This window comes from Pseudoalteromonas sp. CO109Y, assembly GCF_004208935.1.
Taxonomy (GTDB): Bacteria; Pseudomonadota; Gammaproteobacteria; order Enterobacterales; family Alteromonadaceae; genus Pseudoalteromonas; species Pseudoalteromonas shioyasakiensis.
The window spans coordinates 403,701-461,371 of sequence record NZ_SGPD01000042.1; the positions used below are offsets into that span (position 1 = coordinate 403,701).

Sequence of the window (57,671 nt, forward strand, 5' to 3'; positions counted from 1 at the left end):
TCTAATTGTTCATCTTTAGATTTTATTGATTCCTCAAGGCTTTGCTTCTCCAGCTTCACCTTTTCAAGCACGCGTTGCTCTGCTTTAATTTTTTCAGATTCAATCTTTGTTTTAAGTACCTCTTGGCTTTGCTTGCTGTCTTCTAGCTGTTCATTTAATTGAGCTAGTTGCTGCTGAAATACTTTTGACGCTGATTTTTCTGCATCTTTTGTGGCTTGGGCTTTAATAGCCATTAATTGCTGGTTTAGTAGTTCCTTATACTCACTTTCGTGCTGCTCAATTAAATGCTTTGCTATCGCATCTTTTACATGAAAATCAGTATCACAATGAGGACAGGTTATTGAATCGTTTGCATTAAGGATAATTTTGGAAGTCATGGCTGAGCCTTATAATAGTTAAACACAAATAAACTATTACAAGCTTAGTGCCAATGTATAACACACTGTTTTGCATATAATTTAAACTTACAACCAAATTTAACATGGGAATAATATTACTTTTATGTAAATAAAATCACTATCAAATAAGACCTTAACTTAAACTGCTCAAATCTATTCTATTTTCACATTCAGCTTTTATATCAAAAGGAACAACCCAGAGCTTTAATGTACCACCTTCATAGTTAAAGCTATGTGGGAGTGTTGTACTAAACGCATCTGTTTTTGGGTAAATAAGGACTAAGCGCCCTTTACCATTTAAGTAGGTATGACCATAGCCAAGCATCTGATAAAAGTCAGCCTGAGAAAGCCCAAACTTGTCTTTTCGTTTAGAATTTTTCTCGTTTATTAATTTCCATTTTGTATCAAGCACAATGTCATTACTTTTATCAATATTACTTTTGCGTGAGATATATAAATCCGGTTTTAATAAAAAATATGGTGTATTACCATAATCAACTAAAGACTTTGTGCTAACCTGGGCAGATATCTCACCCAAACCTGTAATATGCTTTTTTATATACTGAGCAACAAAGCTCTCAAACACCGCTTCCATAGGAAACAACAACGAAAATGCATTGCGCTTGCCTTGCAAAGTTAACGGAGAAAACCCATCAATAATTAGCCTTGCCCACGCCAGTGAGGCTTCGTAATATTTCATTCCTCTATCTAACTTAACGCTGGCAAAGTCATTTTTAACATTATTACTTAGTGGTATATCTGCAAAAGCAAATAACAACTCTTGCAGTAGCTTTTGGTTATTAGCACTTCGGCTATAGCCTTTCACCTTGACAAGTGCAGTGTGTATTAGTCGATTAACCGGCCTATTTTGTAAGTAATCTTCGTACTCAACATAAAACTTATGTTTATTAATAAAGTTATGCTTAACTTGCTTTCCTACCAGAAGCTTTCCTTTTAAAAAGGCAACGTTATCTTCTTTTAGTAGATAGTCACTTTTAAGCCCGCGCTTTATTAAGGTATTTACAGAGGCTAAAAACTGGCTAATAAAAACCTCTAGTAAAGGTATTTTATTTTCAGCTAAATTAGCATTACTAGTTTGTAAGTGCCTAAACTGCTTAAGTGATTTAAGCATCATTAGTAATGAAGCGCGCGAGGCGCTATCATCACTATTTTTAGCTACTTTAGGCAATACCTCTATTTGGGTTCCATCGGGTGTAAAAATCACACCAGCATAGTTTTTAACTTGTAATACTTCACAGTGATCAACTTGCTTTAAGCGCATAAATCGGCTTTCTGAGTCATCACATAAACATAATTTTTTTAAATAGTTATATGCATCTCCAGAAATAGGCTCTATCTGGGGCGATGCTTGTACTTTGTCACTTTCATCATCACCATTACCCAAATACCCAAACTCAAAAACAGTAGTTTGCTTTTTAACTTCCAACATTAGTGAGTACTCGAAGATGTAACTTCACCCGCATCATCACTAGTGTTCGCTGGGCTTTTAAACACTGTATTGTCATAAATAGCTTGATAAGCTATTGGGTTATTCCATACTGAATCATGATCGTTAAATTCAGCTAAAGTGAAAGTTGTTTTCGTGTCTTCATAGGTTTCTAAACCATGATTATCACCAAAAATTTCATTATATTTTTCGTTTTTCGACTTTACAAAAATATATTGTTCTAATTCACTTTTTTCTTTTCGGTTGTCACCTAAAACTAAGCGAATTTTATTCCAGTCTTCAAAAAAGTACTCTTCAAGTAGCGGGATTATTTTATTTTTAAAGGTATTTTTAAGTTCACTAAAGGCTTTTTCTTCAGCATCATCGTCACTATTTAAAGCGTCTAAAACAGGAATTAAAAAAGCATGCCCTAATGCATGTTCTCGGTCATATAACACTTCAATGCGCTTATTCATTGTTTCAAGTAGTTGTTCTAAATTTATCCCCTTAACTACTTTGTCTTTAAACAACTCAGGTTGTGGCATCATTTCTATAATGTCAAAACGACGTCGCAATGCAGTATCCATCATTGCCAACGATCTATCAGCTGTATTCATAGTGCCAATAATGTAAAGGTTATCAGGGACTGAAAACACGTCACCTGAGTATGGCAAAACAGTATCTAACTTTTCGTCATTACCAAGTCTTTTTGAAGGCTCAATAAGTGTAATGAGCTCACCAAATATTTTTGAAATGTTGCCTCGATTTATTTCATCGATAATTAAAACAAAGTTTTTGCGTTCAATATTGTTTGACTCAGTGGGTGAAACTAAACCCTTTAAGTACGAAACTAAAGGCCGATAATAAACACCTAGCCCAGATTTGTACTCTCGCTCACCATTAAAAATAGCTCTTAAAGTATTTATACTCAGTGTGTGATCTTTACTACCCCCCTGTTTTTCGAAGAATATTCGCTTGTCATTAAAATCGATTACTTTGAATGACACTTTCGACATAGGAACTTCAACAAACTCACTTTCAGCTAATTCGGCGCAAAATGCGTCCCAGCAACTATCAAAGCTATGCTGTACAGTTGATTCTTGAAAGGTACGATATTTAGTTGCTTCAATTACAATTTGTTTAAATACGCCATCTTCAACTTCATAGGAGATACTGCCGTTATCGCTAGATGCTTTAAGTCCTTCAACAAACTCTTCATATCCAAAGCTCTGATGGAATGTTAAAAATCTAATTTGACCATATTGCTTAAGCTCTTCGTAATATTCTTTATAAGTTGCTCTTAAATCTTGGTCATTTTCTACTTTTTGAGCAAAATAAGGATCTACAGCATCAACTGCTAACTTAACGGTATTAAATGTTTTCCCTGTCCCTGGTGGGCCATATAAAATGGAGTTTAGAGGGGGTAACTCAATTGACTTATTCATAGATGGAGCTTCTAAATCACTATTTGTAATTGCTTTACTAGGCAGAAATAGGTCAAAGTCTTGCTTAACATTGTTAAAAGCAAAGTCAATTAAAGCTGTTTTTTCTGGATTATCTGCTGTTACTTTCCAAATGCGAGGCCTGTATGTATAAAAATACCATGTCTTTTTATGAAAATCAGGATACCATTTTACCTTTAAATTAATACCATCATTTAAATTTTCAGTTACTTCACCAATAGCTTTAATGTCCATTACTGAAGCCATTTTACCGTCATTATCGAAAGGTAAATTATAGGTTTGTGTATAAACTGACTTTATAGCAATTTTATCGCCTGCTTTAATTTTTTTTACATTGTCATGGTATTTATTATCATCACCATTTTGCCAAATACCTTCTTTTGTAAAGCGCTCGGTTTGATCATCAATTGCGCCGTACGATGCATCTAAAAACCAATAAATGCTTTTTCCGTTTGACATGAAACATCCTTATCTTTTTTTAATTTAGGTTTAGCTCTATAAAACTTCTAAATTCGTAATTAGGCTAAATTCTAAAATTTAACTGACTATCAAGTTCACATAAATACTCAACAAAACACTCTTCTATTTTTATTAACTTTGCTATATCAAATTCTTTAGTATTGCCAGTGCCGTATAAAGCGTCGTCTTCTTCGTCAGGTTCTATTCCATGCACTATCTCACTGTGTAATTGGGCAAGGATATCTCTATCAATGTAGGGAGCTTCACTACAAAATTCTCCAACGGTATCAATTAAATTTGCATGAAACTCGTCAAACTTATCACGTTCTAAATTCTCTGGAAATTCAACTAAAGAGTCATAATAATCTTCTAATTCACAGGCTAACCGGTCTAACTCATTTGCATCCAAAATAAAATCTTTAGATCCATTATCATAAGCAATATGTAACTCGTTATGAGCTTCTAGCTCAGCTAACAAACTCTGCAAACATGAAACCATTACAGCTTGATCGACTAATGCTTGTGAATAATCAATTCCTATCTTTTCATAATCTGCTTTTATTTCTTGCTCAATTTCTTTTTTATTTATATTTAATTCATTTTCAATGGACGACATATTTAGTACCTATAAAACTTTAATTTTATAAAAAATAATCTACTAAAAAGCTAACTAGTAACTTGTGCTAGTTAGCCGAGGTACTGACCGGCGCATACTCTAAGTTTTTCTTCATATTTCCAATTAATATCGCTTGGTTAATTTCAGAATCAAAAAGTTGTTTTAACAAGTCTTTCTGATTGTTTATTAACTGGGCATGCTGAGGAGTTTGACCGCTAATGACTTCACGCGCTTTTGCATTACACCAAGTCTTATAATTAGATAAAATTAGGTTGTAATTTTTTGATGAAGTCTCAAGTATATGATCAGCCATTTTATATTTACCGAAGCGTTCATAAAGTTGGCTTTCTAAGCAAATAGTCTTCGGAAGCAAGTCCATCATCATATTTACAAAATCAAACATCAACTTTGCATGTTGTGCACTTGCAGAGTCTACATATCCAACTAAGTTATCAATAAGCGATAAAAGTTCATTTCTTTTAACTGCAAGTTGAGCCATGTATTGCACTGCAATCTCATGTGACTCCTCTACAAGTGCCTTGTCTAATAACAGCACTCTTGCCGACTCAATTAATCCAAAGTATTCTGATAGTTGACTCATAAAATATATAACATTTTGTGAGTGTACATCTTGCGAAACCAAATCAATCTGATCTTGCAACTTATCAATTTTATTAGCTAAATATTTTGTTTGTGCAACAATAGCACCCAATAAAAGCCCAGTAGATAAACCCGTAGCAGCAAGTTGAATTGTTTGAGCAGCTTGCATTTGCTTTAAAATAGAACCAAGCCCTTCAGAAGAATCTATCGTTTTTTCTACTAAAGGAAGCCACTGCTCTACTCCTTTATTGCTCACAGCAACACCATCTCTTAGGCGAATAGTCCCTCTCTGTAAACCCTCAATTACTTCAGGCTTTACTTTAGACCAATCGATGATTAAAACTTTTTCATACATTTAAAAAATATCCTTATTTTCTAATTGTTGGCGCATAGCAGCTACTTGAATAACAGCAGGAAGAGTAACTCTAAATGCAGGACCTGTAATCGCAGGAACAGTTATTAAACCATTAATTGCCCAACCGACTGGACCTGCAAAAATACTCAGTGTTCGAACAATTGTTGCATTAGCTGCTAACTGTAAACCTTTACCCATAATCATTCTAGCAATAGAGTTAGCAACAATTAACGCAACCTGATAACTAGCAAAGCCACCAAGCTTTATTGCCGAAATTATTGCCGTCATTGCGGCAGGGCCAGCTAACTTAGGGTCAACTTTTAGTGCTTTTGTTAACTCACTTTTTTGCTCATCGGTCATATCGTCCCATGAAGTCTCTATTAATTTGGCAAACATTGCTTTTTCTATATCAATAGTCTCTGCATCAAAATTGGTTTTTACTTTAATACGCTTACATACATCCACTAAAATTTCACGATACGTAACACCTGTTCGACGAACAAGGTTAACCAAAGTATCACCACCATAATGCTGGAGCTCTGCAGCTACACTTTGCCACGCTTTTCGATAGTCACCTTTTGCATCTATAAATGCTTTATTTCCAGATAATGACTCTGTATTTCGTTTTTTCCCATCTTTATCAAACATCAAATGCTTAACGAGTACTTCTAGCATTTCTGCATCTGCATACTGTAAAAATGCTAAATCTTTATCTTCTCTATATTTATTTGACATCTGTATTCCCTATTTTAATTTACGATTAATTATATTGATTTATTATAAATAGCTACTTTTGGTACTTATAGATCGATTTTTTTTTCGATCAAGGGTTGTTTATTTCAAACCTTGTCATGAAACCTTCAAACACTTTATCGGCTCTATTCTCTGATAAAATACTTTTTAATGTTTCAATAGCTTTTAATTTTGAATGTTTATTTTTTATCATATAGGCATATACCAGCATTGCATGTCTGATATGCGTAATAGGTATGTCTACAGCTGAAAGTACGTCCAGAACAGTTGTAACAGCATTTGAATAACTAAAATCAGCTTCTTGTAGCAGTGTTGTAACAGCTAAGTTTTTTACCTTTTCTTCCTGAGTATCAAAGTTAGTAGCACTCTTAGACGTATTATCATTTAAATAGTCATAATGTGATGACTCTGAGTAGCGACCATCAGGTGAGTAACTTCCATTATTTATGTGTCTGCGTTCAATCTCAGCTTGATGTGATAGCTTTCTCGACATGTGCTTCCTCTAATTGTTTCAAATTTTTATTAAAATACTTAACCACCTCGGCAACAATGCCGACCAGCAAATAGCGTGTTATTTTTTACTGGCTTTTGCTAATATCGATTGCGTTAGATTATCCACCCGCTGTTTAGAGTTAGCGAGGTTCTTTTCTAAAGTGCCGGCTAAGGCGAAGTATTGTTCGAAGAGACGAACAGTTCGGTTTGTAAAAAATTCAAAGTTTGATTTTTTCACTGGCTACTTCTCCTTTTACTCAATAGGTATTGGCAACTTTAATACCAACACTATTGTCCTTTTTATTTTTCGTGTTTGATGTTTAGATTCTTCATCCAATTGCTAAGCGTTTGGTGATCTTTTATGCCAAGCATTTGAGCAGCATGTTTTTTAACATTACCACTTGCTTTTAAAGCAGCTAAAACATAAGCTTTTTTATATTTATCAACTAATTGTGTTATATCTATTTTATCATCGTATGACAGTATAACATCTGTAAAGCTTTCATTTTTAGCACGCTTAATCACGGCATTTGCTAAGTCATTTTCAGTTATTGTTTGTGAGTCAGACCATAAAAATGCACGGTTTAATGTGCTCCACAGCTCTCTAATATTACCTTGCCACGGTTGAGATAAAATAAACTTTATTCCCTTTTCGGAAATATTTTTACTTATGTAGTCGGGATGTTTGCTACCTGCTTTATTTATTTGCTCTACTAGTTGATTAACAATAACAGTGATGTCTTCAATCCGCTCTCGTAGCGCTGGCATTTGTACAATGCCCACTGCTAAGCGGTAAAATAAGTCTTCGCGAAACTTACCTTCTTCTACTAACTTTGATAAATCTTTATGTGTGGCTGCAATGACTCGAACATCGACATTAATGGTTTGGGTGTCACCTAAACGGTTGACCTCACCTTGTTGTAATGCCCTTAAAAGCTTTACCTGAATTTCGGGAGTTAATTCACCCACCTCATCTAAAAATAAAGTGCCTCCGTCGGCCTGTTCAAAGAGCCCTGGGTGATCTTTTTCTGCTCCAGTGAAGGCCCCTTTTTTATGACCAAACAAGGTTGAATCAACAAGGTTTTCTGCAAATGCTCCGCAGTTAATTACTTTTAATGGCTTGCTTGCTCGTAAGCTTCCTTTGTGAATGGCTGTTGCCATTAGCTCTTTACCGGTTCCGGTTTCGCCAAAGATAAGTGCGGGTACTTCTGAAGCTGCAATCTTTTTAGCTTTGTTGACTACTTTTTGCATTTGCACTGATTTTGCAGTGAGTGCTGAAAAAGCTTGCTCAATTTTAGGCTCAGAGGTTGCCGTATTCGCTATGTTTTTAGATGCTGACTTTACATACTCTTGGCCAAAATCAATTGGGATATCAACGTGTAGCAACTCATTCTTTGGGGTTGCTTGAAGGAATTGAACGTTCGCTTTACCTTTACCGATAAGAACCGATAAAGTGGTCATTGCTGGCGTGCCTGAGGTCAGGTTTATTGATAACGAGTCAGCTTCTTTACTTAATTTATTGATCCAAAGCGCTGTTACTTGGTGAATAGACTCATAATCAATTGGGCTGGCTATATTGGCTTTATGTACCTGAATATCATGATATGGTTTTCCAATTGTAGCCATTCGCTTTTTTACAAAATCTTCAAACTTTTTCCAATATTTTTGCTGATGATTTGAGAGTATTACAATTTTATCAAAAGGAGTTTGAGAGTTAGTAGCGAGAGTTGAAATTGAAGCATTTTTTTCACCATCGAGCATGTTATCAATGTCTTTGGTGCCCAGCCAAGAAAGAAGTATATTCACAGTCCATTTGCTCATATTGTTACTTTGTTAACTATATTACAGTAAATAATAAAATTTACCTATAAAAAGTAATAAGTTAGCCCCTTATTCATCACTAAAATTTTCCACGTCAGATTGATTTATGTTGTATTTCTATACGAGTCTAAGTCTTTATCTTGACTAATAAAGTTTGTGAAAAGGTTCTCTATAAATGAAGAATAATATTTTGTGATCGACCATCAACTCCTAATAATCATATACAACAATTAAAAATGACATTTGATGTACTACTTGTTTTTACAAGAAAGAAGTTTGGTAAACAACTCTATTAAGATAGTGTTTATGAGATTTGTTTTATGTAGAAAGGAAAATTTTGCAAGTTTTAGTGTTTTTTGGTTCATTACGCTTTTAATTAAAAAAGGAGTAGCACGCTACTCCTTTATTGCCCTCAAGCCTCGCCTTACATTATCGTTGGCAATACGCTTTTGCATTACCACAATGGAAAAGTATATTTGCGTACAATTCCCTCACTAGTATTATCAGAGTGAACTCTGACTACCCAGACATTGAGTAGTGAGCCGGCAAATAACGGCTCGTGGCGTATTTCGTGAGTTATGATTAGGCCGCTATTTTTAAATGCAAAAATAGCTTTCTTTATCCTATGAATGCGTTTGTTTGATTTGCGATATGGTCTCTTTTATAGAATTTTGAGTACGCTCATTATTAAGCTCTGGCTCGAACTCACGCTCAATTTTTTCTTTAAAGTCATCATCAAAGTCATTCTCTAATTCCGTATCGAATAAATCATCAAAGCGCTCAGGGCTTTCGTTGCAAGGTTGGTCATCGTAATCCGAATAATCAAAGGTACCCTCCTGAATATCTTCGAGCAGAAACACCATCATTTTATAAAACAACACTTTTACACCACGATAGTTGAGTTGTTTATTAGCATAAACATCAGGCTCAAAAATTGACCAAAGCCCCTCAAAATCAGGGTTTTCTTTGTTTAACATTAAATGATTAATTTTATGGTCGTTTTTGAGAATGATACTGCGGATTGAGTCAACTAAAGTTAGAAGATCCTGCGTTGATATATATCTAAACATAGATATGCTCCTTTATTTTTATATGGGTTTAAACCGCTGTAACGGCTTTTAACTAAAAAGGAACGAGGAAGGGGAAATATTAAGAAAGCGAACCCAAGGGTTCGCCAGTTTTAACTTTTTTCGATGATTTCTAACCAGCTTTCTTCAGCGTAACTGAAGAAAGTTGTTGGTTTAGTTAAGAATATCGCTTCGAACTCCGCTGAAAATAAATGACAGAATTCTTTTATTTGCTCAATGTACAGAAGCAAAAAAGCATACATTTCTACACCATCTAAATAGCGCCCTGAAAAATCAGGATTATCATCAAAAAGCTGCTTTGAGATGCTTATACCCAATACACTGCCTACCCTATCTCTGTGCATATAAATGTAATGGCTAAAGCTAAGTTCGATTAAATCGCTTGTAGACGCTTCATCAACATCTGCTAATAGCAAAATCGTTGAATTGTCATCCCAAGGTGATTTACTCGCGCGTTGATACTCTCTGATGAATTGTGATTTTGATGTACTCATGAGTTTCCTAGTTAGTGTTTGACCTAACACTAACTAGGCTTATGTGATGGTAACGAATGGTAAGTAACAGAGGTAAATTTCACCTCTGTGTTACGCTTTTCTCATTCAGTGTTACGAGTTAATGGCGCTGTGTTACGTAGTAATTTAAGAGAAAATAAAGGAGGGAAAGCGTGTGAAAAAATGCATAAAATTGATAAAAAGTCGATTTAGTTAATACAATTTGCTTTTCCATCAAACTTAGTTAATACTTAGCTTTGTTGTTGATTTGTCAAAAATCACCAACACAAAAAAGAACACAGCAAAATTCAACTATTTGTTTTTCCTCATTAAATTCTGGCACCTAGTACTTATCACAGTTAATACATTTGTTATTGATGAGTAATGCCATGACACACCTTTAAGCACGATGATGGAGTATTGCCTTTAAAAGCTAATATAGATTTCAAAAAGCAGCGAAAATTGCAGCCGCGTAATATAGATTGCTGCGAATGAAGTTTCTTTGATCTGGATCAAGTTTAAAAGTAGTTAAGATTCTCCAAGAGAGATATTACAGAACTAATGCACTGGGATTATCTATCGAACCAAGCTATGTGACGAAATAAGTGAGGGGTTTTATGGTGACTAGATGAGTTTTCGGTATGGGCAGAGTCTTAAGGGCATAGCTCGTTTATGGACAAAGGTGCGATCGAGGATTTAATCGTAACGCTCCGCAAGCCTGTTGTAGGCGCGAAGTGGCTAAAATTTATAAATTTTAGCCAGGTAGTGAAAATAAGTATTTAGCGGCTTGTTATGTATTTTCTTTAAAAGAATACTCTTCTATTTCACTTACAGAGCGTAGGGTAATCTCTGGGAAGTCCACACAAATACGCAGGCTATAGGGAGCCTGCGTGTTTGTTTCCCAACGAGCACTAATGAGCGACTAAAGAGGTTGCTTTTAAACCACTTGCTCTGCACTACCTCTCAAGGTTTTTGGAATATAGCGAATTAATTGTTCATAACTTTGAATAGTTAAACGCTGCTTTGGGAACTCATGTAGTTGAATATTTAAGTACTCAGTTTTTGAAACTGGTTTAGCCATACGCTTCAGAAAGCCCGGAGTACTTTCTGAAAACAAACCACTTTCTAATGTAACAGCCGAGATTTCTTGCCAGGGAATAAACAGGTTTTTATGAACAAACTTAAAGGGAAAAAGCACTCTTAAATAAAGCCCCCTGTTATTTGCTGCAACCTTTAAGATTCCGTTATGTCGTATTTTACCAATATACCCACTTCCAATTCGGAAGCTTTCTTCTAAACCCCAGTCATTATTTTTTCTGTATCTTTTAGCTAAGTTTTGCCAGCCACTTTCTTTTCCTAGTCCATAACAAACTCCAAACCAACCAACTACAAAAACAACATAAAACCAGTTTGAAGTGAAAAAAGACGATAAAACTGTCTGAGAGTAGATCACATACTCTTGAACTAAAGGAGATATTTCACCTCCAATTCCCACGTAGATGAATAGAACAAAAAACGAAAGAAAAGAAATAGTCCAAATCAATCCAATAAATTTAAAAACAATCTTCATACTTTCCTTGTGTCCTAATCAGCTTGCGGGCGACATAATTTTTTATATACGAGTTTATTACAACCTATCAAATTTCATTACTCTGTAAAACTCACCAGAATTAGAGCATTTATAGTTGCTACCATTTAAACCTCCGCCTTTGATCTTAACGAGAGTTTTGTCTTCGAAATAACACGTATTCAAAGTGGACGTGAATATAGCCTCACCTCTGAAATGATTAAAACCACCATTAATGGAGGCACCATTTTCAGTCATCTGTGATATTGCAGTTACAAACTTTAATTTTCGAGACAAGTGCAGAAATCTTCCATAAGTATCAAGGCTTCGATAAGGGGCTAAAAATTGTTTGCTAAATGTTGAGGAGCCAAAACAGCAAACTGTTTTTTGTCCTTGTTTATTAGATTGTTAGGGCTACTTTTACCCAAATGGTGATTTAAAGCAACTACGTTTATACTCTTTAATTGTTATATCAGCACTGAAGAGACTTTAAGGCTTAATTTAGCTTCGCTTACTAACTCTTCTGAAAGAGCCAAGAATCTGAAGCTGATATTTAGTTCAATGTCTGCGCCCATTTGGTCTGTCCCTAGATGCATAAGAATTTGATAGTGCGAGTTACATATTTTTCTGCTTATTCGGAATGCGAAAAGGCTACAGCAATACGCAGCTTTAATTTGTTATGCAACTTCCAACCACAAATCAATATTGAATTCCTTTAGGTGTTTTTTAATTGCACCAATTAGATTAATAATTTCTTGTTCAGGCATTACTTGGGCTTTGATATAAATATCGCTATTACCCTGACCATACTTGGATATCCACTCATCGGAGAAGATGGTATCCGTATAACTTTGAATCTTAGTTTTCAGAAGTTGTTCGTGATACTCACAATCCCTTAGTGCACTTGACAATACAATAACCAAATCGACACCACCATCTTTTCTTTCTCCAACGATATCGATTTTATCTAAGTTCTCAATAGGGTCATCCATGTTCAGATTCCTTAAGTTACGTGATATTCAAGTCTTTGTGACATGCGGTTTGTCAGGCAAGAGCAAAGCAACTGGTTTTGTCAGCGCTTTTAATTTGCCTTGCTATATGCAAGTGACACAAATTTCATTATGTCATCTAGCAATATTAGTATTGCAAAGCTAATGATTAAAACAATTAAATAGTACAAATTATAAGGTGACCAACTAGCAAGTAGTGTGGCTTTATCACTATCTGATAAACAAGACTCTAAGATGCCATTTAAGCAGCGTTTTTGAGCTAAAATGAACTGCTCACTACTTCTATACGACATTCCAAACATAGTACTTGTGTAGCCTAATATGCCAAACAAGAGTCCTTTCAAAATCCTTTTATACATTGATTAGACACCCTAAACCTTCATGTGAATATAATTTTATAGTGATCTTCCCCTGAACAACTACTCCTTTATTCGATAACCCTTTACTAAAGATTCGTTTTAAATTGACTGACGGCCTCAACCACTTCTTTAGCACCTTTTTGAATATCATCGATTACACTTCCTGCGCTATTAGATAACTCTAATGCATCTTTTGCTTCTACTAGACTAGATTCAATTTGAGTTACCGCATCTTGTGTTAGTACTTTATTTTCAGTCACGACACCTATTATCTGCTCAGTAGCGGCACTCGTTCTTGAAGCAAGCTGCCTCACTTCATCAGCCACAACAGAAAAACCGCGTCCTTGCTCTCCAGCTCTTGCAGCTTCTATTGCAGCATTGAGAGCAAGAAGATTAGTTTGGTCTGCAATACCTTTAATACTATCGACCAAGTCAGCTACTTTAGCTGACTGTACATCTAATTTATTGATACCTTCACTGGCTGTTTCGAGTTTCTTAGAGAGGGCTTTCATCGTTGATATTGTTTGCTTAACAACTTCTAAACCGTTTTCTGCATCTGCGTCTGTTTGCTTTGAAATATCGTAAGCAATCTCTGCAGTCTGTGAGATTGCTTGCTCTCTTTTCATTTGTTCTGTAATGACAGTCGCGAACTTAGCAACTTTATATAAATCACCATTGTCGTCATGAATTGGGTTATATGAGGCTTCAAGCCATACCTCATTACCGTGGCTATCAATCCTTTTAAAACGATCTGAAATAAAGCGCCCTTGCTTCAGCTCAGACCAAAACTGTTTATAAGCACTCGATTCAACTTCATGTGGATCACAAAACATACTATGGTGCTTTCCTAGTATTTGATCTTGAGAGTACCCCATGGCTTTCAAAAAGTTATCGTTAGCATTGAGTATTATGCCATCTAGGCTAAATTCAATCACAGCAGAAGAGCGACTGAGAGCAGTAAGCATATCTTCTTTCTCTCTTGATTGAGATATAGTTCTTGTCAGTTCAGCTGAATACACGGCAAGTTCGCCATTTATTGGTTGTAAAATGCTCCTGAGCCACAGTTCACGACCTGTATTAGTTTGTAATTGTAAGGCGCCGTGCCAATGGTTTAACTTATTTATTGCCGAGAGTAATTTTTGTGTGTGGGGTTTATTAATTGATTTTTTTAGGAGCAAATCATTTAAGTTTTTACCAACTAGATCATTCGCTTGAAGGTCTAGCGCTGCTGCAAATCGCTCATTTACTTCAATGATGGTGCTATTTTTGTTCAGCAGAAAATACAACATCTCTTCTTTGAGCTCATGCTTTATATTTTCGTATTCAGCAGCCTGCTCTTTTAAATAAATATTTTCGGATAACAGTTTGCGATTAGTAAACCACATTAGGTATGTTCCTTTGGATTATGAACTCAAGATTTGAGTAATTTTTATCATAATACAAATATAATTGCTTATTAATAGTACATTAAGATGAATGGGTACAAAGAGAGGTTAAAAACCAGGACGTTAACTCAGAACTCCAAACTTTGTTTTAAACAACACTTTCACACAAGTATAGTTCCGTACCTTATTGACCTAGGGTGATTTACTCGCGCGTTGATAATCTCTGATGAATTGAGGTTTTGATGTACTCATGCGTTTCCAAGTTAGTGTTTGACCCAACACTAACTTGGCTTGATGATAACGAATGGTTAGTAACACAGATAAGTTTCATTGCTGTGTTACGAAATACTTAAAGTGAAAATCGAGAAAAAAATGAGTAGCCTCGTTGCGTCATGAGCAAGCCCTAATAAATCCGAGTATAGGATTTCAAGGCTTATCTATGGTGACCTAACTAAACTTTACTTTTTTAAAGGCAACATACGTTTTAAGGTATTATCAGCCAAAATGTAATGATGGAATAATGCAGCTGCGGCATGCAAGCCTATTAAGTAATAACCTACTTCACCCACAGTCTCGTGTATTTCTTTGATAGTTTTAGCAAGATCTTTATTTTCACTTGCTAATGGAGGTAGCTCTAAGCCAAAAAATGGCACTGGTTTACCAGCCATACTCAATATCAGCCAACCTGCTATTGGCATTGCAATCATGAAGACATAGAGCGCTAGGTGCACAAGTTTGGCTAATGTATTTTGCCACATTGCAGGCTCAGGTTTTATTGCAGGCGTTGAGCCTGCCAGCACACGCGCCACTAACCTTATAACTACTAGAGCTAAAACAGATAAACCCAACATAAAATGCCACATTTTAAAAGCGTCGCGGGTTTCAGTGCCTTTATCAAATAACTCGCGTAATTCAATACTGCCAAACACTGTCACGATTAAAATAAACATAAGCCAGTGCAATACAATCGAGAACGAACTGTAATGAGTCGTTGTATTTTTAATCTTCATAATGCCCCTTTCGTAAAACGCGTTCAGATAACTGCTAAATTTATACGTGATATAGACTCACAATTACGCTATCCTTTGAACGCTCTTGCTGTAATGATCTAAAACAAAAAATGAGCTATCTTAAATTATCTTGTTTACTTATTAGCGAAACTTTACTGTACTTGTTTAAACTTAAAATAAACTTAAGTCATTTAATTATATAAGCTTACTACTCTTTATAGCCCTCAAGATCCACCTTACATTATCGCAAGCAATACCCAGTTTATTGCCCCAACTGACATGCATATTTACGAACAACTCTCACCATCTACTTCTATTTGAGTTCGTAGACTTTGAAATAAAACTCTCTGAACATTACAGTGAAAATTAAAATCCAGTTTTTCGATTGCAACAATCTTTTTATTCCATTTTAAAGATTGAAAATAATGAGCAATACTAAACTCATCAAATTATGAGAGTTAGGGTATTCAAAATGATTAAGACAGTTACTTTTGCAATGATGCACTTCGCAATCGCTTTTACAGTGACTTACTTTTTAACCGGTAGTTTTTTAATTGGCGGCTTGGTTGCTATTGTTGAGCCAGCTGTGAACACTGTTGCGTTTTACTTCCACGAAAAAGTATGGCGTAAAGTTGAAACTCAGAATAACTTTAAACAAGATTCAGATGGGATAATGTTTGCATAAGAATTAACTAGATTGAATTGGCTCACAAACCAACGAATATCCCCATATTACACCTCGAACTGTAAATTAAGCTTTGCCACTAGAGCCGGTGGCAGAGCTTCAGAGCAAAAAGGCTAAAGCTGTTTTTAATTATTAGCCGAAATTAACGAGCCCTTTTAATACTTCTTGTAAAAGAGCTCAAAACTCCCTTCCCTAGATGCATGACAATTAAAACTAAACAAAATAAACATATAACCTTGAATTAAATAAAAAAAGAAAATTAATCCATTCTTTTTTCATTAAATATAACCCCCTAAAAGCAAGGTTAAGCCCTTTCAATTTAGAGCTAATACTCAAATTAGGCTTGCAATTATCACTTTTCAGCTTACACTTGTGCGCCAGGTGAGCGTACACTTGTAAGCTAAAGGCGAAAAATGAGAGCGTTATTAAATTCATTATCAAAACATTTATTGCATCATCAGTCATGGGCAGGATACTGGGAGCCTGTGATTCAGTGCTTTAAACCAGGCTGGCGCGAAGGCTACTTTCGTGCACAAGTAAAACATGTACAGGTGTTTGCTGAACAAAGCGTTGAGTTGATTATAGAGCCAGAGAAAACATGGCCAGTTCATCAAGCAGGCCAGCACATTGCGTTAACAATCCAAACGAATGGTCGAATGCTAACGCGTGTATTTACAATCGCAAGCGAACCACAATTGGCAAGGCAGCAGCGACAAATTCGTTTATTGATCCGCAGCCAAGAGTTCGGCGCATTTACATCAAAGCTAATAAATTTGAGGCTAGGGCAATGGCTTAATATTTCTGAGCCTAAAGGCCAGTTTGTTATACCAAATACCGCGCGCTCTTTAATCATGCTTGCCGGTGGCTCAGGCATTACGCCATTTATAGCCATGCTTAAATCTTTACCTGCAGATAGCAAACACACTATAACCCTGCTTTACTATGCAAAGCCGAACAGCCACTGGCTTAAAGATGAGCTTGAGCAACTAAAGCAATCACTGAGCAATTTTGATTATCACTTACTTGAGCGCAACAAAGATGGCGATGCGACGACATGGCTGACAAAAAATGCGCATAAACACTGGTTAGTGTGCGGCCCAGCTGCTTTGTATAAGCAAGCAGCCGCTTTAGCTAAGCAATTAGATACGCCTATCGACAGTGAGCATTTCAGTGCAGTCCCTGCAGTTTTAGCAACCTCTGATAAGCACGAACTAACACTCACTCATCAGGGCAAAACATTCACGATTGATAACCAACAAACCTTACTGTCCCACTTACAAGCGAATGAACAGCCGGTGTCAGTTGGCTGTGGTATGGGAATTTGCCATCAATGCCAATGCGTTAAAAAGCAAGGCATCGTACGTGATATTCGCACCGGTGAGCTCTCTGATAGCTCAGAGCAGTTAATTCAACTTTGTATATCGCAACCAGTCAGTGACGTGGAGTTATCAGCATGAAGACAACAAAAACAGTCAATTTTGAAAAATTAGCAGCTCAACTCGATAGCGTTAAAACAGATGTAAAATCAAAACTCGGTGAGCAAGATGCAAAATACATTCGCCGCGTTATTGTTTGCCAGCGAGTGTTTGAATGGAGTGGCCGAATTTTATTAATGCTAGGCTTTATTCAGCCTGTTTTATGGCTCGTGGGTGTGCTTAGTTTAGCCACAGCAAAAATCCTCGATAACATGGAAATTGGCCACAATGTGATGCATGGCCAATACGACTGGATGAATGATAAATACATAAATTCAAAGTCTTACGAGTGGGATATAGCGTGCGATGGGGCTAGTTGGAACCGCGTTCATAACTACGAGCACCACACCTATACCAATATTATTGGTAAAGATCGCGACTTCGGTTATGGATTACTGCGCTTATCGAATGACTTTCGTTGGCGAGTAAAAAACCTATGGCAATTTGTCACTTACTTATTGCTCAGTGTGCTGTTCCAATGGGGTGTGTCGTACCATGAAATGGCAGCCGAGCGAGTATTTTTTGGCAAGAAAAAAGATGACCGCGATTACAAAGTACCGCATAGCGAACTGAAAAAGCGCTTTTTTAGTAAAGGGGCACGCCAGCTAGTGAAAGACTACCTGCTCTTTCCGTTGATTGCTGGGCCTTTATTTTTGTGGGTTTTGGCGGGCAACTTAGCGGCTAATTTATTACGTAACCTGTGGACCTCAACCATTATCTTTTGCGGGCATTTTACCGGTGAAGTTGAAACATTTAACCAGCAAGACTGCGAAAATGAATCACAAGGTCAGTGGTATTACCGCCAAGCGTTGGGGTCATCAAATATCAAAGGGGGTAACCTGTTTCATGTAATGACTGGGCACTTGAGCTATCAAATAGAGCATCACTTATTCCCTGATTTACCCGCAAAACGCTACCGCGAAATTGCCCCTAAGGTGCAAGCTATCTTTAAAGAGCACGGTATTCACTACAATACCGGCGGCTTCTTTCGCCAGTACTTTTCTGTAGTAAAACGAATTGTACGCTACTCTTTTCCGTAAATAATGAACGCCAGTGCAAAGTACTGGCGTTAAATCTCATTCGATTCAGACCAAACCCGTAACTCATCGAGAATATGCAGTGCTGAGCGGCCAAAGTCAGTAAGCTCATAGGTCACCGCTATCGGGCGCGTGCTAATAACATGACGGGTGATCATCGCTCTACTTTCAAGCTCTTTTAGACGTTGGTCTATCATCTTTTTGCTTGCACCACCCAGCATACGCGTTAAATCATTAAAACGCACAGGGCCATCTTTTAAATGATAGATAATAGATCCCGTCCATTTACCGCCAATCAAACGCATGCCTTTTTCAATTGCACACGGCTCCATGCAAGCATTTAAAACTTTTTTTCTACCCTTACTATCTGTTTCTACTGAACTTTCCAAAACATCCTCGCATTTTTCAGACTAGTTACAAAAAGGTGACTGGTTGATTAAATAATCTAGGTTACTATTATACACCACAGAATACATTTTGAACACGATAAAGTAATTAGCAAACGGATACTCAACTATGAAAAACGTATTAATTCTTAACGCACATCACTATTACCCTTTTTCTGAAGGTAAGTTAAATGCTGCTTTAATCGAAAAAGCCGACGCTTTTTTTAAAGCAAAAGGCTATCAAACTCGTGTGGTTAATACACAAGACGAATTTGATGTAGAAACTGAACTTGAGAACCATCAATGGGCAGATATCGTCTTTTTGCAATCACCTATTAATTGGATGGGCATGACTTGGTCATTCAAAAAATACATGGATGAAGTTTACACCGCGGGCATGGGTGGAGCGCTTTGCCATGGTGATGGTCGCCATCAAGACAATCCAAAAGCCAATTACGGTAAAGGCGGCACCTTAAATAACACTCAATACATGATGTCGCTGACTTTAAATGCACCTGCAGAATCATTTGCAGATGCCACTGACTTTTTTGAAGGTAAAAGTGTTGATGACCTTGTTTTCCCAATGCATATGAACTTTAAGTTTTTCGGTATGCAAGGGTTACCTACTTTCGCCTGTTATGACGTGATGAAAAATGCAGACATCGAGAGCGACTTTGCGCGCTTTGAAAAACACTTAAACGAAAATTTTTAAGGAACACTCATGAGTAACGAATCTGTTTATAGCAATAAACTCCATCCGGGCAGTGCATTTCCTAGTATTAGTGCTGCACTTTTGAATGGTGAAGAGGCTGTTCTTGGTCAACCTCAACACGGTGCAAGCTGGCAGCTTGTGGTTGTTTATCGTGGTAAGCATTGCCCTTTATGTACTCGCTATTTAAATAGCCTCGAGCAGTACAAAGCTGCGCTATTAGAAACGGGTGTTGATGTAATTGCTGTTTCAGGTGATAGCAAAGAGCAGTTAGAAGCGCATTTAGAGCAGTTATCTGTGTCATTTCCACTTGCTTACGGTTTGACTTCAGAGCAAATGCAAGCATTAGGTACTTACATATCTGATCCCCGTTCACCGCAAGAAACAGATCACCCTTTCGCAGAGCCTGCACTGTTTGTGGTTAACGAGCAAGGTAATGTACATGTGGTTGATTATTCTAATAACCCATTTGTAAGACCTGATTTAGCAACCTTGGTAAGTGGACTTAACTGGATACGCGATCCAAAAAATAACTACCCAATTCGCGGTATGCATAAATAGAGAGTAGCCATGAGCAAATTTACAACTTTGCTGATTGGCTTGGTGAGCATAATGATGTGCTCACCACATGCCTTTTCAGCACAACTCCCCCATGCACATATTGCTTCACCTAATCACTATGAAGTATTGCTAGATAACAATGAAGTACTTGTTTTGCGTATGACTTTAGCACCAGGTGAGCAAGATAATTGGCATAAGCATAATGCTGAAACTGTCTACTTTGAGACAGGTGGTAAGGCAACCATCAGTACAAAAGAGTCACAAACAACACTTGAGATCCCCAATGGCTATGTGATGTGGCATGACGCATGGACTCATCAAGTCAAAAATGAAGGTGAAACCACCATCACTGCAATTATTGTTGAGAGCAAATAGGTAGGAGCAATTATGGCATTAGAAAACCACCCAATGTGGCGCTTACCTAAGCATCACCTAGATTTAAAAAGTTCACATGACCATGTTCATTGGGTTGAATTATTTTATGACCTTATCCATGTGGTAATCATTTTTTTGCTAGGTAATTTTTTAAGCGAACACTTACATTTAAGTGGTTTTCTTACTTTTGCAGGTTTATTCATCACCGTATGGTTCGCATGGGCAGACTCCAGCGTTTTTAACTCACTCTATGTCAGTACCGATGTAAAACATCGGCTGATCATGGCCTGCCAAATTGTCACCGCCATGGTTATGGCAGCCTCTATTCCCCATGTACTTGACAAAGGCTGGACATATTTTGCATTGGCCTATGCCGCAAACCGACTCATTACAGCGTATTTATTTCATCGCACCAATCAATTGGGGATCGAATCAACAAAATTAGCACGCACTGTGAGCCGTAACTACTTTGCTCTTGCTATCATCTTTGCTATCACAGCCTTTATCCCTGCACCCTATCGTTATTGGGTATTTGGCATTGCGATTGCCGCTATCCAAGTTTTATATATGGCTCCAAAAATTGGTGTACTTGAAAATAAACGTTTTTTACCACGCCTTGGGCATATGTCTGAGCGCTTTGCCCTTTTACTGCTCATTGTCGTAGGCGAAGGTTTCTTTAAATTGGTGATTACTTTATCAGAAAAAGGAATTTATAAAGTCGACCCCTCTGTACTGGCTAACTTTATGTTTGGCGGTATTGCAGTATTTGTGCAATGCTGGATTTACTTTGACTTTGTTGGCAATGGTAAACCTAAGAATCAACATAAATGGACACTCGTAAGTTGGTGGTTAGCACACCTATTTTTAATGTTATGTGCAGTTATGGTTGGCGTTGCACTCGCCGGCGAAGTGAAAGCTGGGTTTTGGCAACCTTACCCACTTAAATATGGTGTCATTGGCTGTGTAGGGTTAGCAGGCTACTTATTGAGTTTATTGTGGATCCAGTTAATGATCGAACACCGTGTAGCCCATCGTTTTGCAACAGCTAAAGTAAGAATGTTTGGAGTTATACTCACTTTAGTTACCATTCCCATTTTACCCCATGTGCCTTCGCTCATTGGCAACTTACTTTGGGGCACAGCACTGATTTCACAAATTGCCTACCCAGTCACTCGCGCATACTTTACCCTTTCAAAAGAAGAAGCTAATTCATAACGATTAAAACACCTTTGCAAAAATGACAAAGGTGTTTTGTTATCCTTGCTGTTTTTCGCAAAGACTTTCCTAGCAATAATATCGCTATTCAATCATCCCTTCTTAGGGGTTGAAACAAGCATTAACGGACTCATGTCATAACTAAAGGCAATGAAAAATGCCGGTGTGAATCACATTGGCCTGCACTTTAGACGTAACGAATTACCCATCGAATGGGCATTAAAGCACATCGGCGAACATTTTTTGCCCAAGTTCCATAATTAAGGAGTTATGATGTCACAATCAATTATGCCAAAACTGGGTTTTGGTACATTTAGATTACAAGACGAAGTTGCATATCAAAGTGTGCTAACAGCTATTGAAGAGGGCTTTAGACACATCGACACCGCGCAAATATACGGTAATGAAGAAGCTGTTGGCCGAGCGATTAAAGACAGTGGTGTTGCACGTGGTGAGTTATTTATTACCACCAAAGTATGGTATGATAAGTTAAATAAAACGGACTTTATTAACAGCGTAAAAGAGAGCCTGACTAAACTACAACTAGATTACGTCGATTTACTGCTTATTCATTGGCCAAGCCCTGCCAATGGCGAAAGCATGGATGAGTACTTAACCGAGTTACAATCAGCAAAAGAGCTTGGTTTAACGAAAAAAATTGGTGTTTCAAACTTTACCATTGCACAAATGGAAGAAGCCTTAAGTATTTTGCCAAAAGGTGCGTTATTTACCAATCAAGTAGAAGTACATCCATACCTAACCAACCAAAAGGTACGTGAATTTTGCGCGCAAAACGACATTCTCGTTACGGGCTATATGCCATTTGCGGTAGGCAAAGTACTTAAAGATCCAACTATCAAGGCTATTGCAGACAAACATCAAGTGAGCACAGCTGAAGTGGTCATTGCTTGGGAATTAGCGCATGACATGGTGACGATACCGTCATCGACCAAACGCGAAAATATGGCTACCAACTTAAAAGCCCTTTCGCTTAGCTTAAGCCAAGACGAGATTAATCAAATTGATGCCCTTAGCTGCGGCGACAGGCAAGCCAACCCGGATTTTGCTCCTGACTGGGATCATGATGAAGTAAAAACAACTCACGCTTGGCAATTTCAAGGTGCTGATAAAGCACTCGCTTTGGGATTAAAAGATGTACCAGCACTTAAAGCAGGGCAAATTTTAGTTCGTAACCTTGCGATTGGTATCAATCCAGTTGATTGGAAGTTTATCCAAGCTGATCCTATTAATTGGCCAGATACACACACACCTGGCGTAGACGGTGCTGGGGTTGTTGAGCAGGTAGGCGATGGCGTAGATACCAAACTAATTGGTAAAACAGTCGCTTATCATCACAGCTTGAGCGAAAACGGCAGCTTTGCTAAACACGCGGTGCTTTATGCTGAACGTGTTATGCAGGTACCAAAAGAGTTAGCTGCTAATGTTGCTGCTGCATTGCCTTGCCCACTTCTTACTGCATGGCAAGCCTTTAGCAAAATACCATTACGCAAAGGCGAAAAAGTATTAGTTACCGGCATGGGGGCTGTTAATAAACTACTGACGCAAATGCTGAACCACAGTGGCTTTGAAGTTCATGCATTATCAAAAAGCTTAACGGCAGAGCAAGCAGAAAAACTTGGCGTTAAGTTAGTATTACGCGACGCGCCTTCTGAAGGTGGCTACTTTGCACTCTTTGATGCTAACGGCCCTGAAGAAGCTAAAAAGTTAGTGCCACTCCTAAAAGCAAATGGCCATGTGATCAGTATATTAGGACGTATTGAAACACCTGTAGATGAGCCATTTACGCGCACAATTTCTTATCACGAGATTGCCCTTGGTGCATTACATGATTATGGCGATACACAGCAATGGCAACGCCTTGTAAGTGATGGAGAAAAGCTCCTTAATGACATTGCTTCGGGTACTTTAAATGTTGAAGAACCTACTGACTTTGAATTTAACAATCTCAACGATGCGCTTGAGTTTTCTAGAATTCAAAAGCAAAAAGCCGTTGTCGTTGTTTAGTGATCATTTAAAAGGCCTCTTTTGAGGCCTTTTTTATTTTATGCGACTGTTTCGTTGGCTGTATTATTGATTACAGCTAGGTGATAAATAATCACTAAGTTTGCAATAAACCACAGATCTTTAATCACAAATTGACCAAGTCCTGCTAAAACCGTCGAACTGCTAAGCGCATTCGGTGCGGTAATTAAAAAAGTTTGCGTCATGATAAATACCGAGCAACAGGCAAGCCCTGCCAATACTATTAGCTTGTTGTTTTTAATCAACAAGCCAACACAAAGCAATAGCACACTGACAATGTCAAACACACCAATTACATTCGATGCACCTTGCACACTAAAAACCTGATATAACCACGACATAAACGGCGATGTTTCTACAAGGCTCACAATTCCCTTCGCCTCAAAAGCAAAAAACTTCATGGCGCCAATCCAAACCAACACTAATGCCACCGATGCATAATTTAAAGCAATATGCGCTTTATCAGTTAAAGCCTCTTTGTAAAACACAAATAAAAACAGTGGAATAACAGCAAAATACTTAATGATCCCCTGCCCTGAACCAATCACAGGAAAGCCTCCTTCACTTGCAAGCCAACGATTAGCGCCAAACAGCGTAATCAAACAGAGCATTGATATAGCAAATGCAGTGATGGTCGGAAGCGCTCTATTGATAAACCCCAAATGTGAATGAAGACTGGTAATGCCAACAAAGCAAAAAGCAAAGCCTGCGATCATACTCATGATGTGAGCTGGCACCTGAGCGTCTAATTTATAGAACGAAAAAATACTGCCAATGGCATTGGGGTTTGCCCCTAAGATAAAAGACAAGCCCAATAACGAAAAACTGATAGTGATAAGTGCAACCACTAAATTATTTGCTGTACGTAAATTCATTTAACCCCCGCTTTACTGCTTATTTAAAAGACCCAAGTTAGGGATAAAAACATTCACACTAAAATCAAATATAAGAAAAGCCAGACCGGACTATTTATAAGAAATTGAAAAATAAATAAAATCATCACTGCTATTTGCTGTTATTTAGTTAAAAATAAATCTCTTTAATTCAATATCAGCAATTTTGTTCAAGTTTTTAGGTTGCCTGCTTCGCTATATTGGCGTAGGAATAATAACGAAGCGCACAACTTTCAGGAGCATCTGTGAGCAAAGACAATCACTTTAAGTACATTAACAACGAACAGCATCAAAGCATCTCGATGTTAACTGCGACTATGAGTGATTTTACCTATGCAAAACATGCTCACGAAGAGTATTCAATTGGTATTACCCTACAGGGACGGCAAGATTTCTTTTGTCGTAATGCGTTTTATAAAAGCGTACCTGGCAATGTCATTTTGTTTAATCCTGAAGATATTCACGATGGTCACTCTGGCACTGAGCAAAACCTAGAGTATCTAATGCTGTACATTCATCCCGATGAATTTCAGCCTTTGTTCAAAGCGCTTGGGTATAAGCAAGATTGCACATTACGTATGGCAAACACCTTGTATGCTGATCCATTACTGCGTAATCAAGTGATTAACTTATCGAGGCTTTTACAAACCAATAGCACCAGCAAAATAGAGCGAGAAGCTGCGCTATTGCAAATGGCGCAGTCTTTAGCAAGGCTCAATGGCAACCTTGATTTGCCAACTTTAAACACCCGAGTTGATAGCTTACTACTGCGCGCAAAAGACTACATTTTGGCAAATATCGACAATGACATTGCTATTGATGACATTGCCCATGCTGCCACTATGTCGAAGTTCCATTTTATCCGCCGCTTTCGCGAGCACTTCGGTATTACTCCACATCAATATGTTTTGAACTGTCGTATTAATTATGCCCGTAGAGCGTTACAAGTTGGCCGCGATGCCACCAGCGTAGCGGTTGAATCTGGCTTTGCAGATGCCAGCCACCTCAATCGTAACTTCAAACGAGTATTCGGTATGACACCAAAACAATTTCAACTGCAATGGGCTCGTAGATAGAGCTAAATTACTGATTTGGAGCTGTTATGGCAGATATTTTTGCATATGCTATTGGCATTATGTACACCCCTGGGCCAATCAATTTACTCGGTTTAAGCAGTGGCTTAAATAAACAAACACATTCACACCTTGGGTTTTTTATCGGCGTGGGTAGCGCGATGTTTATCTTATTTGTGCTGCTTGGCTACCTTGGCTTACAAGTGATCAACCCGCAGTTTTTGCCTTATGTGAGCTTAATTGGTTGCGGCTATATTTTGTATATTGCTTGGAAGGTCGCAAAAGCAAAAGTACAGGTGAGTGATACCTCAGCTGATGCCTCACTTAGCTTTTTCGATGGCCTGTTTATGCAGCTATTAAATCCAAAAGCCTTGGTGGCCACTTTGCCAATTGCTACGATTCAGTTCCCAAGTGCAGATATTACCGGCGCTGCAATCGTATTTTGGTCTCTTATTTTAGCCATTCTTGCCTTTGGTGCGCCTACAAGTTACTCGTTAGCGGGCTTGGTGCTTGGCAAACAAGTATCACGGCCGGGTGTTTTTAATGTGTTTAATAAACTGATGGCTGTTTTGTTGGTTTATGTCGCACTAATGATTGCCTACGAGCATGTGCTAACCCCGTTAATGGCCTAAAATTGATCATCCCTCGCAAACGGGCATAATAGCGTTATTCAGCAAACGGTTATCACAAAATGATGCAAGGCAATCTATCTATCCGCTCTTACAGTACTAAGCCTGTTAGTCATAGCCATGACTATCATCAACTTGTACTGCCCTTAAAAGGTGTGATTGCTATTAGTGTCGGTGATTTTCAAGGTAAAGTCGCCCCGGGTGAATGCGTGGTTGTCAAAGCCTCGCAAACACACCTGTTTACCGCAATGCCAGAGGCGCGATTTGTGGTGGCCGATATGCCAACGCTACCAGATAACCTGGCCACTGCTGAGCGCTGCGTGTTTGCTATTAATCAATCACTTTGGGCATTTTTGCAGTTTGTGGCAAAGCAGCTTGAGCAAGCGGTTAATCGTGAATTAGAACTTGCCATGTTTAACACCTTCAATTTGCTGTTAGCTGAGCAAATTATGCAGCCAAAAGTCGACAGCCGTATTAGCGAGGCCCTGCTTTATATTGACAGTCACTTAGGTACTCCTCTTCAAATCAAACACCTTGCCAGCATTGCCTGTTTAAGCCGAACGCAATTTAAGCTGCTGTTTAAGCAACAAACCGGATTGACTGTCATGAACTATGTAACCAAACAGCGAATGGAAAAAGCCCAAGCCTTACTCAGCCATACCGACTATCCGTTACAACGTATTAGTGAGTTAGTTGGTTACAATGAGCTTTCATCTTTTAGCCGCAGTTTTTCAAAGTACTTTGGCTTATCACCAAGTAAATTCAAAAAATAACTTTAGTTTTTAACGTCAACAAAACCGTCCTTTTTGTCAAAAACTGCACATAAATTTTGATTATGCTTTTGATATCTTAAATTTAAAGCGAATCATCAATGAACCATACCATCGCGACCATTGCCGTTTTAGTTGCCAGTGTGTTTTGGGGCACAACAGGCACGGCCGCAAGCTTTGCACCAGACATTAGCCCTTTTGCAATAGGTGCGTTTGCGATGGGGTTTGGCGGCGTATTACTTTGCTTAACCTCACTAACTCAACTGATAAACAATGCAAGTACACTGCGTAAGCACTACCGCCTAACCCTACTAGGTTCAGCCTGTGTGGCTATTTATCCGCTAGCATTTTATACCTCAATGAATAGTGCCGGCGTAGCAATTGGCACCGTTGTTTCGATTGCCAGCGCCCCTTTATTTACCGTCTTATTGGAATACTTAATTGAGAAAAAGCCCATTGCAACTCGCTGGCTAGTCAGCTTTTGCTTTGGTGCAGTAGGCATTGGCTTAATCGCGTTAGCCAAAGAGCATAACTCTGCTGCTAAGGGGCTGTTTAGCCAAAACATCGGAATTTTACTTGGCTTAATTGCAGGGCTTACCTATGCGGGCTATTCATGGGTTGCCAAACGTTTAATTAGCAACGGCGTTCACTCAAGAGCGACTATGGCGAGCCTATTTGGCGGCGCTGCATGTGTACTCTTGCCTTCGTTATTGATCACTGGAGATACGCTTTTTGCCACAGTTACCAATACCAGCGTGGCGCTTTACATGGCCATAGTACCGATGTTTTTAGGTTATTGGCTATTTAGTATTGGCTTAAAAACCATAGCGGCTAGCCAAGCCGTGCTCATTACTTTACTTGAGCCTATTATCGCCACCATACTGGCTATTGTGATTTTAAATGAGCAGTTTCAGCGAATTGGCTGGCTTGGCATTGGCTTAGTGAGCATTAGCTTGGTAATTCAAACGGTCAATTTTAAACGAATATTAGTGCGCTACTCGAAACGTTTACTTATACCCTGAATTAAAATAATTAAAGGGGAAACCCAAAAGGACAATGTCTTGATAATATAGATTAAATGTATGCGCTAAGTCAGTTTAAACTCACTTAGCGCATGTTTACTTTAGGCTGTTTTAAAAGGATTACGAGTATCTTGGTTAGCATCAAGATTGCGCATCAAAATTGCGTGATCTAAATCGATATCTTCTGGCAGAGGAATTTTAACAATATGACCTGAGCCTTTAGCATCGCTAATGGCTTCGCCTTTTTTGTTTTCCATAAAATCCAACTTAAAGTTGATATTCCCTTTTGGTGTCATAAGCTCAAGTGAATGACCAGTACAGAACTTATTTTTCACATCAATTTCAACTAAACCATTATCGTTGCGACCTAATACTTCACCCACAAACTGCTGTTTATCTGATACCGAATGACCGTATTCATAGTTTTGATAGTCTTGATGCGCATGACGCTTTAAGAACCCTTCGGTATAGCCACGGTGCGCTAAGTTCTCAAGAGTTTTAAATAAGTTTGCGTCAAATGGACGACCAGCAACGGCATCATCAATGGCTTTACGATACACTTGTGCAGTACGAGCAACATAGTAGAAAGACTTGGTACGGCCTTCAATTTTTAAACTATGCACGCCCATTTTCGTTAGTTGATCAACATATTGAACGGCACGTAAATCTTTTGAGTTCATAATGTAAGTACCATGCTCGTCTTCAAAAGCAGGCATGTACTCACCAGGACGCCCTTGCTCTTCAAGCATAAATACTTCATTACTTGGGGCACCATCACCTAGGGTTGGGATCACCGCTTTAGGGTCAATTTTATGTACCATTTCGCCGGTTTCATTCTCGGTGCCTGGTTTCACATCGTAGTTCCAGCGACATGCATTAGTGCACGTTCCTTGATTTGGATCGCGTTTATTAATGTAACCCGATAGCAAACAACGGCCAGAGTACGCCATGCAAAGTGCACCGTGAACAAACACTTCTAATTCTGTATTTGGGCATAGCTCACGAATTTCAGCGATTTCTTCAAGCGATAATTCGCGCGATAAAATGACTCGTTCAATACCCTGCTGAGCCCAAAAGTTCACTGTGGCATAGTTCACCGCATTGGCCTGCACAGATAAGTGAATTGGCATGTCTGGCCATTTTTCACGCACTAACATGATAAGCCCAGGATCTGACATGATCAGCGCATCTGGCTGCATCTCAATGACAGGCTCAATATCGCGTAAATACGATTTTACCTTGGCATTATGAGGAGCAATGTTCGACACTACATATAATTTTTTATTTTGCGCATGGGCTTCGTTGATACCGGTTTGCAGATTATCTAGGTCAAACTCATTGTTACGAACACGAAGGCTATAACGAGGTTGGCCTGCGTAAACGGCATCTGCACCATAGGCAAAGGCATAACGCATATTCTTTAAACTACCCGCAGGTGATAACAACTCAGGCGTAAAAGGACGAGGGGTCAAAATAGGTGACGACATGAAAGCTCCACACATCGAACCGAGTACAAGTCGGTTGCATGAATTAATACAAGAATGAAGCGCGGCAGTATAATAACCTGTCCAGTAATTTTATTGATCTAGATCATGATTGATTCATAGAGCTTATTGTTGAGTAGGTGACAAACGAAAAAAGCGCCATAAGCGCTTTGGTCATAACAACAATATAGAGGAATAGTTAATGGGCTGAGCCATCTCCGCCACGTAATACGTTACTAGATGCTTTACACCCATTTTCAGCGATATAATCAACAGCTGCTTTGGCTTGCACTATGCCCCAGCCGTAAGCATGATCATAACCCATATCCCCCTGATCATCGGCAGATGCCCTCAGTGCTAAACGAATACCATTCGCAGAACACTCAGGATAATTACTCCATACCAATGCAGCTACGCCGGAAACATGGGGAGTTGCCATCGAAGTACCTGATTTAAAGTCATGATCTGAAAACTCAGCGACTGTTATTGTGGTTTCCTTACCGAGGTTGTCCATTAAATTAAGACCCTCATTTCTTGTCACAGAGCCAGCAATCATAGAAGTAGGGTTAATAGTGCCGATTAGCTGGCTTTGGTTATTATTACGAATAATAACTCCCACACCGCCATCCGCTTCACACTGCTCTACTTTTTTATAAAACGGAATTTCCCCTCGTTCGATTAGACAGATTTTTCCTGTTACATCTCCACAGCTCTGAGTACCTAAACCACAATCAACGAGCTCCCCTGTCACAGTACCAAAACGCGAGCCATCCATACCATAATATTGGAAATTAACATTATCTTGCGTGACATTAAATTTTGAAAAGCGCGCGCGGTCAACAGGCACAGTTGAGAAAACATTAACGCCTGGCGCTGCTAGTTCAATTTGACTGCTTCGCTGAGAAAAGCTTGCATGATTTTTAGTGCTATCAACCGCTGCGACTGAAATCACACTATCATAAGACGCAGGGTAGCTATGTGAAGCTTCACCAGCATTTCCTGCTGCCGCAACCATTAATATATTTGCACGAGCAACTTTATCTAACGCTTTTTCTTCAATCGGGCTTGAGTATTTTCCCCCAAGGCTCATTGAAATAACCGTTGAACCAGCTTGCTGGCATTCATCAATCGCACCGGCTAAATCCGAAGCGTAAGCCCAGCTACCATTACCTGCAAAAACACGCACAATGTGCATATCAAGGGAATGATCATCGACAATCCCTGTCGTACCAAATTCATTGTCGATTGCGACAATCGTGCCCGCAACATGAGTACCATGACCAAATGGATCTTGATACCACACACCAGCACCGCCATCGTCTGAGCCTGTAACACCAGCACTCGGCAAATCTGGGTGCTCTAAGGCATAACCGCTATCGATTACACACACTTTTTGTCCGCCTTGATATTGAACTTGATCAGCTTGAACCATCGCTAAACCATACGGAATATATTGCGAAGCGCCTTCAGACATTAACTTTCTTGGTACGTCAGGGTAAAAAGTCTTTACGTTTGTAAGCCCTGTAACATTGGCTAACTGAGTTTTATCAATCGAAATTGCAAAACTTTCTAGTGAACTAAGCTCTTTTTCTATTTTAATATTATTTGATAACAACTCCGATTTAAGCGCTGAGGCTTTATTACTATTTGCTTCTAGAACAATTCGCATTGATTGATCAGCTAAAGAAGGAAAACTATAAGCAAGAGCAATGCTTGCCGCTAAAACTGTTTTTTTATTTATCATCATTAAACTCCTTCTCTACTCTGCGTTGTCGTCATTTTTGCTACTTGGGCAATCTTTCACTTGTACATTGCCACTTATTGTTCCGGCATTGTTATAGCCTTGGTATGGACCAGACTCGAGTAACATCACATTCAATAACCCATTTGCACCAAATCCAGATTTAATACCTTCAGAAATATCCATCATGCATGCAAAGCCAACCCCCTCTCCAGGCAGGCTAGGATTGGTTGAGTTATAATTAAACTCAACTTGATACATCCCCTCAGTGCAAATATCTTGTTTGCAGAATAATCGCTCATCACCAGACTCTGCCCCATCAGGCGACACTGGATCTTCACTACATAAGCCTGCACCATAAACCTGTGCGTTAAATGATACTCCTCCAGATTGTTGCCAATCTAATGCAGTTACATCTTTGTAATTTACTTTTCCGCTTACTTCTCCATCACAACGAGCTGCATGTGCTGTAAACACAGCTTTTCCAGCCCCACCCTTTGAATTAAGAGTGCCACCAGCGTTAACTTGAGCGTCTAACTTTGCACATCCACCCATAATAGCGAATGATGTGATTAACAAACCTAACTGCGCTTTTTTCATATTAATTCCTTGTTGTTTGTTTTTATTAAAAACAGCTAAAACCACTCAATAATAAAATATATTTAATTTATACAATTAGTTATGAGTGACAAAACAAGTAATAGAGGAAGTGAAATGAGAATTCAACACACTAAAAAGGGTAAAAATTATGGCAAGAAAAACAATTAATTTGACTGTAAAAAAACACCTTTATTAACAAACTGTTAAAGACATATTCACACAATATAAGAGTGTATCAATCTGTACCAAAATGTAACCAAGCACTTAAATATTATAAAAACAGATGCAAACTAGCACTTTAGAACTACATAAATTAAACTAAGTAAGGACTTATACAGAAAAGAAAAAAGGTGACCAATCCTATGGCCACCTTTTTAGATCAAACTCAATTAACTATCCAGGGTAATTGGTTTTGATTTGCTAATGTTAACAGCAAAGCCCTTAACATTGATATTTTTATACGCCAGTTAAGCGTTCTCGGCGTTTTTTCCACAATAAGAACTGATAACCAAGTAGGCCATCGGCCTGAATATTGATCCGCCCACCTGCGGCTTTTATCACTTGCAATTGCTTTGGCTTATCGTCGAATTCAAATTTGAATTTATATGACGTCAGTGTTTGCTTAATCAAACTAATGGCAAGCTCGTGCTCTTTTGCAGCCTGAATGGTGACCATTTCATCCTGATTAAAGCGGTACTTAATTTGTTTATTTGTTGCGATTAGTTTCGGCATCAAATTAGCGATATGTTCATTCCAGTGCGCAGACTTTTTTGCGTATTCCATTGAAGCCGCCTCATCTAGCTCCCATGTGGTCAATAGCTCTTCAGGAACATTAAACCCTTTGTTGGTTGAGCTTGCAGCTTGATGGGTTTGCGCACTAGCTTGATCAGGAATAAAGCTTAGAATACATAACCATATTATTGTTATTATTGAACTTTTATACATTAGCAGGCCTTTGTTACAAAGATATTGAAATAAAGGCCCAGCCACCTAGCCGGACCTTTAAGCGCTTAACACAAAATGGTATTAGTCATTAATATGTGCGCAGCGGCCAAATTCAGCACCTGCCGACACCGCATCAACCACTTGCTTAGGGAAGCTAAGTTCACGGTCGCGGCCGTTATCACATACAAATGCCTTATTCGCGTCAATTTCTATTGATAAAACTGCGCCAGCAATGCCAGCCATGATTTCAGAACCATCAGCACTTAGACCAAACATGTTATCGGTAAGCAAGCCTTTTGCTTCAGTAACACCTTGCTTAGCAAAGAACTCTGCTGATGACATCCAGCCAATACCTTTTAAATAAATAGCGCCAACAAAGCCGCCAGATAGAGGGCTACCAGCGCGTCCGGTGATCATCGATAAGTCCTCATTTGCATCAAGAACCATCACTGAAGGTAAGCCAAATCCTAGTTCAACTAATTCTTCATGGCTGTAGCCTAGGTCGCAATAGTTGGTCCAGAAACTTATCGCAGGAATGTTGTCACACCAACGTAAGCTACCAATTTTTTGAGTTGTATTGGTTACTGTATCCCATACTTTAACGCCAGCAGGACGACGGTTTTCGATGGCGCCAAAGGCGACATAACGACCATTTTCAGAGATAACTGAATTGTCGATTGCACCAAACTCCGTGTAAGTATCAACAAGCTTGCCATTCACCCAAGCAATTTGCGTAAAGCCATTCGTTGAACCTGTAATGGTTTCGCCATTACCAGAGATACGATCTGCTCGCGCCCATGCCGTACGACGAATTTGCTCATCGCCATTCATAATAGCGATTTCTTTACCGCTACCATAAGTACGGTCAACCATTTGGGTGCCAGGTAAAACGCTTGCTTTACCCGTGTTTGCATCCCAAACAGTAGGCATACCAACTGAACGTGCAGCTTCGCCTTCAGCACAGCGATTTGAACCATCATATGGGAAGCGTGTTGTACCAACAATCAACTTACCATCATCATCCATATCCCAGATGCTATGTGAGCTTTGCCCCTGCTGACTTGAAAGCGAGCAACTATTCCCCGTTAAATCTTCAAGCATTGATACTTTGCCTGAGTTTATATCCCAGACGCCGCCTTGCATCACGCCATTATCATTAAAGTGTGCGGTAATGGCAGCTTTAGTTGCTGTTTTGTTCATTGCTGTGCTTGTAGAGCTTAATAAAGCGTAGCCATCAGGGCTTACTAAAGTATCAAACGAATTAGTCGCACTGTCGTATAAGAAAGGAATACCCGAAGAGGTTGTTCCAAGTGCTTTTTTACCGTTTTTAGCGTGATCCATTACAAACGCTGAAATCAGTGGCGTATATTGAATACCATCTTGATAACCGTTGAAGAACATCTCAACTTGTTTAGTTTCACCCGCTGAAACAACTATCTCTGTCATCGCACAGGCATTATCTATTCCCGGGTTTGCACTTTCGTTGTCATTCCAATATTCAGCTTCAGAAAGAATATTCGTTTGCTGAGTTGGGTAGCCACCTGCATTGATCTCTTGGGTATAAAGAGCATAACGTGCACCTGGTGTTAAACCATTAATGGTAAATGAGCCATCTGGGCCGATACGGCCTTGTGTCATGTTACCTGACTGTTGACTGATCACATCTTCATAGGGGTTATCAAGATTTCGTGCTATTAAATTAATACCAGAATACTCAACGCCTTCTTTTGTAAAAAGCTTTCCTTGAATACTACCGAACTTTGCTTTGTATTCCTCGGTAGGATAGAGGTCAGAAATATTAACAATATCGTCTTTTACATTAATCGTATGCTGATTAGAGCCTGCTGTTGAACGAACATTAATAAACGGGAACATTGTTTCAATGGCAGAAAAGTCAAGCATACTTGAACTAGTAAACTCTGTAACCCCAGCACAGCCCGGTACACCGTCGTATTGTGGGCTGTAGCTAGCCGACATATACACTAAATGGCCATTTGCTTGCGAGTGAGACATATTGATCGCATGGCCAAACTCATGGGTGAATACCCCACCAACTTGCGTGCCATCGGTATCATTAATATCAACATACCAGCCGTTCATTAAAGCTGTCGCTTCAATAATCTCACCGGTTTCTTCATCAGCCCATTCAGGGAATGCAATACCTAAAACAGCGCTTCTTGGCACACCAAAATAGTTTTCTAAAATACCACCATCAGTGTCGTAATTGACCCAAAAGCCATAACCGTTCTCAACACCATAAATTTGATCAACATTTTCTGCAGTCACATCCGCAATGCCTGTTTTCTCAAAAATCGTGCCCTGCACTGACATCTCGAAGGTCGAGGTTTCTACATCAGACCACTCTTTCACAGCATTCGCCGTTACTTTGTTGGCTTGCTCAATCGTTAAAAATGTATAATCTCGGTCAAGTTCTGTATTAGCAGGGATCACTGTGCCATCAGCTAAGGTAACATCAACGTTAAAAACAGTGCCTTTTTCAAGTACAGTGAAGGTTTCAACATCGTTACCGTCTTTATCTTTGATAAGTTGGCCGCCATCTGTCCACACTGGAATACTGCCTTTTGAGGTATCCCATTTATATGGCTGCATTGTCGGTTCATGAATATAAAGTGGGCCACCGGCTAACGCACCTGTTGAAATAGTTGCAAGGGTTAATGCTGCTGCGATTTTAGAAAATTTCATTATTGTTGTACTCCAGACAGTTCACCTACTAAATCCATAAAAACTCCCACATCGACTGCACCTGGTGTGGTTAAGAGATTTTGTTGCTCTGCTGATAAGCTGCTGGTATCTAACCCTTCAAAAACGCCTTTGTTAGCAAAAATGTTTTCTACTTTGCCATTGCGCACTACAAATTTACCTTGAGCTAAACCAACGGTCGTTTGAAACCCTGTGATTGATGCTGGCTTATACATAAAGGCAATCACTTGTTCGCCTTCACGCCATTTAGAAAAGCCCTCAGGTGTTGCGCCTAAATACACTTTGCCATTGCCCATAGAGCGGGGCTTGATCAAGCCAAACTGACGAAAAGTGTAATTTGAATCCTCTTTTAATTTGCCTTTAGCATCTGACGAAACCTGAATAGTCACTTCGGTATAGGGACGATTGTTATCAAAACCATCTGTTACGCTTACCACCTGACCGGCAATAATGCTCTGTGACTCAACGGCCATCTCTTGTAAGTTTTGTTGTTTTAGTTTCATTGCATTGGCTGCGGGGCTCAAAGTAAGCATGGTGCCAAGTGCAAAAGCTGACGCGCATGACAACTTAGAAAGTGCACTGCGTAGTTTCATTGTTCTCTCCTTTGATTATTCAAAATAAAAATGGAAGTAAGATTTTTGGTTTATAAAAAATCAATTCACTAATATTTTATGATTGAATAAGTTCAGGAATTCACGAAAAACCATGTAGCGTTTTGTACACTTAAATTTAACATTTCGATTACAATTTTATTGTTGCTATTTTCCTCTGAAAAGATAGATTAAAGATTCAAATTAAAAGCAGATATTATTGATTTTAAATGATTTAAAATACCCCCAACTTATCATCGGAAATTAGCTTACCCGCACAAAAGTGAACAAAAGGTTAACAATAACAGTTGATGTTATTACACTTTTAAGATGCATTATAGAAATGGTAAATTAATAGCAATTAGCTTAGCTAAGTGAGCACGTTCTAAGCGAGTAGAGATTGGGTATGTCAGCAGAGAAACCCGCTGACATTAAGTGAAGAATAGTAAACTAAAACAGCTGAATTTCTTCAGTTTCAAGCGCAAAGGTTTTGCCGTTTGCAAAACTTATATCGATATAAAAAATATGACTACTCTCAACTTCAGGAGCTTGGTTAGGTTTTAGTTCAATAAATATAGGTGCTGTAGTGGGTAATACGCTCGTGAAGTCTTCTACACTGGCATAGTTGCCATCACTGTAATAATCAAAATCATTAACAAACATCTCTGTGATATCAAACACACTATTTAAACTCATACCCGCAGTGAGTTCATTGTTGTAATCAGCGCTTGAGTATATATTAATCGCTGTAATGGTGTTCGCGCTCCCTAGTACCACTGCAGGGATAGCACACTCTGCATACTCTTTATTAGGGTCGGGCTCATTTCCTTCACTATAAACGCCTTCACCAACACCGCCTAATTTAATGGTATAGGCATCATAAGCGAGTGCTGTATTAGCCTCGTTTTGCTCTGGGGTGACAACATAATTATTAATATCGATTGCAATGGGGTAAGGTGAGCACTCAAGCTCATCGTTTGAGTCTGAATTACAACCAGCTAAAAAGCTTGCGAGTAAACTAGCCAGTAAAAGATTTTTCATTATTGTCCTTATTAGTTTTATCATTTCCTGAGTTAATAATTGCCTATAAAATAGCCCATAACAAGTACTTAACTGCTAAAATTCGCTCACACTTTATACCCGTGTTGCTATAGATGGTTAAGGTTCATGAAAATGCCATCAAATGACTATTTAATTAAATTAGGAATTTTCACGTAAAGCGCGTATAATTCGCGCCCGTTAATATTTAACCTTTTAAATTTAAAATTATTGGAGCATAAAGATGGCTTTAGAGCGTACTTTTTCAATCGTAAAACCTGATGCAGTTGCTAAAAACCACATCGGTGCTATCTACAACCGTTTCGAAACTGCTGGTCTTAAAATCGTTGCAGCTAAAATGGTTCACCTTTCAAAAGAAAAAGCTGAAGGTTTCTACGCTGAGCACAGCGAGCGTCCTTTCTTCGGTGCTTTAGTTGAGTTCATGACATCTGGTCCAGTAATGGTTACTGTTCTTGAAGGTGAGAACGCAGTTCTTAAAAACCGTGAAATCATGGGTGCTACTAACCCTGCTGAAGCACTAGCTGGTACTTTACGTGCTGACTACGCAGACAGCATCGACGAAAATGCTGTTCACGGTTCTGACGCTGTTGAATCAGCTGCACGTGAAATCGCATACTTCTTCGCTGACGAAGAAATCTGCCCACGTACTCGTTAATTTCGAGTTCACAGCTAAGTCTGTGATGCAGAAGAAAAAGGGCTTTCGGGCCCTTTTTTAGTCATTAGCTAAGCCTATTGTAAATCTGTTTAGCTAATGACTAAGTCGATTAAATAATGTACAATCGCGCACCCAAACTACTTACCACCGTCACTGATTGAGGTTGTTTCATGGCCACTGAAAAAAAGATTAATTTATTAGATTTAAACCGAGATGCAATGCGTGAGCTTTTTGTATCATTCGGTGAAAAGCCATTCCGTGGCGATCAGGTGATGAAATGGATTTATCATTTTGGTGTAGACAATTTTGACGACATGACAAACGTCAACAAAAAGCTAAAAGAGAAACTAAAAGCTGAATGTGAAATTGTTGCTCCTGAAATCTCAGTTAAGCAAGTAGCAAGTGATGGCACCATCAAATACGCTCTGATGCTACAAGGTGGCCAAGAAGTAGAAGCTGTTTGGATCCCAGAAAAAGACCGTGCAACTTTATGTGTTTCATCACAAGTAGGTTGTGCCCTTGAATGTACTTTCTGCTCAACAGCACAACAAGGCTTTAACCGTAACTTATCAGTATCTGAGATCATCGGTCAGGTATGGCGTGTTGCAAAAGACATTGGTTTAGATGGCGATAGCACTAAGCGACCAGTTACTAACGTGGTAATGATGGGTATGGGTGAGCCATTACTAAACCTTAAAAATGTAGTACCAGCAATGGAACTTATGATGGACGACTGGGGTTTTGGTTTATCAAAGCGTCGCGTTACATTAAGTACCTCTGGTGTGGTACCTGCTCTTGATTTATTAAAAGAGAAAATTGACGTAGCGCTGGCTATTTCACTTCACGCGCCAAACAATGAACTACGTGATGTACTGGTACCAATTAATAAAAAGTACCCTATCGAAGAGTTTTTAGCGGCGTGTCGTCGTTATATTGATGGCTCTAAAGCAAACAAAGATGTGACTATCGAATACGTTATGCTACAAGGTGTAAACGACAGCACAGATCAAGCTCACGAATTGGTTAAAACTCTTAAAGGTACACCTTCAAAAGTGAACCTAATTCCGTTTAACCCATTCCCAGGTAATGAATATGGCCGTTCGAGCAACAGCCGCATCGACCGCTTCTCTAAAGTATTACAAGCAGCGGGAATTACCTGTATTGTTCGCCGTACCCGTGGTGATGATATTGACGCAGCTTGTGGGCAATTAGTGGGTGATGTTGTAGACCGTACTAAACGTTTAGCGAAAAAGAAAATGCGCGAAGATAACGCTATTGCGGTAAATGTTCACCAAGCATAAGCGTAACTTTTAAAGATAAGCCTTTGTGACAAACTCGTTATTTTTAAAATAATAGATGCAACACAAAGGCTTTTCGGTAAGATAGGCATACGGAATCAAAGAAGAGATTAGGTAATGCGTTCTATACTTGCCATTACTGTTAGTGCAATAGCATTAACAGGGTGTGTTACAGAAAACAGCTACAATGGTAGCGACAGACCCGTTGTTGAAAAAAAGATTAATAATACCGGTGCTGCTCGTACTCGTATCGCCCTTGCGTTACAGTACTTAAAGACAGGCAACAACTCGCAAGCAAAATATAACCTAGAACGTGCCGCAGACTTTGCCCCTGACCTTCCTGAAGTACACTATTCTTTAGCTTATTACTATCAACAGGTTGATGAACCTGAGCTAGCAGATAAAGCCTATCAACGCGCACTAAAAATCGCCCCTAATGATCCGAACACCTTAAATAACTACGGTGTATTTTTGTGTGGCATTGGCGAATACGACCGCGCAGCAGAAGAGCTTCTTAAGGCGATTTCAATTCCTAGCTATATCCGTGTAGCTGAAAGTTACGAAAACTTAGCCTTGTGCGCGATTGAATTTGATGATTTTGAAAACGCAGAAAAATACCTTAAGTCAGCACTAAATCACAGCTCACAGCGTCCTTCTTCAATGATAAGCCTTGCTGGTTTGTATTACGCAAAAAGCGATCTTCATAAAGCTGAAGATATCATTGAAAAATACGAATCTTTAGGCCGAGTAACACCTCGAGCACTCATGCTCAGCTACTTAATTCAGCAACGCATGGGCCATATTGAAAAAGCTGAAACAACGGCAGGTATTATTCTACAAACCTATCCAGGTTCAGTAGAAGCGAAAACCATTTCATCTGGGCAAACTAAACGCTCAGAATTTGAAGTTCTACGAGAAAAATACCGTCAAGCGCAGCTTGAAGAGCTGAAAATCTCAAGCGATAACAGCATAGTTAGCAAAGATCAGCCAAAAATTCGCATCGTGAAAAGAAAAGCGCCTGCTAAACAAGCTGTTGTTGCACAGGCGTCAGTGGCTGCTACCGGGCAAAGCCTTGTAAAGACCACAAATGTTCCAACAACTTATGAACAAACTTCTCTAGTTGAGCAGCCAACTGTAAACAAAACTCAACCCGAGCCACAAACTGTAGCGCAAAGTAATAAGCAGGTGCCTACTGAGGTAAACTCAGACAGCGAAGAAAAGCCCGTAACAGAGACTTTAGCCTCTTCACAAACGAGCGATACAACGCCAGAGACGCTCACAAAGCAAACTGACGAAGGTTTCCAAACAGTTTCCTCTCGTAAAGTTGAACAAACTCCAGTTATTGCAAAGCAGCAAACAGACGCGCAAACACCAGCGCAAAGTAATGATGAAGTGACCATAGTGTCATTTGGTGCACCGCAAACGCCAAGCGTTCAACAACAAACGCCAGCAAACTCGCAAAATACCAAAAATGATGCCAGCACTGTGGTCTTTTACGAAGCAGAAAAAGACGAAAACGTATTTAGTGGCAGTCAAACAACGGCGTCAACCGCAAATAGCACTGACTTTAGCGTGACAAACGAGCCGCTTAACTTACCCATGCTGAACGCAAATGTACCGGCGCTGAATATCCCGTATCATATTATTGAAAATGGTGAAAACCTCTTTAGCATTTCGGTGCGATACAATGTTAAACTACAGAAGATTTTGCTGTGGAATGGCTTAAAAGAATCGGATCGTGTACAAAACGGTACTCGCATTTATTTGAACGATCCGAACATTTATCACGACATCAATGATGGCGACACACTCTTTAGCATAGCCACACAGCATAGCGTATTGATCGATCAGTTAATGCGCTGGAACAAATTGAGCCCAGATGTCGCCCTAGAACCTGGGCATAGACTCTTATTGGTAGATCCAGACTCATACGCATTATGAATGAAGAAAACAATTTAGAACAACCACAAGAAACGCTCGGCCAAGCGCTAAAAAAGCGCCGCGAAGACGCAGGAATGAGCCTTGAGCAACTTGCTGGTGCATTAAAGTTATCAGTTTTACAGTTACAACGACTAGAAAACGACGAGCACGAACTACTAGGCCCTGCGACCTTCGTAAAAGGTTATATCAGAAGCTATTGCCGTGAGCTTAAAATCGATAGCCAAGCCATGCTTGAATTACTGCCTGAGCACGTTGAGCCTGAGAAAAAGTCAAAAATGCAGAGCTTTTCTCGCCGCACAGAAAAAGAAGCACATGACAGCCGTTTAATGCTGTTTAGCTACTTTATCGTAGCGGTGATCATTGGCTCGTCTGTGTTTTGGTGGTGGCAAAATAGCAACCAGAATATCGAAGAGCCGGTCACGACTGCGATGCCAAACCAACTTGAAAGCAGTGATATTTCACCTGACTTAACTGTAGAAGCACCAGCTGAAGAAACCATTCAACCACTCGCTGAAGGCGAGCAAGAAATCGCTCAGCCTGAAGCTGATGCGCCAACGACCAGCAACGAAGCACAAAATCAAGCTGCATCACAAAACCAATCTGCTGCTCAGCCACAAACTGAAAAGGCAGATCCTGAGCACAGCGAAGTGGTGATGCACTTCAATGAAGATAGCTGGGTAGAAATTCACGATGGCAACGGCGATCGCATCGCTTTTGGTGTTAAAAAAGCAGGTTACATTATGACAGTAACCGGCCCACAGCCGTTTAATGTAGTATTAGGCAAGCACCAAGTAGTCGACATTACTTTTCAAGGTCAAGCCGTCGATACCTCACATTTTGCCAAAAATCGCTTAGCTAAATTTACTTTACCGTTATCAGAGTAACCGCAATGTTTTCAGAATCTCCTATTAAACGCAGAAAATCGACCCGTATTAACGTAGGTAACGTGCCAATTGGTGATGGTGCGCCAATTGCCGTTCAGTCGATGACTAACACCAACACCCTAGATATCGATGCAACGGTTGCACAAATTCAAGCTATTCAAGATGCCGGCGCCGATATTGTGCGTGTGTCTGTACCAACCATGGAAGCAGCTGAAGCATTTAAAAGCATTAAAGAACAAGTCACTATCCCGCTGGTAACAGATATTCACTTTGATTACCGTATTGCATTAAAAGTGGCTCAGTATGGTGCGGATTGTTTACGTATTAACCCGGGTAACATCGGAAGCGAAGAGCGTATTCGTGCCGTTGTAGACTCTGCACGTGAGCATAACATTCCGATTCGTATTGGTGTTAATGGCGGTTCATTAGAGCGCGACTTACAAGAAAAATACGGTGAACCAACGCCAGAAGCTTTACTTGAATCAGCTATGCGCCATGTTGAGATCTTACAACGTTTAGACTTTGATCAATTCAAAGTATCCGTTAAAGCGTCAGATGTATTTTTAGCGGTTGGTGCGTATCGATTACTTGCCAAAGAAATTGACCAGCCTCTGCATTTAGGTATTACCGAAGCCGGTGGTATGCGCTCAGGTTCTGTTAAATCAGCTGTTGGCTTAGGTATGCTACTAGCCGAAGGCATTGGTGACACACTGCGCGTATCCCTTGCTGCCGATCCGGTACAAGAGATCAAAGTTGGTTTTGATATTTTAAAATCATTACGCATTCGCTCTCGCGGCATTAACTTTATTGCTTGCCCGAGCTGCTCACGCCAAGAGTTTGATGTGGTAAGCACCATGAACCAACTTGAAGAGCGCCTTGAAGACGTGGTTGAGCCTATGTCTGTGTCGGTAATTGGTTGTGTAGTAAATGGTCCTGGCGAAGCACTTGTAAGTGATATTGGCCTTGCTGGTGCGAACCGTCGCTCTGGCTTATACATCAATGGTGAGCGCCAAAAAGCACGTATCGATAACGATAACATTGTCGACCAACTTGAAGGCTATGTGCGCGACTTTATCGCTAAAAAAGAGAAAGAAACGCCAATCGACATCAAAATCGTTGAATAATTCGCATATACTCGGCAAACCCTTGGGTTTGCCGTTTACCTTTACCGCTTAGACGGTATAATGACGGGTCAATTTTTTAGTTTTTCTTGAGGCGCGATTTTTTCAGCGCAAGTACAGTATTTAGGATTTATCAGTGGCAAAACAAATTCAGGCAGTTCGTGGTATGAACGATTGTCTGCCAGGCGATACGCAAATTTGGCAGAAAGTAGAAGACATTTTACGTGAAACAGTTTCATCGTTTGGTTATCAAGAAATTCGTTTTCCAATTGTTGAATCAACCGACCTATTCAAGCGCTCTATCGGTGAAGTAACCGATATCGTCGAAAAAGAAATGTACACCTTTGCAGACCGTAATGGCGATAACTTAACACTTCGCCCTGAAGGTACGGCAGTATGTGTGCGTGCAGGTAATCAAAACGGTTTACTGTATAACCAAGAACAACGTTTATGGTACATGGGCCCTATGTTCCGTCACGAGCGTCCACAAAAAGGCCGTTACCGTCAATTCCACCAATTTGGTTTAGAAACATTCGGCATTGCCACTGCTGATATTGATGCAGAAGTTATTTTGCTGACAGCCCAATTATGGAAAGAATTTGGTATCAGTGAGCACGTTCGTCTGGAGCTTAACTCATTAGGTTCAAATGAAGCGCGTGCAGACTACCGCGATGCACTTGTTGCTTACTTAGAGCAACACGTCGATGTACTTGATGAAGACTCTAAGCGTCGTATGCACACCAACCCTTTACGTGTGTTAGATAGCAAAAACCCTGATGTACAAGCTATTTTAACTGATGCGCCTAAACTATCTGAGCACTTAGACGCTGAATCAAAAGAACATTTTGAAAATTTATGTGAACGTTTAGACGCTGCAGGCGTCGAATACACGGTAAATGAAAAGCTTGTACGTGGCCTTGACTATTATAACCGCACTGTTTTTGAGTGGGTAACCGATAGCCTAGGCGCACAAGGAACCGTTTGTGCCGGTGGTCGTTACGATGGTCTAGTTGAACAACTAGGCGGTAAAGCAACACCAGCGGTAGGTTTTGCAATGGGTCTTGAGCGTTTAGTGTTATTACTTCAAGCACTAGAAAGTGTAGGTGACATCCGCCGTAGTGCTGATGTATATTTGGCAGCCATGGGCGATAAAGCCAGCATTCAAGCGCCAATCATTGCCGCTCAATTACGTAAAGATGTTGCAGGTCTACGTGTTATGGTGCACGCAGGCGGTGGCAACTTTAAAAAGCAATTAAAACGCGCAGATAAAAGCGATGCGCTAGTCGCGGTTATTATCGGCGAAGATGAATTAGAACAAGGCGTTGTGACTATTAAGTACTTACGTGAGCGTAAAGAACAAGTCACCTTAAAACTAGAAGAAGCGAAAACGCTACTAGCTGAACTTATTTAAGCCCAGCTAGCAACAGAGGTAAGCATGGAAATTTATTCAACAGAAGAACAACAAGAAGAAGCGATCAAACGCTTTTTCCGTGAAAATGGTTTAGCACTTGCAATTGGTATTGTTGCAGGTTTAGGTGGTTTATATGGTTGGAAAGCTTATAACCAAAACCAAATCACCACAGCTGAGAAAGCATCTGACTCTTTCACACAACTTGTTGAAAGCGGTGCCGTGCTAGAAAAAGCGGATACGTTTATTAAAGACAATGGCGAGTCAAGCTACAGCACGCTTACAGCATTTGTTGCGGCAAAAGAAGCCGTTGAAAAGAATGACCTTGATGCAGCAAGCGAAAAGCTGAACTGGATCATCACCAACGAGCAAAACCCTGAGCTTAAAGCAACGGCAACAACGCGCCTTGCTCGTGTTCACCTTGCACAAAAGCAATATGAGCAAGCGCTAACAACGCTAAACGCCCAGCTTCCAGCATCATTTGCTGCTGCAGTCGCTGAATTAAAAGGCGATGTTTATGCTGCACAAGGCGACAAAGATCAAGCTCGCAGCCAATACCAAGCTGCTGCTGATAATGGCGGCCTTGAAAACAATCCGTTATTACAAATTAAACTTGATGACTTAGCACAAACTAGCCCAGCGGCGTAAGGGGTTAAGATGAAGAAGTTAACAGCGGCAACACTTGCTCTGTGTATCGCAACCCTGACTGGGTGTTCGTCAAGTGATGACGAGGAAGAACTAGTACTGCCTGAAATTGTTAATCAATTTGAGACAGAAGTAGTTTGGCAAGAATCAATCGGTGATGGTGTTCAGCACTATTTCTCGCGCTTAACACCGGCTATTCATAACGATGTTGTGTATGTAGCAAACCGCGAAGGTGAAGTTGAAGCCCTATCGCTTGAAAATGGCGATACGCTATGGCAAACAGATGTGCGTGAAAACCCAGCTTTCTGGCCTTGGGAAACCACAGAAAGTGCCAAGTTATCGGGCGGTATTTTACAAGCTTACGGCAAAATCTTCGTTGGTTCTGAGCATGGTTACTTAACTGCTCTTGACCGTGAAACAGGTGAAATTGTTTGGCGTAAAACGATGCCAGGCGAAGTACTTGCTAAACCAGCTGCAGGCGACGGCCTAATTTTTGTAAACCTAGGTTCAGGTAAATTATTAGCTGTACACCCAGATACAGGTGAAGAGCGTTGGAGCTTTGAACAAGAAGTGCCACCTCTGACGTTACGTGGTCAAAGTTCACCAACTGTAGCCAACGGTGGTGTATTGCTAGGCCTTGAAACAGGTAAATTAAGCGTATTAATTTCTGAAAATGGTTACTCTGCGTGGAGTGCTGAAATTGCTTCTCCAAAAGGTGCGTCTGAGTTTGAACGTTTGGTTGATGTAGATACACAAGCATTAATTAGCGGTCCATATGCTTATGCAATCGCCTATAATGGTAACTTAGCAGCCGTTGATATTCGTTCGGGTAATGTTGTTTGGAAACGTGAGTACAGCAGCTACCGTGATTTATCGATGGATAGCCAGTCTATCTATGTTGTTGATAGCGATGGTGTTGTTTACGGTCTAGATAAAACATCAGGTATTGAGCGTTGGAGCCAACCGGCACTGCGCGGCTGGTACTTAACAGGCCCTACCGTGGCTGGTAAATATTTAGCACTAGGTGACCAAGAAGGTAACCTACACTGGTTAGACAAAGAAACGGGTGAGCTTGTATCGCGCGAAGACTTTGACAGCTCAGGCTTCTTTATTGAGCCAGTTGTTGCCGGTGACAAGTTAATTTTATACACCCGAGATGGTGAAGTTAGCGCGGTTAAAATTCCAAACTAACTTACTAATAGTAAACGTTATTTTTCTAAGGCTTCGCTTGGCGAAGCCTTTTGTTGTTTTTTTAAGAGGTAGTTTATGCTTCCCGTGATCGCTCTTGTTGGGCGACCCAATGTGGGCAAATCCACATTATTTAACCGTTTAACACGTACTCGTGACGCCCTCGTAGCCGACTTTCCAGGCTTAACACGAGATAGAAAATATGGCCAAGCTGATTACGATGGCTATGAATTTATCGTGGTAGACACGGGTGGTATTGACGGTTCTGAGCAAGGTATCGAAACTGAAATGGCTGAGCAATCGCTACTAGCGATTGAAGAAGCCGATATCGTGCTATTTTTAGTTGATGCCCGCGCAGGTATGACCGCCGCAGACCAAGCGATTGCTAACCACCTTCGTAAACAACAAAAGAAATGTTTTGTTGTGGCAAACAAAGTGGATGGCATTGATGCAGATTCATACTGTGCAGAGTTCTACCAGTTAAGCTTAGGCGACGTACATCACATTGCAGCGGCTCACGGCCGTGGTATCACGCAATTACTTGAAACAACTCTACAGCCTGTTATTGCAGAACTTGCAGGCGAAGCTGAAGAGCTTGAAGAAAGTGATGACGAATTGGTTGATCTTTACAGCGAAGATGAAGAAGGCGAAGACAACCAGCAAGCCTTTGCTGACAAGCCAGTAAAGCTTGCTATTATCGGTCGCCCTAACGTTGGTAAGTCAACACTTACAAACCGTATCTTAGGTGAAGAACGCGTAATCGTTTACGATATGCCGGGTACAACTCGTGATTCTATCTATATTCCGATGACTCGTAACGACAAAGAGTACATTCTTATTGATACTGCGGGTGTTCGTAAGCGTAAGAAAGTTAGCGATGTTGTAGAAAAATTCTCTGTGATCAAAACCCTTAAAGCGATTGAAGACGCTAACGTGGTATTGCTTGTGGTTGATGCGCGCGAAGGTATTTCTGATCAAGATTTAAGCTTACTTGGTTTTGCCTTAAACGCAGGTCGTTCATTGGTTGTTGCTGTTAACAAATGGGACGGCCTTGATGATTACGTTAAAGAACGTATTAAGTCTGAGCTTGACCGTCGTTTAGGTTTCATCGATTTCGCACGTTTACACTTTATCTCTGCTTTACATGGCACAGGTGTAGGTCACTTATTTGAGTCAGTAGACGAAGCATACGAGTCAGCAACTAAGCGTATTAGCACAGCGATGCTGCGTCGTATCATGGATATGGCACAAGCGGATCACCAACCGCCACTTGTTCGCGGTCGTCGTGTAAAACTTAAATATGCTCACGCAGGTGGCTATAACCCACCACGTATCGTGATCCACGGTAACCAAGTTCATGACTTACCTGATAGCTACAAACGCTACCTAATGAACTACTACCGTAAAGCATTAGGTATTATGGGTACGCCAATCAAAATTGAATTTAGAGAAGGCGATAACCCATACGCGGGTCGCACTAATAAAGTGACTTTATCGCAAAAACGTAAAATTCGTGCATTTGCGAAAGAAAACCGCAACAAGTCGTAATTTCTACAGCTAAGCTTTAAGTATTAAAAAAACCTTGTGAGTATGACTTACAAGGTTTTTTTATTACTAAAACTATGCTTTATTTAATAAACGAACAATAAATAGAGCAGCATAAATGGACTTTTTAAGTCAGGTTATTTACGTCGATAACGTAGAAGAAGTACTCGACTTTTACTATCAAGCATTTGGTTTAAGTACCAACCATATCAGTGACGATGCCGAATACGGTGAACTTGTGACAGGATCTGTAAAACTTGCTTTTGCGACCCACCCGCATGCGCAATCATACTTCAAGCAAGGCTATATTCGCGCCCATCCTAAGCAACCAGCTCTTGGTTTTGAGCTAAGATTCAGCTGCCATAATTTAGTCGAAAGTTACGATAAAGCTGTGCTTGCTGGTGCTGAGCCATTGTGCCCGCCAACTAAAAAAGACGCCCAGCATTATGCGTATGTTCGCGCTATTGAAGGCACTTTAGTGTGTTTAGTAGAAGATTAGCTTTTTGTAAGGTCCGTTTTTGTTAGGTCAGTATGCAGCTCAAGGGTTAACTCGCGTAATAACTCGATTCGCTCCAAACTCATATTTGAGCGTGCCATTAACTTAGCCGTTAATTCTTCAGCATCAACTTTAAGTTGTATGCCCTGCTCTGTTAACGAAATTACTTTTTTACGCTCATCTTCACTTGATACCTGACGAGTCAATAAACCTTTGCTTTCTAGGCGCTTAACTATTGGTGTTAAGGTGCCAGAATCGAGGTGCGTGTCATGAGAAAGTGCTTTTAAGCTCACTTGGTTATTATACCAAAGTGAGTGCATCACAATATATTGCGGATAGGTTAAGTCATAAGCTTCGAGGATTGGTCGAAACGCTCTGATCAACGCATTTGTTGCACTGTATAAAGTGAAACATACATTGTCTGATAACTTGTTGCTCATGCTGCTACCCTAAACTGAAATACAGCCGTATTATTGCCTTAATTTAGTTTGCGCGCAAATTATTTTTCGACGGTCTATTGCCTTTTATAGTAAAGATCATTAAATTGATCGCAAATAGTTTGCGCACAAATGTTTTGCGCAACTCATTAATTGATTCTAATACAGCAGATTCGAGGTTTATATGGCGACAAGTCAACAAATTCATTTAGTTTCACGCCCAACGGGTGTACCAACACAGGCTAATTTTGCGCAGGTAGACGTAACACTTCCTGATTTGAACGACGGCGAAGTGTTAATTAAAAATACCTGGATGTCAGTTGACCCTTATATGCGCCCGCGCATGATTGATCGTAAATCATATATCGCGCCATTTAACTTAAACGAAGTGATGGAAGCCGGTGCTATCGGCGAAGTAGTTGAATCACGCAATGATGACTTTCCTGTAGGAAGCAAAGTAAGTCATATTAGCGGTTGGCGTACCATGCACATTAGCAATGGCAGCGACTTAACATTACTGCCAAACGTGCCATTACCAGACCAACTATTTTTAAGTACCATGGGTATGACCGGGTTAACCGCATGGGCAGGTCTAACAAAGGTAATTAACCTAAAAGAAACTGACACTGTGTTTGTATCAGCAGCGTCAGGCGCGGTAGGTAGCATTGTTTGCCAAATTGCCAAGCTAAAAGGCTGTAAAGTGATTGCTTCGGTTGGCTCTGACGAAAAAGCACAAATGGTTAAAGCGTTGGGTGTTGATGCAGTAATTAATTACAAAACGGTAGCAAACCTAACAGAAGCCCTTGAACAAGCGGCACCACAAGGCATTGATGTGTACTTTGAAAACGTAGGTGGCGATCACCTTGAAGCCGCACTCAATGTAATGAACGATTACGGCCGTATTCCTGTATGTGGCATGATCTCAGGTTACAATAACGACACTGCACAACCTGGGCCAAGCAACCTGTTTTATATCAACTCGAAAAAGCTCACCATGCAAGGCTTTATCGTGATTGATTACTTTGATCAGTTCCCTGAGTTTATTGAACAAATGGGCGCGTGGATCAGCGAAGGTAAAATTAAATCTGAAGAAACGGTATACCATGGCATCGAAAATGCCGTTGATGCATTTCTTGGCCTGTTCGAAGGTAAAAATAAAGGAAAAATGCTAGTTAAGCTTTAACTCTTAATAGCTAATAAAGCCTGTATCTTAGTTGGTACAGGCTTCTTATTATCATTATCAGTCATTCAAAATCGATAAATAAGCAAGTTCTGCTAGTTTTTCTAATGATGACGTTGCATTAGACTCAGGCTTTTCAGCATGAACTGAGTAGCGCCTTTTCGGGATCTTAACTTGAATAAAACCATGATTATTGGCCATATCAATACGCAGCATTTCACGTTCTTTTGGCGTTAAATGATTTTCATGGATCTTTTCAAGCTCACCATGATCAAGCCAAATAGCAGCACAATTTGGACATTCGTCTATTTCAACCACTTTTAGTGGGGTGAAAAAGCGTCGCATCATCACTACATCAGGGCAATTCGGGCAATTAATTCGCTTTGCTAAATCAACACATTCTGTTGGCAGGGTTTGTAAATGAGCCACCAGCACTTGCGCGGGTTTTAAATTCGGATCGCTAAAGTGAAATATTTGTCGGTTATCAAAAAATACGCCACCGCTTTTTGATAAATACACGTTAACGTCGCCAATGCTCACTGCTTCAAGGGCTGTTTTAGTACGCGGGCAAAACATATTACATCCTTGTTTTTATAATTAATTTAGCGCTTTTATTATTAACGGTTTAAGCGGCTCAGGTAAGCTGATGTTACCAGCTAATACAAAGTCATGTGCTTCATTTGACATTTTTTGCCATGTTTTACGAATAATACCCAGCCATTTTTGTTCATCGTAATCAGGCTTACTACTTGCAAAATCAAGCATGTAATGCTCAATAAACACAAGGCTTGCGATGTCTTCAATCAATTGGCTATCAGGGTTTCGTTTTATGTTCTTTTTAGCAACGGCTGCGTATACGCGCTCACACTCTTCTGATGCGTAACCCGCCGTTTTCATAAGGGCTGTTACACGCTCGGCATGAAAGTCATATAAAGCCGTACGCCATTGATAATAACCTTGTTTACCCATAGGAAAATCACTGCGAGGAGAGCGCCAACGCTCAATATGTTGGCCTCGCGCAGCAATATGCATCAACTCATCGGCTTGTGGATTAAAGCGGTTTAGCATATCGGTCATACGCATTGCATATAAAGACTCTTTTGCTAGCTCTTGATCATCTTGTTTTACACGATTTGGGTCGACAGCATTCGCTGCATCTATCGCTTTTATAACGGCTTGGTACATAGTGTTTAATCTTACTTGTGCTTGCAATTCATTGTATTTAGGTACAATTATTTTTTTAACTTGCTAAAAATTCAACTAAAATTCTAGATCTTCGCTAGACAACCAGCTAACCCTAAACTAGTATTTTTAAAAGCAAGATTAGCACTTAAATACCTACTTAATTCAGAGACGCCATTGCGTAATATTACATATTTTTCGTTGTTATTTACTTCTTTTTTTCTCAGTTTCTGTTTATTTTCGGCGATCGCACTAAAAGTGTTTTACGATAGACAAGAAATGCATGAAATTGAGCAAAATGCAGCACTTAACAGTTACAGCAGTAACCTTGAAAAAGCACTTGATAGCGCACTCCTTGGTCCTTACCTTGTTCGCGCCGCGATGCGTGACTTTACATACACACAAACTGAATTCGAAACCCTTGCCACTGAGATATTAACTCATAGTGATGGTAGCCAAACTATTCAACTTGCACCAAAAGGGGTTATTCAATACAGCTACCCGCTAACCAGTCACGAGAGTGTGATTGGTGTCGACTTATTCAAGATGCAAAGTATTGAAAAGTCATTACAAACAGCCATTGATACTCAAAAAATGCAAATCGATGGACCTAAAGAGTTGGCTCAAGGTGGTCAAGGCTTAGTCGCTCGATTACCAATTTTTGATCAAAATGAGTTTTGGGGGTTTGCAATCGCGGTGCTGCGTTTTCCAGAATTTATAGCAAATTTGAGCCCTGAGACTACTTCACACCCTCACCTCTATGAGGTTTGGCAAAAAACAGCGAATAGCTACGCGCCGCTTTTAAATAACCACAGTTTTGAGCAAAGCCACTGGTCAACTTACAACCTCGATGTTGAAAATCAACATTGGGTTGTGGGTATTAAAGACGAGTTTGCTTATCGAGCGCATGTTGAATTTTTAGTATTACTACTCATAGCTCTGTTACTTTCATCGGTTAGCTGCTATTTGATTACGATTACTTGTCGGTTACGTGAGCATGAGCAAAACCTCGAAAAACTTGTGCAAAAGCAAACCTTAGAGCTGTCTGAACAGGCACTTGAATTAAAACAAGCTCAGTCACTCAGTGGCGTAGGCAGTTGGCATCTGTCGCCTGATAAAAGCATTAGGCAATTATCATCACAAGCTAAATCGCTATTCAAAGAACAAAGCAAAGCGCAATCAATTACTGATGTCTGTAAAAAAATCGATAGCTTTTATAAAAATTCGTTTTTAAATTTTATTCATACTAAGCCTAGTAGCCCAACTGAAATTGAGTACACGATTAAACTCAATGGAGAAAAACGCTGGTTTCATGAACACGCTGAATGGAACCCTAAAACTAACACCTTGGTTGGTACGATTAAAGACATAAGTGCTGAAAAACAACGCCAACATGAGCTTTACCAACAAGCACATTTTGACTCGGTCACTGGCCTTGCCAATCGCCATTACAGCGAAAAATATATCGCTAGTTTATGCCCTGAAGACCAATACAGTAGCGGTCTTACTTTATTGTGTGCCGAGATCAAAGGCTATCGTCAATTAGAAGATATTTACGGTCAAGATTACTTAAATGAACTACAGACAGCGATAGCTAACCGGCTAATTGAATTTTCTGACTTACATCAAGCGTTTTGCGCTCATATAAAACCTGGCTGTTTTTTAATATTACTAAAAGAAGCCATTTTTGATGAAAAGCTTGCCGCTCTATTAGATAAATTACAGCATCAGGTCGGCGGTATTATTGAAACCGCTGGTAGCGCTCATTTTTACCACTTATACATTGGCGTGGGTTATCCACACTTACAAAACATCGATGCGGCTGAGCAAATCAATACAGCCCTCATTGCGATGAATGAATGCCCCCGTACACAAAAAACATTTACTGTTTATAGCCAATCTCTGAAAGATAAGCTTATTGCACAAAGTAACCTCGAAAGTGATCTACGTCATGCGCTTGCGGCCAACGAACAGCTAAGTATGGTGTATCAGCCAATTGTAAACACTATAGATGGCACACTGATTGGCTGTGAAGCGCTTGTACGTTGGCAGCACCCTGTTAGAGGGTTTGTGTCACCAGTGGAGTTTATTGCAATCGCTGAGCAATCAGAGCTCATTAATTTATTATCACGTTGGATTGTTGCTAAGGTTGCTGAAGATTGCCACCGCATGGTTGATAACAATATTCGTATTAAAGTATCGATCAACCTGTCGCGTAAGCAGTTCTCTGATGTGCATTTAGTTAAACGACTCAGTAAAGAAAAAGCTAAGCTATTTCCGGCTAATCAAAAAATTAATCTTGAGATCACCGAATCCGCCCTATTTCAAAATACCCAGTACGCCATAAACCTAATGCATGAACTTAAATTAGCAGGTTTTAATTTATCACTTGATGACTTTGGAACGGGTTATTCATCACTGTCGTCGATTCAGCAGTTTCCGCTAGATAACGTTAAGATTGACCGTGCCTTTATTTGTAATTGCGTGGATAACCCACGTGATGGTTTATTTTTACAAACGATGAGCGATTTAGCCCATCAACTAGACTTAACGATTACCGCAGAAGGAGTCGAAAGCTCAGAGCAGTGGCAATTGGTGAGTGATAAAGGCATTGATTATATTCAAGGTTACTTAATTTCAATGCCCTTATCTATTGATGATTTTATAGCGTTTGACCCGGTTGCGTAAGATCCAAAGCCAAGCTTTGTTTTGGCTTTTCGATCATACGGGAAAGCTCTTTTTCGCCATCAAGGACAATAATGGTTGGCGTATACATTAAGTCATACTGTTTTGCTAACCCTGCAGGGTCTAGCTTGTCGTAGCCAACGGCCACTAGTTTAAGTGAGCCTAACTGCACCTTTGCAGTATCGAGAAGCTTCAAAAATCGAGGCACTTCACGTTTTGAGTCATGACACCAAGTGCCTAAAAACACCAAAACTTGCTTACCTTGCAGTGCTTTTATCGTGGTTAACTCTTCTTCACTCGGTGTGTATTCATCGTACTCTTCACTAAATGCAGAGTAGTCTTTAAGTAAGTCATCACGACTTATCTCTCCACTGTATGGAGCGGTACCTGCAAATGTCAGGGCAGAGAATAACAAAGCGGCGATATAAATTAGTTTTTTCATTTTTTTTGTTCTCAAGATATTTTCCTCACCTTAACCAATTTAGCAACAACACTCCAGCAGGCTTTGTGCAAAGAATCGTTATTTTTTGCAGGTTAAATTGGCATGTAAAGTAAAAACAAACTACTATATTAGATATATCTAATGTAAGGTTTTACTATGTTTTCCTTCAGAACAATTGTGATTTGTACTGTGTTACTTTCACCTAGTCTTTATGCCGAAACAAAATCAGCGACTCTAGAAACTCAAGCAGCGCAGCGAGCAACTGAATTTGCCACTACGCTTAAATCAGCTTTAGGAGCCGCAATCAAGCAAGGTGGTTTAGTCGAAGGAATTAACGTGTGCAAAATGCAAGCCCCGGCCATTAGCGATAGCTTATCAACTGATGGTTGGACGGTAGCACGTAAAAGCACTAAAAACCGTAATCCAAATAATCAACCCGATGAATGGGAAGCTGAAAAAATCGCCCAGCTGCTCGATATGATCAGAAACACTGAGAGCATCGACAATGTGACTTTTTCAACCAATAAAGATGGTCAATTTCGCTTTGCTAAAGCGATAAAAGTCGCGCCAGTTTGCCTCAATTGTCATGGCCAAACAATTGCGCCAGAAGTAAAACAAGCACTCAACGAACATTACCCAAATGATTTAGCCACAGGCTATCGGCTTGGTGATCTAAGAGGAATATTCTCTATTACCAAAACGCTCGAAACGCCTGAGCCATAAAATAAAAGCCTTGTACTCGCATAGTTTGCTCTTAGCCATTAAAATACCCTTTTAAAATCAACCATGGTGCCATTTATGTCTTTTCCTCCTTGCCCACAATGTAACTCTGAATACGTGTATGAAGATCAAAACAATTTAGTATGCCCAGAATGCGCTCATGAGTGGGATCCTAATGCGGTTGATACCGATGATGTGATCAATGTGAAAGATGCTAACGGCACCTTATTGGTCGATGGCGATAAAGTGACTGTTGCGAAAGATTTAAAAATCAAAGGCAGCTCACAAGTGATTAAAATAGGCACCAAAGCCGTGATTCGCCGCGTGTTAGACAAAAAAGACCACGAATTAGACTGTAAAGTTGATGGCGTTGGTGAAATGATGGTAACCGCTAAGTTTGTTAAAAAAGCTTAATAAGCAAATAAAAAGCCACACTGGTTTAAGTGTGGCTTTGGTATACATAACCTAGGGGGTTATTATTTAGCGGTAACAAATTTGCGTCGAGTTACCACCAACAAGCCTATTGCCAGACATGTAAGGAACGATAGCGAACCGCTACTTGATTTTTTAGACTCTGGCGCAACATTAATTGTCACCTGTTGCGACACACTTTGGCCGTATTCGTCTGTTGCTGTAACACTGAAAATAAGTGTTGTTGCTTCATCAAGCTCAGGCAAATTAAGAGTTAATACGCCTGCATTGTCGTCATTTAATGTAACATTCACGCCAGAAACTTGGCTCCACACTAACGAAGTGCCTTCATTTGCTGACGCAGTCAATACCAGTGTAGCTTCTTCTATTGCACTAACTATTAGGTTTTGTTCACCATTAACTGTCAATGTTATAGGGTCTATCACCTTAATAGATTCAGCGGTATAGCTATCAGTTTGCTGTTCTGACACTTCAAAAGACACACCAAAGTCAAGTTGAGATCCGACCATATCAGTAACATCTACCTGCATGCTAATGTCAGTTTGTCCGTTTAAGATCAGCTGAGTTTTTCCCTCTGTAGTAACGAGTTCTGCACCGTCTACAGAGAGTACTTCGGCCCCTTCAGTTAATAGAAACGATAGAACAGCCTCACTCGGAATTGATGAGCTATTAATCGTTATTTCATAACTCACCTGTTCACTACGTAATACAACGTCTGAATCTGCTTGAATACTTAATAAAGGGTTTGTAATAACAAAATCAATTGGGGTATCTGCAAAACGTTGTCCTGATTTTGTTTTTGCGGCAAGTACACCTAAATAACGGTCACCTGGTTTTGCATCTTCTAGCTGCCAATTCGCTTTGATAGAAAATGCGCCTTCTTCACCAGCAATTAACTCTGCAGTTAAATTGTCCATTGATTCATCCTGTAACGTAGCGACTGTAAAACGAACATCATCCACCGCATTTGCTGCAGAACCTTCAAAGTTGTGGATCACGATGTAATACACACCTGGCTCAGGTTGTAATAGGTCGCATTGTTCATTGGAGTCAACTCCTGCACTGATACAAATCATCTGATTTGAACCTTCATACGCGCTGACATCACCGTCTAAATCTTCATCTAGACCAATGTAAACATCTAAGTCTTTACTTGTCGTACTTTCGATATTTACCCAAACACGTTGCGTACTGTTGTTTACAACTAATGGCAGAACATAGCGATTGTCTTTTACATAGCTCCAATCCATATTGTAAGGCTGAGTTTCAGGCGCTTTTATTTGAATTTGATACTCTTCTACACGTTTCAGACCACGCGCAAGCAAAGTTAAATCATCTAACTTAGCACCGCTTTTAAAACCTGATACTTGAAGGCTACCTGCTGCACTATGAGTTTGCACTTGTTGTGCTTCAGGACCAACACCCGCAATAAAATTAACCACTGCTGGCAGTGTTAATGTATGGCTTGGCTCGCCATCTTTCAAAATTAGATGCCCCATTTGCACATCGGTATCCGAACTATAACTACTGCTTGCGGTGATGGTCAGCGTTTGCGTTTCCCCTTCATTTAATGTGAATGAGGCAGGTTCCGCTGTTAATGTAATATCGCCTACTCTCGCAGCCGATGTTACTTGCCAGGTCCCTTTACGGGTTGCCTTAAACGTTCGACTCCACTGACAACTAATAACACAAGCTTGATCTACAAGTTGTGCAAGATTGAGTGTTGCAGGGTTTCCGCCAGATTGTGGATCAGCCGCTAAATAATTTGCTTCTGTTTCGTTCAGTACAAGTCCTGCTTGTGCAGCATATTGCACCTGCAGCATACCGTTACCCATTTCATAAAAATTAGCTGGGGTTGGTTGTCCTGTATTGTCATCATCAACAAAAGCATTACTATCGGCAGTCATAACAATCGCAGATTGTGCTTCGGCTGGTGTCCACTCTGGGTGCAACGCTTCAATTAGCGCATATGCTCCCGCAACGTGTGGGCTTGCCATTGACGTTCCATCTAAAAATGCAAATTTAGCTTCAGATTTAGTGTTACTAAATGGCTGGTTTTCAGTGAAAGGTGCATAAATACTTACC

General features: G+C 39.9%; 54 protein-coding genes and 1 pseudogene (2 of these 55 cut by a window edge). 27 read left to right on the forward strand and 28 right to left on the reverse strand.

Annotated features, from left to right (window positions below):
* The 14 genes from EXT43_RS19450 to EXT43_RS19520 form a co-directional block, all read right to left on the reverse strand.
* Positions 1-377 carry the 5' end (the start) of a DUF2130 domain-containing protein gene (locus EXT43_RS19450; RefSeq protein ID WP_130167727.1) on the reverse strand. Its footprint begins 886 nt before the window's first position, so only the first 377 of its 1,263 coding nucleotides appear in the window; the start codon lies at positions 375-377; the stop codon falls past the left edge of the window.
* Between the two features lie 154 nt (positions 378-531).
* The gene (locus EXT43_RS19455) at positions 532-1,848 is read right to left on the reverse strand and encodes an McrC family protein (protein WP_130167728.1); all 1,317 of its coding nucleotides are present in this window, start codon (positions 1,846-1,848) and stop codon (positions 532-534) included.
* A complete protein-coding gene (locus EXT43_RS20865; protein ID WP_240701540.1) occupies positions 1,848-3,767 on the reverse strand; it encodes an AAA family ATPase in 1,920 nt (639 codons plus the stop codon). Before EXT43_RS20865 ends, EXT43_RS19455 begins: the two co-directional genes overlap by 1 nt.
* Positions 3,768-3,831: 64 nt before the next feature.
* On the reverse strand, positions 3,832-4,383 hold the full coding sequence (locus EXT43_RS19465; protein ID WP_130167729.1) for a hypothetical protein: 552 nt from the start codon (positions 4,381-4,383) through the stop codon (positions 3,832-3,834).
* Positions 4,384-4,450: 67 nt separating this feature from the next.
* Positions 4,451-5,338, reverse strand: coding sequence for a hypothetical protein (locus tag EXT43_RS19470; protein WP_130167730.1), 888 nt, complete (start codon positions 5,336-5,338; stop codon positions 4,451-4,453).
* Entirely contained in the window at positions 5,339-6,073 is a 735-nt protein-coding gene (locus tag EXT43_RS19475) for a DUF3944 domain-containing protein (protein WP_130167731.1), read from the reverse strand. It lies immediately after the preceding gene.
* An 88-nt stretch (positions 6,074-6,161) separates the two neighbouring features.
* Entirely contained in the window at positions 6,162-6,584 is a 423-nt protein-coding gene (locus tag EXT43_RS19480) for a hypothetical protein (protein WP_130167732.1), read from the reverse strand.
* Positions 6,585-6,883: 299 nt separating this feature from the next.
* Complete coding sequence (locus tag EXT43_RS19490; RefSeq protein ID WP_240701541.1) at positions 6,884-8,404, reverse strand: sigma-54 dependent transcriptional regulator; 1,521 nt, start codon at positions 8,402-8,404, stop codon at positions 6,884-6,886.
* A 623-nt stretch (positions 8,405-9,027) separates the two neighbouring features.
* Complete coding sequence (locus EXT43_RS19495) at positions 9,028-9,474, reverse strand: hypothetical protein (protein WP_130167733.1); 447 nt, start codon at positions 9,472-9,474, stop codon at positions 9,028-9,030.
* 110 nt (positions 9,475-9,584) lie between these two features.
* Entirely contained in the window at positions 9,585-9,986 is a 402-nt protein-coding gene (locus tag EXT43_RS19500) for a hypothetical protein (protein ID WP_130167734.1), read from the reverse strand.
* A gap of 934 nt (positions 9,987-10,920) precedes the next feature.
* Positions 10,921-11,553 (reverse strand): hypothetical protein, encoded by a 633-nt coding sequence (locus EXT43_RS19505; protein WP_130167735.1) that lies wholly within the window; start codon positions 11,551-11,553, stop codon positions 10,921-10,923.
* A gap of 674 nt (positions 11,554-12,227) precedes the next feature.
* Complete coding sequence (locus tag EXT43_RS19510; RefSeq protein WP_054562606.1) at positions 12,228-12,542, reverse strand: DUF6572 domain-containing protein; 315 nt, start codon at positions 12,540-12,542, stop codon at positions 12,228-12,230.
* A 463-nt stretch (positions 12,543-13,005) separates the two neighbouring features.
* On the reverse strand, positions 13,006-14,304 hold the full coding sequence (locus tag EXT43_RS19515) for a PAS domain-containing methyl-accepting chemotaxis protein (protein WP_130167736.1): 1,299 nt from the start codon (positions 14,302-14,304) through the stop codon (positions 13,006-13,008).
* Positions 14,305-14,762: 458 nt separating this feature from the next.
* Positions 14,763-15,314 (reverse strand): cytochrome b, encoded by a 552-nt coding sequence (locus tag EXT43_RS19520; protein ID WP_062565837.1) that lies wholly within the window; start codon positions 15,312-15,314, stop codon positions 14,763-14,765.
* 472 nt (positions 15,315-15,786) lie between these two features.
* Here EXT43_RS19520 and EXT43_RS19525 point away from each other — a divergent pair, with 472 nt between their 5' ends.
* The 3 genes from EXT43_RS19525 to EXT43_RS19535 all read left to right on the forward strand — a co-directional run bounded on the left by EXT43_RS19525 (position 15,787) and on the right by EXT43_RS19535 (position 18,514).
* Complete coding sequence (locus EXT43_RS19525) at positions 15,787-15,999, forward strand: DUF2061 domain-containing protein (protein ID WP_062565838.1); 213 nt, start codon at positions 15,787-15,789, stop codon at positions 15,997-15,999.
* 413 nt (positions 16,000-16,412) lie between these two features.
* Positions 16,413-17,456, forward strand: a complete 1,044-nt coding sequence (locus tag EXT43_RS19530; protein ID WP_240701542.1) for an iron-sulfur cluster-binding domain-containing protein — start codon at positions 16,413-16,415, stop codon at positions 17,454-17,456.
* Positions 17,453-18,514, forward strand: a complete 1,062-nt coding sequence (locus EXT43_RS19535; protein WP_130167737.1) for an acyl-CoA desaturase — start codon at positions 17,453-17,455, stop codon at positions 18,512-18,514. Before EXT43_RS19530 ends, EXT43_RS19535 begins: the two co-directional genes overlap by 4 nt.
* A gap of 29 nt (positions 18,515-18,543) precedes the next feature.
* Here EXT43_RS19535 and EXT43_RS19540 read toward each other — a convergent pair whose 3' ends face one another.
* A complete protein-coding gene (locus EXT43_RS19540; protein WP_054553546.1) occupies positions 18,544-18,900 on the reverse strand; it encodes a helix-turn-helix domain-containing protein in 357 nt (118 codons plus the stop codon).
* Positions 18,901-19,027: 127 nt separating this feature from the next.
* Here EXT43_RS19540 and EXT43_RS19545 point away from each other — a divergent pair, with 127 nt between their 5' ends.
* From EXT43_RS19545 to EXT43_RS19565, 6 genes and pseudogenes are all read left to right on the forward strand, one after another.
* A complete protein-coding gene (locus EXT43_RS19545; RefSeq protein WP_130167738.1) occupies positions 19,028-19,609 on the forward strand; it encodes an NAD(P)H-dependent oxidoreductase in 582 nt (193 codons plus the stop codon).
* A 9-nt stretch (positions 19,610-19,618) separates the two neighbouring features.
* Positions 19,619-20,167: a redoxin domain-containing protein gene (locus EXT43_RS19550; protein WP_130167739.1), complete on the forward strand. Its 549-nt coding sequence runs from the start codon at positions 19,619-19,621 to the stop codon at positions 20,165-20,167.
* Positions 20,168-20,176: 9 nt separating this feature from the next.
* On the forward strand, positions 20,177-20,542 hold the full coding sequence (locus tag EXT43_RS19555; RefSeq protein ID WP_063704245.1) for a hypothetical protein: 366 nt from the start codon (positions 20,177-20,179) through the stop codon (positions 20,540-20,542).
* A 12-nt stretch (positions 20,543-20,554) separates the two neighbouring features.
* A complete protein-coding gene (locus EXT43_RS19560) occupies positions 20,555-21,757 on the forward strand; it encodes a low temperature requirement protein A (RefSeq protein ID WP_130167740.1) in 1,203 nt (400 codons plus the stop codon).
* Positions 21,758-22,030: 273 nt separating this feature from the next.
* Positions 22,031-22,837: pseudogene (gene dkgB, locus EXT43_RS20870) on the forward strand (2,5-didehydrogluconate reductase DkgB); the annotation flags it as partial.
* 60 nt (positions 22,838-22,897) lie between these two features.
* Entirely contained in the window at positions 22,898-23,782 is an 885-nt protein-coding gene (locus tag EXT43_RS19565) for an alcohol dehydrogenase catalytic domain-containing protein (RefSeq protein WP_240701550.1), read from the forward strand.
* A 38-nt stretch (positions 23,783-23,820) separates the two neighbouring features.
* Here EXT43_RS19565 and EXT43_RS19570 read toward each other — a convergent pair whose 3' ends face one another.
* On the reverse strand, positions 23,821-24,675 hold the full coding sequence (locus tag EXT43_RS19570; RefSeq protein ID WP_130167741.1) for a DUF417 family protein: 855 nt from the start codon (positions 24,673-24,675) through the stop codon (positions 23,821-23,823).
* Positions 24,676-24,938: 263 nt separating this feature from the next.
* On the opposite strand from EXT43_RS19570, the gene EXT43_RS19575 reads away from it, so the two are divergent.
* The 4 genes from EXT43_RS19575 (at position 24,939) to EXT43_RS19590 (ending at position 28,187) form a co-directional block, all read left to right on the forward strand.
* Positions 24,939-25,769, forward strand: a complete 831-nt coding sequence (locus tag EXT43_RS19575) for an AraC family transcriptional regulator (protein ID WP_130167742.1) — start codon at positions 24,939-24,941, stop codon at positions 25,767-25,769.
* Between the two features lie 26 nt (positions 25,770-25,795).
* A complete protein-coding gene (locus EXT43_RS19580) occupies positions 25,796-26,398 on the forward strand; it encodes a LysE family transporter (protein ID WP_130167743.1) in 603 nt (200 codons plus the stop codon).
* Between the two features lie 59 nt (positions 26,399-26,457).
* The gene (locus tag EXT43_RS19585; protein WP_346470065.1) at positions 26,458-27,168 is read left to right on the forward strand and encodes an AraC family transcriptional regulator; all 711 of its coding nucleotides are present in this window, start codon (positions 26,458-26,460) and stop codon (positions 27,166-27,168) included.
* Positions 27,169-27,266: 98 nt separating this feature from the next.
* Complete coding sequence (locus tag EXT43_RS19590) at positions 27,267-28,187, forward strand: EamA family transporter (RefSeq protein ID WP_130167744.1); 921 nt, start codon at positions 27,267-27,269, stop codon at positions 28,185-28,187.
* Between the two features lie 101 nt (positions 28,188-28,288).
* On the opposite strand, the gene yegQ is transcribed toward EXT43_RS19590, so the two are convergent.
* From yegQ to EXT43_RS19625, 7 genes are all read right to left on the reverse strand, one after another.
* Positions 28,289-29,674: a tRNA 5-hydroxyuridine modification protein YegQ gene (gene yegQ / locus EXT43_RS19595; RefSeq protein ID WP_130167745.1), complete on the reverse strand. Its 1,386-nt coding sequence runs from the start codon at positions 29,672-29,674 to the stop codon at positions 28,289-28,291.
* Positions 29,675-29,870: 196 nt separating this feature from the next.
* On the reverse strand, positions 29,871-31,418 hold the full coding sequence (locus EXT43_RS19600) for a S8 family serine peptidase (protein WP_130167746.1): 1,548 nt from the start codon (positions 31,416-31,418) through the stop codon (positions 29,871-29,873).
* A gap of 12 nt (positions 31,419-31,430) precedes the next feature.
* The gene (locus tag EXT43_RS19605) at positions 31,431-32,012 is read right to left on the reverse strand and encodes a hypothetical protein (protein WP_058584534.1); all 582 of its coding nucleotides are present in this window, start codon (positions 32,010-32,012) and stop codon (positions 31,431-31,433) included.
* 456 nt (positions 32,013-32,468) lie between these two features.
* Positions 32,469-32,957, reverse strand: a complete 489-nt coding sequence (locus tag EXT43_RS19610; RefSeq protein ID WP_130167747.1) for a hypothetical protein — start codon at positions 32,955-32,957, stop codon at positions 32,469-32,471.
* An 81-nt stretch (positions 32,958-33,038) separates the two neighbouring features.
* Positions 33,039-35,660 (reverse strand): hypothetical protein, encoded by a 2,622-nt coding sequence (locus EXT43_RS19615; protein WP_130167748.1) that lies wholly within the window; start codon positions 35,658-35,660, stop codon positions 33,039-33,041.
* A complete protein-coding gene (locus tag EXT43_RS19620; RefSeq protein WP_063528465.1) occupies positions 35,660-36,271 on the reverse strand; it encodes a hypothetical protein in 612 nt (203 codons plus the stop codon). The genes EXT43_RS19615 and EXT43_RS19620 overlap by 1 nt, the downstream gene beginning before the upstream one ends.
* A gap of 447 nt (positions 36,272-36,718) precedes the next feature.
* Positions 36,719-37,309 carry a hypothetical protein gene (locus EXT43_RS19625; protein WP_130167749.1) on the reverse strand — a complete coding sequence of 197 codons (591 nt, stop codon included), beginning with the start codon at positions 37,307-37,309 and terminating at the stop codon, positions 36,719-36,721.
* 241 nt (positions 37,310-37,550) lie between these two features.
* Between EXT43_RS19625 and ndk the strand changes: the two genes are divergently transcribed.
* The 10 genes from ndk to EXT43_RS19675 all read left to right on the forward strand — a co-directional run bounded on the left by ndk (position 37,551) and on the right by EXT43_RS19675 (position 48,511).
* Positions 37,551-37,982, forward strand: a complete 432-nt coding sequence (gene ndk / locus EXT43_RS19630; protein WP_036972405.1) for a nucleoside-diphosphate kinase — start codon at positions 37,551-37,553, stop codon at positions 37,980-37,982.
* Positions 37,983-38,152: 170 nt separating this feature from the next.
* Positions 38,153-39,283, forward strand: a complete 1,131-nt coding sequence (locus EXT43_RS19635; protein WP_062565862.1) for a bifunctional tRNA (adenosine(37)-C2)-methyltransferase TrmG/ribosomal RNA large subunit methyltransferase RlmN — start codon at positions 38,153-38,155, stop codon at positions 39,281-39,283.
* 114 nt (positions 39,284-39,397) lie between these two features.
* Complete coding sequence (pilW, locus tag EXT43_RS19640; RefSeq protein WP_063527450.1) at positions 39,398-41,221, forward strand: type IV pilus biogenesis/stability protein PilW; 1,824 nt, start codon at positions 39,398-39,400, stop codon at positions 41,219-41,221.
* Positions 41,218-42,105 carry a RodZ domain-containing protein gene (locus EXT43_RS19645; RefSeq protein ID WP_062565864.1) on the forward strand — a complete coding sequence of 296 codons (888 nt, stop codon included), beginning with the start codon at positions 41,218-41,220 and terminating at the stop codon, positions 42,103-42,105. Before pilW ends, EXT43_RS19645 begins: the two co-directional genes overlap by 4 nt.
* Before the next feature lie 5 nt (positions 42,106-42,110).
* Positions 42,111-43,229 (forward strand): flavodoxin-dependent (E)-4-hydroxy-3-methylbut-2-enyl-diphosphate synthase, encoded by a 1,119-nt coding sequence (gene ispG / locus EXT43_RS19650; protein WP_054553525.1) that lies wholly within the window; start codon positions 42,111-42,113, stop codon positions 43,227-43,229.
* A 133-nt stretch (positions 43,230-43,362) separates the two neighbouring features.
* Entirely contained in the window at positions 43,363-44,637 is a 1,275-nt protein-coding gene (gene hisS, locus EXT43_RS19655) for a histidine--tRNA ligase (RefSeq protein ID WP_058584526.1), read from the forward strand.
* A gap of 24 nt (positions 44,638-44,661) precedes the next feature.
* Entirely contained in the window at positions 44,662-45,282 is a 621-nt protein-coding gene (locus EXT43_RS19660) for a tetratricopeptide repeat protein (RefSeq protein WP_055022059.1), read from the forward strand.
* A gap of 9 nt (positions 45,283-45,291) precedes the next feature.
* The gene (bamB, locus tag EXT43_RS19665; RefSeq protein ID WP_062565865.1) at positions 45,292-46,470 is read left to right on the forward strand and encodes an outer membrane protein assembly factor BamB; all 1,179 of its coding nucleotides are present in this window, start codon (positions 45,292-45,294) and stop codon (positions 46,468-46,470) included.
* A 75-nt stretch (positions 46,471-46,545) separates the two neighbouring features.
* Positions 46,546-48,015 carry a ribosome biogenesis GTPase Der gene (der, locus tag EXT43_RS19670; RefSeq protein WP_054553521.1) on the forward strand — a complete coding sequence of 490 codons (1,470 nt, stop codon included), beginning with the start codon at positions 46,546-46,548 and terminating at the stop codon, positions 48,013-48,015.
* A 115-nt stretch (positions 48,016-48,130) separates the two neighbouring features.
* On the forward strand, positions 48,131-48,511 hold the full coding sequence (locus EXT43_RS19675) for a VOC family protein (RefSeq protein ID WP_063527321.1): 381 nt from the start codon (positions 48,131-48,133) through the stop codon (positions 48,509-48,511).
* On the opposite strand, the gene EXT43_RS19680 is transcribed toward EXT43_RS19675, so the two are convergent.
* On the reverse strand, positions 48,508-48,948 hold the full coding sequence (locus EXT43_RS19680) for a MarR family transcriptional regulator (RefSeq protein WP_063529893.1): 441 nt from the start codon (positions 48,946-48,948) through the stop codon (positions 48,508-48,510). The two genes, EXT43_RS19675 and EXT43_RS19680, sit on opposite strands and share 4 nt — an antisense overlap.
* 181 nt (positions 48,949-49,129) lie before the next feature.
* Here EXT43_RS19680 and EXT43_RS19685 point away from each other — a divergent pair, with 181 nt between their 5' ends.
* Entirely contained in the window at positions 49,130-50,128 is a 999-nt protein-coding gene (locus EXT43_RS19685) for an NADP-dependent oxidoreductase (protein ID WP_130167750.1), read from the forward strand.
* Positions 50,129-50,185: 57 nt separating this feature from the next.
* Here the strand turns inward: EXT43_RS19685 and EXT43_RS19690 are convergent, their stop codons facing one another.
* Positions 50,186-50,701 (reverse strand): zf-TFIIB domain-containing protein, encoded by a 516-nt coding sequence (locus EXT43_RS19690; protein WP_062565869.1) that lies wholly within the window; start codon positions 50,699-50,701, stop codon positions 50,186-50,188.
* 21 nt (positions 50,702-50,722) lie between these two features.
* The gene (locus EXT43_RS19695; protein ID WP_063529895.1) at positions 50,723-51,310 is read right to left on the reverse strand and encodes a DUF4202 domain-containing protein; all 588 of its coding nucleotides are present in this window, start codon (positions 51,308-51,310) and stop codon (positions 50,723-50,725) included.
* 255 nt (positions 51,311-51,565) lie between these two features.
* Between EXT43_RS19695 and EXT43_RS19700 the strand changes: the two genes are divergently transcribed.
* The gene (locus tag EXT43_RS19700; protein WP_130167751.1) at positions 51,566-53,995 is read left to right on the forward strand and encodes an EAL domain-containing protein; all 2,430 of its coding nucleotides are present in this window, start codon (positions 51,566-51,568) and stop codon (positions 53,993-53,995) included.
* On the opposite strand, the gene EXT43_RS19705 is transcribed toward EXT43_RS19700, so the two are convergent.
* On the reverse strand, positions 53,970-54,434 hold the full coding sequence (locus EXT43_RS19705) for a thioredoxin (RefSeq protein ID WP_130167752.1): 465 nt from the start codon (positions 54,432-54,434) through the stop codon (positions 53,970-53,972). The genes EXT43_RS19700 and EXT43_RS19705 overlap by 26 nt on opposite strands.
* Before the next feature lie 156 nt (positions 54,435-54,590).
* Between EXT43_RS19705 and EXT43_RS19710 the strand changes: the two genes are divergently transcribed.
* Together EXT43_RS19710 and EXT43_RS19715 are read left to right on the forward strand one after the other, a co-directional pair.
* A complete protein-coding gene (locus EXT43_RS19710) occupies positions 54,591-55,157 on the forward strand; it encodes a DUF3365 domain-containing protein (protein ID WP_062565872.1) in 567 nt (188 codons plus the stop codon).
* A gap of 75 nt (positions 55,158-55,232) precedes the next feature.
* Positions 55,233-55,568: a zinc ribbon domain-containing protein YjdM gene (locus EXT43_RS19715; RefSeq protein ID WP_055199035.1), complete on the forward strand. Its 336-nt coding sequence runs from the start codon at positions 55,233-55,235 to the stop codon at positions 55,566-55,568.
* 62 nt (positions 55,569-55,630) lie between these two features.
* Here the strand turns inward: EXT43_RS19715 and EXT43_RS19720 are convergent, their stop codons facing one another.
* Positions 55,631-57,671 carry the 3' portion of a S8 family serine peptidase gene (locus EXT43_RS19720; RefSeq protein WP_062565873.1) on the reverse strand. Its footprint extends 1,712 nt past the window's final position, so only the last 2,041 of its 3,753 coding nucleotides appear in the window; its start codon lies beyond the right edge, outside the window; its stop codon occupies positions 55,631-55,633.

Coding starts and splice junctions, on each gene's coding strand:
- EXT43_RS19455 (WP_130167728.1), bottom strand. CDS start 1,848: ATGTTGGAAGTTAAAAAGCAAACTACTGTTTTTGAGTTTGGGTATTTG.
- EXT43_RS20865 (WP_240701540.1), bottom strand. CDS start 3,767: ATGTCAAACGGAAAAAGCATTTATTGGTTTTTAGATGCATCGTACGGC.
- EXT43_RS19465 (WP_130167729.1), bottom strand. CDS start 4,383: ATGTCGTCCATTGAAAATGAATTAAATATAAATAAAAAAGAAATTGAG.
- EXT43_RS19470 (WP_130167730.1), bottom strand. CDS start 5,338: ATGTATGAAAAAGTTTTAATCATCGATTGGTCTAAAGTAAAGCCTGAA.
- EXT43_RS19475 (WP_130167731.1), bottom strand. CDS start 6,073: ATGTCAAATAAATATAGAGAAGATAAAGATTTAGCATTTTTACAGTAT.
- EXT43_RS19480 (WP_130167732.1), bottom strand. CDS start 6,584: ATGTCGAGAAAGCTATCACATCAAGCTGAGATTGAACGCAGACACATA.
- EXT43_RS19490 (WP_240701541.1), bottom strand. CDS start 8,404: ATGAGCAAATGGACTGTGAATATACTTCTTTCTTGGCTGGGCACCAAA.
- EXT43_RS19495 (WP_130167733.1), bottom strand. CDS start 9,474: ATGTTTAGATATATATCAACGCAGGATCTTCTAACTTTAGTTGACTCA.
- EXT43_RS19500 (WP_130167734.1), bottom strand. CDS start 9,986: ATGAGTACATCAAAATCACAATTCATCAGAGAGTATCAACGCGCGAGT.
- EXT43_RS19505 (WP_130167735.1), bottom strand. CDS start 11,553: ATGAAGATTGTTTTTAAATTTATTGGATTGATTTGGACTATTTCTTTT.
- EXT43_RS19510 (WP_054562606.1), bottom strand. CDS start 12,542: ATGGATGACCCTATTGAGAACTTAGATAAAATCGATATCGTTGGAGAA.
- EXT43_RS19515 (WP_130167736.1), bottom strand. CDS start 14,304: ATGTGGTTTACTAATCGCAAACTGTTATCCGAAAATATTTATTTAAAA.
- EXT43_RS19520 (WP_062565837.1), bottom strand. CDS start 15,314: ATGAAGATTAAAAATACAACGACTCATTACAGTTCGTTCTCGATTGTA.
- EXT43_RS19525 (WP_062565838.1), top strand. CDS start 15,787: ATGATTAAGACAGTTACTTTTGCAATGATGCACTTCGCAATCGCTTTT.
- EXT43_RS19530 (WP_240701542.1), top strand. CDS start 16,413: ATGAGAGCGTTATTAAATTCATTATCAAAACATTTATTGCATCATCAG.
- EXT43_RS19535 (WP_130167737.1), top strand. CDS start 17,453: ATGAAGACAACAAAAACAGTCAATTTTGAAAAATTAGCAGCTCAACTC.
- EXT43_RS19545 (WP_130167738.1), top strand. CDS start 19,028: ATGAAAAACGTATTAATTCTTAACGCACATCACTATTACCCTTTTTCT.
- EXT43_RS19550 (WP_130167739.1), top strand. CDS start 19,619: ATGAGTAACGAATCTGTTTATAGCAATAAACTCCATCCGGGCAGTGCA.
- EXT43_RS19555 (WP_063704245.1), top strand. CDS start 20,177: ATGAGCAAATTTACAACTTTGCTGATTGGCTTGGTGAGCATAATGATG.
- EXT43_RS19560 (WP_130167740.1), top strand. CDS start 20,555: ATGGCATTAGAAAACCACCCAATGTGGCGCTTACCTAAGCATCACCTA.
- EXT43_RS19570 (WP_130167741.1), bottom strand. CDS start 24,675: ATGAATTTACGTACAGCAAATAATTTAGTGGTTGCACTTATCACTATC.
- EXT43_RS19580 (WP_130167743.1), top strand. CDS start 25,796: ATGGCAGATATTTTTGCATATGCTATTGGCATTATGTACACCCCTGGG.
- EXT43_RS19585 (WP_346470065.1), top strand. CDS start 26,458: ATGATGCAAGGCAATCTATCTATCCGCTCTTACAGTACTAAGCCTGTT.
- EXT43_RS19590 (WP_130167744.1), top strand. CDS start 27,267: ATGAACCATACCATCGCGACCATTGCCGTTTTAGTTGCCAGTGTGTTT.
- yegQ (WP_130167745.1), bottom strand. CDS start 29,674: ATGTCGTCACCTATTTTGACCCCTCGTCCTTTTACGCCTGAGTTGTTA.
- EXT43_RS19600 (WP_130167746.1), bottom strand. CDS start 31,418: ATGATGATAAATAAAAAAACAGTTTTAGCGGCAAGCATTGCTCTTGCT.
- EXT43_RS19605 (WP_058584534.1), bottom strand. CDS start 32,012: ATGAAAAAAGCGCAGTTAGGTTTGTTAATCACATCATTCGCTATTATG.
- EXT43_RS19610 (WP_130167747.1), bottom strand. CDS start 32,957: ATGTATAAAAGTTCAATAATAACAATAATATGGTTATGTATTCTAAGC.
- EXT43_RS19615 (WP_130167748.1), bottom strand. CDS start 35,660: ATGAAATTTTCTAAAATCGCAGCAGCATTAACCCTTGCAACTATTTCA.
- EXT43_RS19620 (WP_063528465.1), bottom strand. CDS start 36,271: ATGAAACTACGCAGTGCACTTTCTAAGTTGTCATGCGCGTCAGCTTTT.
- EXT43_RS19625 (WP_130167749.1), bottom strand. CDS start 37,309: ATGAAAAATCTTTTACTGGCTAGTTTACTCGCAAGCTTTTTAGCTGGT.
- ndk (WP_036972405.1), top strand. CDS start 37,551: ATGGCTTTAGAGCGTACTTTTTCAATCGTAAAACCTGATGCAGTTGCT.
- EXT43_RS19635 (WP_062565862.1), top strand. CDS start 38,153: ATGGCCACTGAAAAAAAGATTAATTTATTAGATTTAAACCGAGATGCA.
- pilW (WP_063527450.1), top strand. CDS start 39,398: ATGCGTTCTATACTTGCCATTACTGTTAGTGCAATAGCATTAACAGGG.
- EXT43_RS19645 (WP_062565864.1), top strand. CDS start 41,218: ATGAATGAAGAAAACAATTTAGAACAACCACAAGAAACGCTCGGCCAA.
- ispG (WP_054553525.1), top strand. CDS start 42,111: ATGTTTTCAGAATCTCCTATTAAACGCAGAAAATCGACCCGTATTAAC.
- EXT43_RS19660 (WP_055022059.1), top strand. CDS start 44,662: ATGGAAATTTATTCAACAGAAGAACAACAAGAAGAAGCGATCAAACGC.
- bamB (WP_062565865.1), top strand. CDS start 45,292: ATGAAGAAGTTAACAGCGGCAACACTTGCTCTGTGTATCGCAACCCTG.
- der (WP_054553521.1), top strand. CDS start 46,546: ATGCTTCCCGTGATCGCTCTTGTTGGGCGACCCAATGTGGGCAAATCC.
- EXT43_RS19675 (WP_063527321.1), top strand. CDS start 48,131: ATGGACTTTTTAAGTCAGGTTATTTACGTCGATAACGTAGAAGAAGTA.
- EXT43_RS19680 (WP_063529893.1), bottom strand. CDS start 48,948: ATGAGCAACAAGTTATCAGACAATGTATGTTTCACTTTATACAGTGCA.
- EXT43_RS19685 (WP_130167750.1), top strand. CDS start 49,130: ATGGCGACAAGTCAACAAATTCATTTAGTTTCACGCCCAACGGGTGTA.
- EXT43_RS19690 (WP_062565869.1), bottom strand. CDS start 50,701: ATGTTTTGCCCGCGTACTAAAACAGCCCTTGAAGCAGTGAGCATTGGC.
- EXT43_RS19695 (WP_063529895.1), bottom strand. CDS start 51,310: ATGTACCAAGCCGTTATAAAAGCGATAGATGCAGCGAATGCTGTCGAC.
- EXT43_RS19705 (WP_130167752.1), bottom strand. CDS start 54,434: ATGAAAAAACTAATTTATATCGCCGCTTTGTTATTCTCTGCCCTGACA.
- EXT43_RS19710 (WP_062565872.1), top strand. CDS start 54,591: ATGTTTTCCTTCAGAACAATTGTGATTTGTACTGTGTTACTTTCACCT.
- EXT43_RS19715 (WP_055199035.1), top strand. CDS start 55,233: ATGTCTTTTCCTCCTTGCCCACAATGTAACTCTGAATACGTGTATGAA.